Source organism: Bartonella acomydis, from assembly GCF_039543025.1.
In the GTDB taxonomy this organism is placed as follows: domain Bacteria; phylum Pseudomonadota; class Alphaproteobacteria; order Rhizobiales; family Rhizobiaceae; genus Bartonella; species Bartonella acomydis.
Map to the genome: position 1 here is coordinate 57,672 of NZ_BAABIY010000001.1, position 40,471 is coordinate 98,142.

General features: G+C 37.4%; 39 protein-coding genes (1 of these 39 running past the window's edge). 20 read left to right on the forward strand and 19 right to left on the reverse strand.

Annotated features, from left to right (window positions below):
- The 4 genes in view from era to panB are tightly spaced (at most 37 nt apart) and all read left to right on the forward strand, a layout consistent with a single transcriptional unit that may run on beyond the window.
- A protein-coding gene (gene era, locus ABD909_RS00255; RefSeq protein WP_345095973.1) for a GTPase Era crosses the window boundary here: on the forward strand, positions 1-839 show its 3' portion. It extends 67 nt beyond the left edge of the window; the window shows 839 of its 906 coding nt (coding positions 68-906); the start codon falls outside the window, past its left edge; its stop codon occupies positions 837-839.
- 1 nt (position 840) lies between these two features.
- Positions 841-1,572 (forward strand): DNA repair protein RecO, encoded by a 732-nt coding sequence (gene recO, locus ABD909_RS00260; RefSeq protein ID WP_345095941.1) that lies wholly within the window; start codon positions 841-843, stop codon positions 1,570-1,572.
- 37 nt (positions 1,573-1,609) lie between these two features.
- Positions 1,610-2,476, forward strand: coding sequence for a pantoate--beta-alanine ligase (gene panC, locus ABD909_RS00265; protein ID WP_345095942.1), 867 nt, complete (start codon positions 1,610-1,612; stop codon positions 2,474-2,476).
- Positions 2,473-3,291, forward strand: a complete 819-nt coding sequence (panB, locus tag ABD909_RS00270) for a 3-methyl-2-oxobutanoate hydroxymethyltransferase (protein ID WP_345095943.1) — start codon at positions 2,473-2,475, stop codon at positions 3,289-3,291. Before panC ends, panB begins: the two co-directional genes overlap by 4 nt.
- 145 nt (positions 3,292-3,436) lie before the next feature.
- Here panB and ABD909_RS00275 read toward each other — a convergent pair whose 3' ends face one another.
- Complete coding sequence (locus tag ABD909_RS00275; RefSeq protein ID WP_345095944.1) at positions 3,437-4,057, reverse strand: YfbR-like 5'-deoxynucleotidase; 621 nt, start codon at positions 4,055-4,057, stop codon at positions 3,437-3,439.
- Positions 4,057-4,923 carry a CAF17-like 4Fe-4S cluster assembly/insertion protein YgfZ gene (gene ygfZ, locus ABD909_RS00280; protein WP_345095945.1) on the reverse strand — a complete coding sequence of 289 codons (867 nt, stop codon included), beginning with the start codon at positions 4,921-4,923 and terminating at the stop codon, positions 4,057-4,059. The genes ABD909_RS00275 and ygfZ overlap by 1 nt, the downstream gene beginning before the upstream one ends.
- A 64-nt stretch (positions 4,924-4,987) precedes the next feature.
- On the opposite strand from ygfZ, the gene ABD909_RS00285 reads away from it, so the two are divergent.
- Positions 4,988-6,316: a dihydroorotase gene (locus ABD909_RS00285; RefSeq protein ID WP_345095946.1), complete on the forward strand. Its 1,329-nt coding sequence runs from the start codon at positions 4,988-4,990 to the stop codon at positions 6,314-6,316.
- Positions 6,317-6,448: 132 nt separating this feature from the next.
- Here ABD909_RS00285 and ABD909_RS00290 read toward each other — a convergent pair whose 3' ends face one another.
- Positions 6,449-6,877, reverse strand: a complete 429-nt coding sequence (locus tag ABD909_RS00290; RefSeq protein WP_345095974.1) for a TIGR02301 family protein — start codon at positions 6,875-6,877, stop codon at positions 6,449-6,451.
- A 476-nt stretch (positions 6,878-7,353) separates the two neighbouring features.
- On the opposite strand from ABD909_RS00290, the gene cysS reads away from it, so the two are divergent.
- From cysS to pssA, 5 genes are all read left to right on the forward strand, one after another.
- Positions 7,354-8,862, forward strand: a complete 1,509-nt coding sequence (gene cysS / locus ABD909_RS00295) for a cysteine--tRNA ligase (RefSeq protein WP_345095975.1) — start codon at positions 7,354-7,356, stop codon at positions 8,860-8,862.
- A 41-nt stretch (positions 8,863-8,903) separates the two neighbouring features.
- Positions 8,904-9,575, forward strand: coding sequence for a DUF421 domain-containing protein (locus ABD909_RS00300; protein WP_345095976.1), 672 nt, complete (start codon positions 8,904-8,906; stop codon positions 9,573-9,575).
- A 124-nt stretch (positions 9,576-9,699) separates the two neighbouring features.
- On the forward strand, positions 9,700-11,583 hold the full coding sequence (locus ABD909_RS00305; RefSeq protein WP_345095947.1) for an ABCB family ABC transporter ATP-binding protein/permease: 1,884 nt from the start codon (positions 9,700-9,702) through the stop codon (positions 11,581-11,583).
- A 117-nt stretch (positions 11,584-11,700) separates the two neighbouring features.
- Positions 11,701-12,399, forward strand: a complete 699-nt coding sequence (locus tag ABD909_RS00310) for a phosphatidylserine decarboxylase (protein WP_345095948.1) — start codon at positions 11,701-11,703, stop codon at positions 12,397-12,399.
- A gap of 8 nt (positions 12,400-12,407) precedes the next feature.
- Positions 12,408-13,247, forward strand: coding sequence for a CDP-diacylglycerol--serine O-phosphatidyltransferase (gene pssA / locus ABD909_RS00315; RefSeq protein ID WP_345095949.1), 840 nt, complete (start codon positions 12,408-12,410; stop codon positions 13,245-13,247).
- A 520-nt stretch (positions 13,248-13,767) separates the two neighbouring features.
- Here pssA and ABD909_RS00320 read toward each other — a convergent pair.
- The 9 genes from ABD909_RS00320 to rpsF all read right to left on the reverse strand — a co-directional run bounded on the left by ABD909_RS00320 (position 13,768) and on the right by rpsF (position 22,716).
- Positions 13,768-14,517: an SDR family NAD(P)-dependent oxidoreductase gene (locus ABD909_RS00320; RefSeq protein WP_345095977.1), complete on the reverse strand. Its 750-nt coding sequence runs from the start codon at positions 14,515-14,517 to the stop codon at positions 13,768-13,770.
- A 2-nt stretch (positions 14,518-14,519) separates the two neighbouring features.
- Positions 14,520-16,010, reverse strand: a complete 1,491-nt coding sequence (gene purF, locus ABD909_RS00325) for an amidophosphoribosyltransferase (protein WP_345095950.1) — start codon at positions 16,008-16,010, stop codon at positions 14,520-14,522.
- Between the two features lie 76 nt (positions 16,011-16,086).
- Positions 16,087-16,668, reverse strand: coding sequence for a CvpA family protein (locus ABD909_RS00330; protein WP_345095951.1), 582 nt, complete (start codon positions 16,666-16,668; stop codon positions 16,087-16,089).
- 124 nt (positions 16,669-16,792) lie between these two features.
- Positions 16,793-18,187, reverse strand: a complete 1,395-nt coding sequence (radA, locus tag ABD909_RS00335) for a DNA repair protein RadA (protein ID WP_345095952.1) — start codon at positions 18,185-18,187, stop codon at positions 16,793-16,795.
- 6 nt (positions 18,188-18,193) lie between these two features.
- Positions 18,194-19,684: a replicative DNA helicase gene (locus tag ABD909_RS00340; protein ID WP_345095953.1), complete on the reverse strand. Its 1,491-nt coding sequence runs from the start codon at positions 19,682-19,684 to the stop codon at positions 18,194-18,196.
- A 618-nt stretch (positions 19,685-20,302) separates the two neighbouring features.
- Complete coding sequence (rplI, locus tag ABD909_RS00345) at positions 20,303-20,890, reverse strand: 50S ribosomal protein L9 (protein WP_345095954.1); 588 nt, start codon at positions 20,888-20,890, stop codon at positions 20,303-20,305.
- Between the two features lie 25 nt (positions 20,891-20,915).
- A complete protein-coding gene (locus ABD909_RS00350) occupies positions 20,916-21,905 on the reverse strand; it encodes a hypothetical protein (protein WP_345095955.1) in 990 nt (329 codons plus the stop codon).
- Between the two features lie 155 nt (positions 21,906-22,060).
- Positions 22,061-22,309, reverse strand: a complete 249-nt coding sequence (rpsR, locus tag ABD909_RS00355; protein WP_345095978.1) for a 30S ribosomal protein S18 — start codon at positions 22,307-22,309, stop codon at positions 22,061-22,063.
- Positions 22,309-22,716 carry a 30S ribosomal protein S6 gene (gene rpsF / locus ABD909_RS00360; protein WP_345095956.1) on the reverse strand — a complete coding sequence of 136 codons (408 nt, stop codon included), beginning with the start codon at positions 22,714-22,716 and terminating at the stop codon, positions 22,309-22,311. The genes rpsR and rpsF overlap by 1 nt, the downstream gene beginning before the upstream one ends.
- A 342-nt stretch (positions 22,717-23,058) precedes the next feature.
- On the opposite strand from rpsF, the gene ABD909_RS00365 reads away from it, so the two are divergent.
- The 7 genes from ABD909_RS00365 to gmk all read left to right on the forward strand — a co-directional run bounded on the left by ABD909_RS00365 (position 23,059) and on the right by gmk (position 29,235).
- On the forward strand, positions 23,059-23,646 hold the full coding sequence (locus ABD909_RS00365) for an undecaprenyl-diphosphatase (protein ID WP_345095957.1): 588 nt from the start codon (positions 23,059-23,061) through the stop codon (positions 23,644-23,646).
- Between the two features lie 78 nt (positions 23,647-23,724).
- On the forward strand, positions 23,725-24,669 hold the full coding sequence (gene fabD / locus ABD909_RS00370; RefSeq protein ID WP_345095958.1) for an ACP S-malonyltransferase: 945 nt from the start codon (positions 23,725-23,727) through the stop codon (positions 24,667-24,669).
- Positions 24,670-24,689: 20 nt separating this feature from the next.
- The gene (gene fabG, locus ABD909_RS00375; protein ID WP_345095959.1) at positions 24,690-25,427 is read left to right on the forward strand and encodes a 3-oxoacyl-[acyl-carrier-protein] reductase; all 738 of its coding nucleotides are present in this window, start codon (positions 24,690-24,692) and stop codon (positions 25,425-25,427) included.
- 268 nt (positions 25,428-25,695) lie between these two features.
- Positions 25,696-25,932, forward strand: a complete 237-nt coding sequence (locus ABD909_RS00380) for an acyl carrier protein (RefSeq protein WP_004860281.1) — start codon at positions 25,696-25,698, stop codon at positions 25,930-25,932.
- Between the two features lie 103 nt (positions 25,933-26,035).
- Complete coding sequence (gene fabF, locus ABD909_RS00385) at positions 26,036-27,298, forward strand: beta-ketoacyl-ACP synthase II (RefSeq protein ID WP_345095960.1); 1,263 nt, start codon at positions 26,036-26,038, stop codon at positions 27,296-27,298.
- Positions 27,299-27,403: 105 nt separating this feature from the next.
- Entirely contained in the window at positions 27,404-28,513 is a 1,110-nt protein-coding gene (gene mltG / locus ABD909_RS00390; RefSeq protein WP_345095961.1) for an endolytic transglycosylase MltG, read from the forward strand.
- 53 nt (positions 28,514-28,566) lie between these two features.
- Positions 28,567-29,235 carry a guanylate kinase gene (gene gmk / locus ABD909_RS00395; RefSeq protein WP_345095962.1) on the forward strand — a complete coding sequence of 223 codons (669 nt, stop codon included), beginning with the start codon at positions 28,567-28,569 and terminating at the stop codon, positions 29,233-29,235.
- A gap of 34 nt (positions 29,236-29,269) precedes the next feature.
- On the opposite strand, the gene rsmA is transcribed toward gmk, so the two are convergent.
- From rsmA to lptF, 6 genes are all read right to left on the reverse strand, one after another.
- Positions 29,270-30,100: a 16S rRNA (adenine(1518)-N(6)/adenine(1519)-N(6))-dimethyltransferase RsmA gene (gene rsmA, locus ABD909_RS00400; protein ID WP_345095963.1), complete on the reverse strand. Its 831-nt coding sequence runs from the start codon at positions 30,098-30,100 to the stop codon at positions 29,270-29,272.
- Positions 30,091-31,107 (reverse strand): 4-hydroxythreonine-4-phosphate dehydrogenase PdxA, encoded by a 1,017-nt coding sequence (gene pdxA / locus ABD909_RS00405; RefSeq protein WP_345095964.1) that lies wholly within the window; start codon positions 31,105-31,107, stop codon positions 30,091-30,093. Before pdxA ends, rsmA begins: the two co-directional genes overlap by 10 nt.
- Positions 31,107-32,063: a SurA N-terminal domain-containing protein gene (locus ABD909_RS00410; RefSeq protein ID WP_345095965.1), complete on the reverse strand. Its 957-nt coding sequence runs from the start codon at positions 32,061-32,063 to the stop codon at positions 31,107-31,109. The genes pdxA and ABD909_RS00410 overlap by 1 nt, the downstream gene beginning before the upstream one ends.
- Positions 32,064-32,174: 111 nt before the next feature.
- Entirely contained in the window at positions 32,175-34,532 is a 2,358-nt protein-coding gene (locus tag ABD909_RS00415; RefSeq protein WP_345095966.1) for an LPS-assembly protein LptD, read from the reverse strand.
- The gene (gene lptG / locus ABD909_RS00420) at positions 34,533-35,624 is read right to left on the reverse strand and encodes an LPS export ABC transporter permease LptG (RefSeq protein WP_345095967.1); all 1,092 of its coding nucleotides are present in this window, start codon (positions 35,622-35,624) and stop codon (positions 34,533-34,535) included.
- Positions 35,621-36,811, reverse strand: coding sequence for an LPS export ABC transporter permease LptF (gene lptF, locus ABD909_RS00425; RefSeq protein WP_345095968.1), 1,191 nt, complete (start codon positions 36,809-36,811; stop codon positions 35,621-35,623). The genes lptG and lptF overlap by 4 nt, the downstream gene beginning before the upstream one ends.
- Before the next feature lie 406 nt (positions 36,812-37,217).
- Between lptF and ABD909_RS00430 the strand changes: the two genes are divergently transcribed.
- Both ABD909_RS00430 and ABD909_RS00435 read left to right on the forward strand, forming a co-directional pair.
- Positions 37,218-37,664: a DNA polymerase III subunit chi gene (locus ABD909_RS00430; RefSeq protein WP_345095969.1), complete on the forward strand. Its 447-nt coding sequence runs from the start codon at positions 37,218-37,220 to the stop codon at positions 37,662-37,664.
- 169 nt (positions 37,665-37,833) lie between these two features.
- Positions 37,834-38,097 carry a hypothetical protein gene (locus tag ABD909_RS00435; protein ID WP_345095970.1) on the forward strand — a complete coding sequence of 88 codons (264 nt, stop codon included), beginning with the start codon at positions 37,834-37,836 and terminating at the stop codon, positions 38,095-38,097.
- On the opposite strand, the gene ABD909_RS00440 is transcribed toward ABD909_RS00435, so the two are convergent.
- On the reverse strand, positions 38,094-39,383 hold the full coding sequence (locus ABD909_RS00440) for an MFS transporter (RefSeq protein ID WP_345095971.1): 1,290 nt from the start codon (positions 39,381-39,383) through the stop codon (positions 38,094-38,096). The genes ABD909_RS00435 and ABD909_RS00440 overlap by 4 nt on opposite strands.
- A 378-nt stretch (positions 39,384-39,761) precedes the next feature.
- Here ABD909_RS00440 and ABD909_RS00445 point away from each other — a divergent pair, with 378 nt between their 5' ends.
- The gene (locus ABD909_RS00445) at positions 39,762-40,037 is read left to right on the forward strand and encodes a hypothetical protein (protein WP_345095972.1); all 276 of its coding nucleotides are present in this window, start codon (positions 39,762-39,764) and stop codon (positions 40,035-40,037) included.
- Positions 40,038-40,471 lie beyond the last annotated feature (434 nt).

Here is a 40,471-nt window from a genome sequence, read left to right on the forward strand (position 1 = left end):
CAACGTTGGTGAATCAGTTAGTTGGAACGAAGGTTTCAATTGTAACGCATAAGGTACAAACAACACGGACTTTAATCCGCGGCATTGTCATTCATCATAATACGCAAATCGTGTTGGTTGACACACCAGGTGTTTTCCGTCCTCATAAGCGGTTAGAACGCGCGATGGTATCTACTGCTTGGGGGAGTGTTAAGAGTGCTGATATTCTTTTAGTTTTGATTGATGTTCAAAGTGGTCTTTCGGATGATGTATATATGATGTTAGATATTGTAAAAAATATTAAGCAAGATAAGATTCTCGTTCTTAATAAGATTGATACAGTTGCGAAAGAATCCCTTTTAGCATTAACCGCCAAAATAAATGGGCATGTGAAGTTTGTGCAGACATTTATGATTTCAGCTCTCAATGGTTCTGGTTGTAAGGATTTGCTTCACACATTGAGTAACATGATGCAGGAAGGACCATGGTATTATCCAGAGGATCAAATTTCGGATATGCCGATGCGTCATCTTGCTGCTGAAATTACGCGCGAAAAGCTTTTTATTCGTCTTCATGATGAACTTCCTTATTCTTCAACAGTTGAAACAGAGAGTTGGGAAGAGCGTTCAGATGGTTCAGTAAAAATTAATCAAGTCATTTATGTGGAACGTGATAGCCAGAAAAAAATTGTTTTAGGCGCAAAAGGCGATACAATTAAAGCAATTGGTCAAGCAGCACGTAAGGAGTTGATGGAAATTATGGATCAAAAAGTTCATCTTTTTCTGTTTGTGAAAGTGCGTGGTCATTGGGACAGTGATCCGGAACGTTACCGTGAAATGGGATTGGATTTTCTAAAATAAAATGAAATGGAAAGAGCAAGCCATTATTCTTGGTACACGCCAGTGTGGTGAAACAAGTGTTATTCTTGAAATTATGACACGTCAGCATGGTCGTTATATGGGTGTGGTCAAAGGAGGACGTTCACGTCGTATGGCAGCACTTCTTCAACCTGGAAATTTTGTTGAGGCGGAATGGTGGGCACGTTTAGACGAACATTTGGGACTTTTTCGCCTTGAAGCGCTTGATCTACATGCAGCACGATTAATAATTTTACCAGAAGCACTGTATGCTTTGCAGTTATTGGCTTTTCATTTGCGGTTTCTTCCTGAACGAAGTCCGCATCCTGTTTTATATGATCTTTTACATCTTTTTATGCAGAGTTTTGAAGAGCCATCTGTTATTGCGGAATTGCTTGTACGTTTTGAAATGCGGCTTCTTGAGGAGCTTGGTTTTGGTCTTGATTTATCTCGTTGTGCTGCAACAGGAAGTTTAGAAAGACTTATCTATGTTTCACCAAAATCGGGACAGGCTGTTTGTGAGCAAGCAGGGCAGCCTTGGAAAGAAAAACTTCTCATTCTCCCCCAGTTTCTTATACGAAGAATGACTCGTCCTGTAGATTTTAGCGATGTAATAAATGGTTTTATTTTAACAGGCTTCTTTTTATTGCGTCATGTTTGGGAACCACGAGATATAAAACAACCATCGGTGCGTATGAATTTGATACAATTATTTGAACGGCGATTTCGTATGTAAGCTTTAACTTGTTAATTGAATAAATATTAAAAAGAATATGAAAATACAAATTTTAAAAACAATTGCTGAAATACGTCAATGTATTACCGAAGAACGGCGTTTAGGATTTTCAATTGGATTGGTTCCCACTATGGGAGCGTTACATGAAGGCCATCTCGCATTAGTACAGCAAGCAAAAGCAATGTGTGATCGCAGTGTGGTTTCTATTTTTGTCAATCCGAAACAATTTGCTTCCCATGAAGATTTTGATCAATATCCCAGAGATTTACAGGGTGATTGTGCTTTGTTAAAAAAAGCAGGTGTTGAATATGTTTTTGCACCCTTTACTGATGAGATGTGGCCACGAGGAAATGAAACAATTGTAAAAGTGGAAAAACTATCGCGTATATTAATCGGAAGATTACGTCCTGGGCATTTTTGTGGTGTGAGCAGTGTTGTTGCTAAACTTTTTAATATTGTTCAACCGGATAAGGCTTTTTTTGGAGAAAAAGATTTTCAACAAATCTCGATTATTCGACGGATGGTTGAAGATTTGGCTTTTCCTATTGAAATTATTGGTGTGCCTATTTTACGTGAAGCAGATGGTGTAGCGTATTCTTCACGAAATAAACTTTTAACATTAGAAGATCGTAAAGCAGCAAAAATTATTCCTGAAAGTGGTAAAGCTGCTGAAGAGCTTTATCACCAAGGTGAAAGATCTGTTGCGAAATTATGCAAAATTGTTCGCAATATTTTACAACAAGAATCACGCGCGATTGTTGAATCCATAGATTTACAGGATATGAAAACGTTATGCACAGTTAAAGGAAAACTAGAAAAACCTGCAGTTTTATTGCTCACTGTTCGTTTTGGTACTGTGAGGCTTATTGACCAATATATGTTGCAAGAGAAGGCTGAGAAATGAGTATACATAATGAAACCGTGAAGCGTATAACGTCTGCTGAAATACGCTCAAGAAAAGGTCAAAAACCGATTGTTTCACTCACAGCTTATCAGGCTTATACGGCACGGATTGCTGATCCCTATTGCGATATACTTTTGGTTGGTGATAGTGTTGGTATGGTGGTATATGGATTTGAAACAACACTTCCTGTTAATTTAGATATGATGATTTTGCATGGGAAAGCAGTTATGCGTGGTTCTCAGAAGGCGCTTGTCATTGTTGATATGCCTTTTGGTTCCTATGAAGAAAGTCCAGAACAGGCTTTTTTGAATGCGTCGCGTATTCTTGCACAAACAGGGTGTGGGGCAGTGAAACTTGAAGGAGGTATTTATATAGCAGAAACAATCGATTTTTTATCTAAACGCGGTATTCCAGTTATGGGGCATATCGGTCTTACGCCACAGGCGGTAAATCGTTTTGGTGGTTTTAAGACACAAGGACGAAAGCAGAGTGATTGGCAAAGAATTGAAGACGATGGAGCAGCGATTGAAGAAGCTGGTGCTTTTGCTGTTGTGATAGAAGGAGTTGTTGAGCCTTTAGCAATAAAGCTTACAGAAAAACTTTCTATCCCAACTATTGGTATTGGTGCATCCAATCAGTGTGATGGACAAATATTGGTTATGGAAGATATGTTAGGTTATGGGGCGCATGTGCCAAAATTTATACGTCGTTATGGTGCTCTTGAACAAGCAATGGAGACCGCTATCAAGAATTATGCAGATGATGTTATATCACGTGCTTTTCCAGCAGATAGGGAAGTTTATAAACTAAAATAAAATCCAGTTTAATATAAAAATCTTAAACAAAATGTATTGATGGTTAGGCTCTGATAATGAGTGTTCACATTTTCAAAGTATTTTTGTTTATATTCAATGATGATTGGCTTTTGAACACACGGATTTTAAAAATTTTTGCAGAGAATTAATATGATCTCTGAGCATCAAGATCATTAAAACGCGTTAAAAAAGCATTTTCAATTTGTTGTGTAGAATAGAGTTGCAAATTGAGATCATCGCATAAAATATTATTGGGAGAACCAAAATAGCGAAGGGCTTCTTCTGTATTAAATCCAGCAAGTGTAATAGCTTCGTAAAATGCAGCAATACGATCAGCTTTCTTGATTTTTTTCAAAAGTTTTTGAGAGGGATCAATGGGGAGAGAAAAGCGCATATGAATAGCATCTTGTATACGTTTTTCGATAAGCTCATATTGTTTTCCAATAACAGCTTTAAAGGGTGAAATAATATCACCAATGACATATTCTGGCGCATCATGGAGGAGAGCGCATAAACACTCATTACTGTGCGATTGCGGACAAAGCTTTTGAAATATTTGTTCTACCAAAAGTGAATGTTGTGCTACAGAATAGGCATAATCTCCTTGTGTTTGACCATTCCAACGCGCAACGCGGGCAAGACCATGGGCAATATCTTCGATTTCAATATCGAAAGGAGAGGGATTTAGAAGGTCAAGTCGTCGGCCAGAAAGCATTCTTTGCCAAGCACGTGCTTCTCCTTTTCGTGATAATTCAACTTTAGCCATTAATGCATTTCCATAGTGCTTTCAGGGAAGGTAAAATTCATATTTTCAGCAATGCTTATGGTAACGGGAACATCTTTTACTGTAAATGGGATATTATTATCCATAGCATCTTTGACATGATCAATACGCGTTAAAATAAGAGCTTCATTTTCAGCACATGTTCCCAAATAACCAAGGATTTTTGTTCCTGCTTCAACACTGGAATTAGGGGTTAATTCTTGTTGACTCTTTACGATCAAAAGACGGCGACGTACTGCGTGACGGTGATACATGCGTGAAACAATTTCCTGTCCAATATAACACCCTTTATTAAAGGAAAGCCCATTAATTTGATCATAATTAATATCATGGGGAAAGACTTTACCTATTTCATAATCTTGACCACTTTCTGCGATTGCATAACGGATACGTAATCGATTCCAGATGTCACAATATTCTGAAGCCAAAAAGGGTGTTGTTCCATAAGTCCGTATGATTTTTTCTTTTTGTGGAAAGCGTTTATCAATAAAACTTGAATCAAAATTTAAAGTATCTGATTCATTATTCCAAGAAACTGTAACAAGTTCTTGTAATGGTTTTGTAATTTCTACTTTTTTATGGAGTTTATAGAGGAGCAGGCGTTTGTAGAAGGTATCAGCCAGAGAGACAACGATATCAATCAGATAACCATCATCTCTTTTGCCGATAAGAAAATCAGCAAGAACTTTTCCTTGTGGGGATAAAAGTGCACTAGGAAAAATTTCTTGTGGGCCAATTTTTGTCACATCTGTTGTGATAAGGACTTGCAGAAAGTTTGTTGCTTCTTCACCAGTAACTTTAATAATTCTACGGTTTTTAAAAAGAATGGCATTTTGTTTTTCAATCATGGTTCTTGCCTTTCTGCCCAAAGTTACATAATCGATAAAGAAAGGATATGTAAGGAGTATGGCTATGTTTAAAACATTTGATACAATTTTTAAAGGTGCAACGGTTGTAAATCATGATGGAAAAAATCAACGTGATATTGGTATTACAAATGGCCGTATTGCTGAAATTGGTGACCTTACATGTACATCTGCTGGAGAAGTTATTGATTGTACAGGGCTGCATATTTTGCCAGGGATTATCGATAGTCAAGTTCATTTTCGTGAACCAGGCAGTGAACATAAAGAAGATTTAGAAAGTGGCTCCTATTCTGCGGTATTAGGGGGGGTTACAGCGGTGTTTGAAATGCCTAATACCAATCCCTTAACCACATCAGAAGAGGCATTGTCTGATAAAGTAAAACGCGGATTTCATCGGATGCATTGTGATTTTGCATTTTGGGTTGGAGGAACGCGTGAAAATGCCCATGAGCTCTCTGAGTTAGAAAGATTACCAGGTGCTGCTGGAGTTAAAGTCTTCATGGGATCTTCGACCGGTAATCTGTTGGTAGATGATGATGAAAGTGTGCGTCTTATTTTGAAAAATACGCGCCGTCGTGCGGCTTTTCATTCTGAAGATGAAGAAAGACTTGGAGAGCGTAAAATATTACGGATTGAAGGAGATGCGTCATCCCATCCGGTTTGGCGTGATGAGATTGCAGCATTAAAATGTACGCGACGCTTGGTAAAAATTGCGCATGAAACAAAGGCACGTATTCATGTATTACACCTCTCCACAGCAGAAGAAATTGATTTTCTAAAAAAGCACAAAGATGTGGCAACAATTGAAGTTACACAACATCATTTAACTTTAACAGCTCATGATTATCAGCGCTTTGGTACATTGATTCAAATGAATCCACCAATCCGCGAGAGTCGCCACTGTGAAGCTCTTTGGTATGGTGTGCAGCAAGGTATTGTTGATGTATTAGGTTCTGATCATGCGCCTCATACGCTTAAAGAAAAGCTTCAACCTTATCCTGCTTCACCTTCGGGGATGACAGGTGTGCAAACAACGGCAGCAATTATGCTAACGCATGTCAATGCAGGGAAATTATCTCTTGAACGTTTTGTTGATCTCACCTCACATGGCCCTAGCCGCATTTTTGGTATAAGTTGTAAAGGACGCATTGCTGTTGGATATGATGCTGATTTAACCATTGTTGATTTGCAGCGAGAAGAAATGCTTACCAATACATTGATTGGTTCGCGTGCAGGTTGGACACCTTATGATGGTCAAAAAGTTAAAGGCTGGCCTGTTGGAACCATTATTCGTGGTATGCGTGTTATGTGGGAAGGTGAAATTGTCACGCCTTCGCAAGGTGAGCCTGTTAAATTTATAGAAGCTTTGGTTTAGTCAAATAAAGTTGATGGATTTTATAAAATAACTTTGTTTATTGCCAAAGGGTTTGCATGGTGCTGTTACCAGATGAAGTTAAAGGCGTATTGTAGATTATTCTTATATTTATAGTAGAGGCGGCTTATGAACTTACTCATTTTTTTTGGTTGGATAGCTTAAATCGATGGTTTGATAATTTTGTAAAGATTGATTGTTATAATGCATGAGAAGACTTTCGGATAAGGTGCTTCCTTCTTTAATATATCTTTGATTTGCTTCAATGGCTGATTGTGTGCAATAATGATAATTTTCTGAAAAAGCACGATAGGCTCTATTAAACGCTTCATAAAAATGAGCGCGTCTTTGTGATATCGGTTGTTCTGCTTCAATCAGTGCATGCATGTAGTTATACCAATGGTTTGTTGGAGGCTTACAAAGATTTTGTAATGCGTGTAGAGATCCCAAAATTTCTGCTAACCGTAGCAATTTTTCTTCATAGGGCGGTGATTGTTGCGCAAAGATTGGCCTTAAAGCGAAAAAAAATATAAAAAAAGTAATTTTTATCAATATGTTACGTATCAATTTATTTTCTTCCTTTTATAAATTTCTCTACAATGTACAATTGTGGATAAAATAGTTTGTGCATCATTACCAATAGTAGGTATATTATGAAATTTAGGGCGTGAAAGAGGGGAAGGAAAGCATTATGGGGATATTGAAAATTCCAATAAAGCTTTATGTGACTAAAAATTTCAGATTTTCTGTATAAAATTTGTTTTTCGTGGGAATTTATTTTCTTTTGGTATTGCAGGTTGCAGATTTTATTCTGTGATAATTTTTTCATTAAGAAAAAATAGCTATCGATAGAATATTCCAATCAAATAAAATAAATTGTTATTGTTACAGATGATGGATAAAGCCTAGATAAAAGTGGAGAAGTTGTGAGAAGTTTACAGAAGCTATACGAAAATTTTTGTTTAAATCACACGATGCAATAATTTGAGAAGAAGTTTTATCCTGAGAATCGGTAAGTCTAGTGCTAACGGAGTATAATGATGAGTAAGTTGCGATTTTATAATACGCTTACACGTAGAAAAGAAAATTTTACACCGATAGATGCTACAAAAGTGCGTCTTTATGTTTGTGGTCCGACAGTTTATGATTATGCCCACATAGGGAATGCACGTCCTGTAATTGTTTTTGATATGTTATTTCGCTTATTGCGTCATGTGTATGGTCATGATCATGTTATATATGCGCGTAATATTACCGATTTAGATGATAAAATTAATGCACGCGCAGCCCATGAGTATCCGAAATTAGCACTTAATGAAGCTATTGACCAGTTAACGCAGCGTACCTATTCTCAATTTCAAAAAGACACAATGGCACTAGGTTGTTTGTTACCAACCAGTCAGCCCCGAGCAACGGATCATTTAGAGGAAATGCGCGCCTTAATTGAAAGGTTGCTTGAAAAAGGACACGCTTATAAAGCGGAAAATCATATCTTATTTTCTATAAATAGCATAAAAAATCATCCCCATTATGGGGAATTTGCAAAACGCTCGTTGGAGGAAATGAAAGCGGGCGCGCGTGTTGATGTTGCTGCTTATAAAAGGGAGGAGATGGATTTTGTTTTATGGAAGCCCTCTGCGGCAGAAGAACCAGGTTGGGCATCACCGGCAGGAATTTCTGTTTTAGGACGTCCAGGCTGGCATATTGAATGTTCAGCAATGTCAATGGCAAAGCTGCTTTCCCCCTATGGCGGCGGTTTAAATTGCGATGATCCAGCAGCAAATATTTTTGATATCCATGGTGGTGGACTTGATTTGATTTTTCCTCACCATGAAAATGAGATTGCGCAAAGTTGTTCGGCTTTTGGAACGGAACGAATGGCTAATTTTTGGATGCATAATGGTTTTTTGCAAGTTGAAGGTAAAAAAATGTCAAAAAGCCTTGGTAATTTCCTGACTATTCGTTCTGTTTTAGAGAATGATTTTTTTGAATTTAATGATGCGTTAACCGATGAAATAAAGCAAAAGTGGGCAGGTTTGTCTGCACGTTTTTCGATGTTACAAACGCATTATCGTGAACCATTAAATTGGACAGCACAGCGTTTAGCAAACTCTAGTAACGAACTGTATCGTTGGTATAAATTGCTGCGCTGTGAAGGTGAGAGGTTAGAAAATAATGAAGTGGTTGAGGATTCTTTGATAAATGCTCTCAGTGACGATCTGAATACTCCAAGTGCATTTGCTCTTTTACGAAAATTTTATAAAATAGGAGATGCCGTAGCTCTTGCAAATGGAATGAATTTATTTGGGCTCTTACGTCAAAAATGGATAAAAGATGTAGAGTGTCCTTTGTTTATAAGAAATGCTCCTTTGAATGCAAAATTTATTGATCAGCGCATTGCCGAAAGACTACATCTTATCCATAATAAAGAGTGGGCAGCTGCGGATACAATTCGTGATGAGCTTGCAGCCGAGGGGATTATGTTAAAAGATAAAAAGGATCCACACACGGGTGAGCGTATAACGATGTGGGAAGTAAAGCGATTGTGATTTGCTTGTTCCAGCAGCTCTCGTAAAAAAGGGAGAATATGATGGAATTTATCTATAGTTATGGTTATGTTGCATTTAAATTAGCTGTTGGCCTTGTTGCCTTTCTATTTATTTTAAGAACAACGGGGCGCGGTAGTCTTAGTCAAATGACTCCTGTTGATTTGGTCAGTAATTTTGTAATGGGGAGTATTATTGGAGGCGTTATTTATAATTCGAATATTGGTACGACCCAACTGTTGATTGTTTTATGTATTTGGCAAACTTTGGTAACATCTCTTAATTTTTTTGCACGCTATTCCGTTTTTTTTCGTCGCCTTGTTGCAGGGCGAAATATCACACTGGTTTTAGATGGTGTCTTTCAAATAGATAAGATTGAAAGTTTGGGTATCAGTGTCAATGACTTAATTACAATGTTGCGTATTAAAAATTGTAGTTTACATGAAGCTGCGTTTGTTCATTTAGAAACCAATGGCGATTGCACCATTATTAAAAAGGAAGAGGGGAAAAAGTCTACTATTTTAGTAGAAAATGGTGAAATTATCGATGAAGGGCTTAAAGAGATTGGTAAATCAAAGGCATGGCTTCAAGCAGAATTGAAAAAAAAGCGTGTTAAAGTTGAAAGTTTATTTGCAGCGGAATGGTATGAACAGACAGATCAAAATAATAAACTTTATAAAGGATTATTTCTTGTCCCTTTTTCAAAAACAGTCTAACTTTAAACTTTTAAGAGGTGGAGCTTATTGGAAGCATAGAAGAAATAATATGAGACCAATGAGCAGCAACAGGGAGGTTTTTTTGTGGCCACCTGTTGAGGAGATGATAAAGAAATAAGGGCTTATGAAACGTAATGAAACGGTAAAAACTGTATCGTCAGAAACAGGTCAAACTTTCCATACACTTTACAATTTATGGCCTTATATGTGGCCGGCGGATCGACGTGATTTGAAAGTGCGCGTTCTATGGGCAATATTGTACCTTATTCTAGCCAAGCTGTTTCTCATTTCTGTACCTTATTTCTTTAAATATGCTACAAATACGCTTGATAGGAGCTTTAATCTCCCAGTATGGCTTTCATCCGGTTGGATTGTTCCTATCATGTTTGTTTTGGCATATAATATTGCACGTATTGTCCAAGCTGGATTAAACCAGTTACGCGATTCTCTATTTGCAACTGTTGGGCAACATGCTATTCGTCAACTTGCCTATAAGACCTTTGTACATATTCATGGATTATCTTTACGCTTTCATTTAGAAAAGCGAACTGGTGGGCTTTCTCGTGTGATTGAGCGTGGTACAAAGGGAATTGAAGCTATCGTTAGATTTTCAATTCTCAATACGGTACCAACGGTTTTAGAGTTTATTGTGACAGCACTTGTATTTTACATCAACTATGGAGGGGATTATGTCCTCATAGTTGTGATAATGGTGAGTGTTTATACTGTATTCACAATCAAGGCGAGTGATTGGCGTATTCGTATTCGGCAAGAAATGAATACAGCAGATACAGAGGCGAATACGCGTGCTGTTGATTCGCTTTTGAATTTTGAAACAGTCAAATATTTTTGTAATGAAACTCTGGAAGCGCATCGATTTGATTCTTCTATGGCAAATTATGAAAAATCAGCAACAAAAATTTGGACATCATTAAGCTGGCTTAATTTTGGTCAGGCTGTTATTTTTGGCATTGGCATGACTATTCTGATGTTGATGTCAGCTTACGAAGTTTTTCATAAGACACAGACTTTAGGGGATTTCGTTTTTATTAATGCAATCTTAATACAGCTTTCTATTCCACTAAATTTTATTGGTTCAATTTATCGTGATATTCGGCAAGGACTCACTGATATTGAGGCCATGTTTGATTTATTAGATGTTCAACAGGAAATTGTTGATAAATTGGATGCCAAACCATTGGTCGTGGGTGATGGTAACATTCGGTTTAATCAGGTTAATTTTTCCTATAATCCGTCTCGTCAGATTCTCAAAGAGATTAATTTTGAAATTCCTGGAGGAAAAACTGTTGCAATTGTTGGGCCTTCAGGTGCTGGTAAATCGACTATTTCTCGATTACTTTTTCGTTTTTATGATGTTGATGCAGGCTCCATCACAATTGACGGACAAGATATTCGTGATGTAACGCAAAAAAGTTTGCGTGAAGCGATTGGTATGGTACCTCAGGATACAGTATTATTTAATGATACAATTGCTTATAATATTCGCTACGGGCGTCCAAGTGCTACAGATGAAGAGATGCGCAAAGCTGCTGAAATGGCACAGATATCAAAATTTATTGAGATGCTTCCGGAAGGTTTTCAGTCTATGGTAGGCGAGCGTGGACTCAAATTATCAGGTGGTGAAAAGCAACGTGTGGCTATTGCTCGGACACTGTTAAAAGCACCTCCACTTCTTATTCTGGATGAAGCAACTGCAGCTCTTGATACGGCAACAGAACAGGAAATTCAACAAGCATTGGATATTGTCAGCCGTGGGCGTACAACATTGATAATTGCCCATCGTCTTTCTACTGTTATCAATGCTGATGAAATTTTGGTTCTCAAAAGTGGTCGTATTATTGAAAATGGAACACATTCAGAGCTTTTACGTAAGAAAGGTTTATATGCTTCCATGTGGAATAAACAACTTGAAGCATCAAAAGCTGAAGAAAAATTACGTAAAATGCGCGAAGAAGATGAAATAGGTGTTGTTAATCGTAAAAAATAAGCTGCGCAAAATATAAATTATAACTTTATATAGAGTAATTGGTTCAGTACAGAAAGGAGCAAGGAGGAACAAAAAGATTTATGACTTATTTAAGTTATACGATGAATAGGAAATGATATGAGTATTCTACAATCTATCCATAATGGTTTTACGCCAATCCATAAAGAGGGTTATCCTTTTATTGTTGCGTTTTTTATTATTTCGCTCATTCTTGGTTGGCTATGGAGTCCGTTATTTTGGTGTGGTCTTGTTCTCACTATTTGGTGTATTTACTTTTTTCGTGATCCAGATCGTGTGATTCCTTTAAATTCCAATTGGGTTATATCTCCTGCTGATGGGCGCATCTCATGTGTTGAAGCATGTATTCCGCCTGAAGAATTGGGATTAGGTAAAGAAGAAATGATCCGGATTTCCGTTTTTATGGATATTTTTTCATGCCACATTAATCGTATTCCCATAAATGGTACCATAGAGTCTATAGTTTATCGTCCAGGTAAGTTTGCCAATGCTGAGCTTGATAAAGCTAGTCAGTTTAATGAGCGTAATGGGATGGTGATTGACAGCAAACATGGTAAAATTGGTATGGTACAGATTGCCGGAATGATTGCGCGCCGGATTGTTTGTTGGGCGAAAGAAAATGATTCTGTTACGGTTGGAGAACGATTTGGTTTGATTCGTTTTGGTTCTCGCCTTGACATTTATGTACCAAATGCAGTGAAATTACGCGTTGCAGTTGGGCAAACAGCAATTGCGGGAGAGACAATCTTGGGTTCTTTTGATGAAAAGAGTGCTACAACTGATTTCAGATTTGATTAGGATAAACAATGAAAATTTTTTCACTATTTTCTTCATTTAATCTTGAGGGGCAACATGATGATGTTGCCAATAGATGGCGTTCGCCTACCCCAATGCGCTATATCATTCCCAATATCATCACTATTTTGGCGATTTGTGCAGGGATGAGCAGTATTCGTTTGGCTTTTGAGCATCGTTATGAGGGGGCTATTTTAATGGTGCTTTTAGCAGCAATTTTAGATGGTGCGGATGGTCGTATTGCTCGTTTAGTGGATGGAAGTTCATCTTTTGGTGCACAGATGGATTCTCTTGCTGATGTAGTTAATTTTGGTGTTGCACCGGCGCTTATTGTTTATTCCTTTATTTTAACGCAAGCGCATCAAGTGGGGTGGGTAGCAGCACTTGTTTATTGTGTTGCTTGTTGTTTGCGATTAGCACGTTTTAATGTCATGTTGGATAATGCCGATATACCAAAATGGCAGGAAAGTTATTTTGTTGGTGTTCCTGCCCCAGCAGGAGCATTATTGCTTTTATTACCCGTGTATTTGGGAGCACTTGGTTTGATACCAAGTTGGAGTTGGGCGTTATTTTTTAGCCTTTATACCGTAGTTATTGCATTTCTTTTGGTCAGTCGTTTACCAGTATGGAATGCAAAAACAATTGATCAAAATTTAAGACGTGATGTTGTTGTACCATGCATGTTAGGGATTGTTATCTATGTGGGTTTTCTTGCAACCTATACATGGTACACTTTATTAGTTACAGCCGTTGGCTATATGATTTTTCTTCCCTGTAGTTTTGTGGCTTATAATAAACGGGCTGCTTTAGAAGAGAAAAAAAATAACGCTAAAGCTATTCAAAAATCATAAAGCTTTTTTTATTTTAGGAAGAATAGCAGAAGTAGAGAGCAATTTAATTTAGGTTAGTGATTTTTATTCTCTGTCTATAATGAATAATAAGCACATGTTCTTTAAAGAGAGTAATATATTATTGCACTGCTCTTTTATAGATTTATTTCAAAGCAATCTCTCTTATTGCTTCAATCTCATTTTACAGCGACACCAGCAAAGGATATAATATCAAAGTCCATTTTAGACTTTTGTCTTTACACTTATAAAGACATAAGCCAGCGCCATCATCTTCATTAACTATATGATTTCTTTTGCGTTTACAACCATAATATCTATTTTTCCAGTGATTAACAATTAAAACAGCAAGAGTGTTTAGACGTTTCATGAAAAGCATACTGTTTTTTCATGATTTTTTCCACATATTGATTTTTTTGTAGTATGCAAGAGAGTTTTTTAATGAGAGAAAGTCTCAACTATCTTTGCAATATTCATTAAAGTTATAAAAAGATGGATTATTCTTACAAACCGATATGTTATCTTAATCAGGTACATGATAATCCATAAATCGATTTTTACGAACATTAAAAAGTTTACCTGTTACTTTCAAATCGGGGGAGGATAAATGGGCTATCTTTGCAGCGACTTCTTGTGGCGAAGGAAGTGTTTGAGGATTCTCTCCAGGCATGGCTTGTGTACGCATGGTGGTGCGAGTTGCACCAGGATCCACACAATTAATCTTAATAGGGGTTTGCTTTAGTTCTTCTGCCCAGCAACGGGCAATAATTTCTAAAGCAGCTTTAGAGGCTGCATACGGACCCCAGAAAGAGCGTGCAACATGAGCAACGCTTGAGGATAACAGAATTGCTCGTCCAGCATCAGATTTACGCAATAAGGGCTCAACGGCCTTCATTAAGCGCCATTGACTGAAGAGGTTTATTTGAAAAACATCTTCAAATACTCTATTTTCAGTATGTGCTATTGGTGAAAGTGTCCCAAGAATTCCAGCATTTGCGACCATAATGTCGAGTTTTTGCCAACGTTTGGCAATTGAAACACTAAGAGTATCAATATTGTCCATATGATGTAAGTCGAGTGGAACGAGTGTTGCTTGGGCACCTTTTTTTCGGATTTGATTATCCAATTCAGTAAGGCCACTAACCGTTCGTGCAAGGGCGATAATATGAGCACCGCGTGCTGCTAGCTCTAAAGCTAAATGGTAGCCAATGCCTCTTGAAGCGCCGGTAACAAGTGCAACACGACCAACGAGACTAAAATCAAATTTTATCATCATTAATCTCTTGTTTTCAGAACAGATGATTGATGGATTTGGGGAATGCTTTCTTGATCAACCAAATGTGTAGGATAGTGTCCGGTAAAATAATGATCAGTAAATTGTGGATCTGCGTTATTTCGTTTTTCTCCTGCTACAGCAAGATACAGACCATCCGTGGAAAGAAACTCTAATGAGTCAGCTCCAACAAAGCGACACATGGACGTTAAATTTGGATATTGATTAGCCAATAAGCTTTTAACATCGGGTGTATCAATACCATAAAAATCGGGATAGAAAATCATAGGGCTAGAAACACGCATATGAACTTCTTTTGCTCCTGCATCACGGAGCATTCGCACAATTTTAAGGGAAGTTGTTCCACGCACAATAGAATCATCAACTAAGATAACACGTTTTCCTTTTATGATAGAACGATTTGCTGAATGCTTTAATTTTACACCAAAAGCACGAATTTGCTGTGTTGGTTCGATAAAAGTGCGCCCAACATAGTGATTGCGAATAATACCAAGTTCAAAAGGGATGCCAATTTCTTGTGCATAACCAATTGCGGCGGGCGTTCCTCCATCAGGAACGGGCACCACAACATCACCTTCACAAGGTGCTTCCTGCGCCAAACGGATTCCCATATTTTTACGTACCGTGTAAACATTACGGCCTCCAACAATTGAATCAGGACGCGCAAAATACACATATTCAAAAAGGCAAAGTTTTTCAGGTTTTTCATTCTCTGGTTTTATAATTTTTTTTGTAATTTCCCCGTTTTTTTGTATTTCACAGATAATAATTTCTCCATTTTTGACATCGCGTACATATTTTGCTCCAATAATATCAAGAGCACAGGTTTCAGAACAAAAAATTGGTTTTCCATCAAGCTCTCCCATCACGAGAGGTCGAATACCTATCGGATCACGTGCAGCAATAAGCTTGGTGCGTGTGAGTGCTAACATGGCATATCCACCTTCTACTTGCCGAATAGCATCAACAAAACGATCAGAAGAAGATTCATAACGTGAACGGGCAATAAGATGAAGAAAAACTTCTGAATCCGATGTTGATTGACAAATAGCACCTGATGCAATGAGCTCACGACGTAATGTAAGACCATTGGTGAGATTACCGTTATGGGCAATAGCAATACCTCCGGCTTTTAATTCAGCAAAAAGAGGCTGAACATTACGTAATGCTATTTCTCCAGTAGTTGAATAACGGGTATGTCCGATAGCACGATTTCCCGGTAAACGAGCAAGAGTTGCGGGGTTTGTGTAGTGATCACCAACAAGACCTAAATGCTTTTCTTGATGAAATATTTTATTATGATAAGAAACAATTCCAGCAGCTTCTTGCCCACGATGTTGAAGCGCATGGAGTCCTAGAGCTGTTAATGTTGCGGCATCTTCATGCCCAAGAATACCAAAAACCCCACATTCTTCATGAAGAGTATCATCATCCAATAAAAAATCCTGACAGGAAATATCGCTTTTTATCATTATATTCTTTCAATTGTTTTATGAGGAATAATCATATCATACCTACATATTATTGAAAATATTTGGTCATGATACGCTATTCCTTATTTTGCTGAATGAGTTTTTCATGAGAGTGCTTATTCTGTATGGGAGCCTCATCTTTTTTGAAAATTTTTTCTGCTTTTTCAAGAACAGTATCGAAGTTTTTGGGAAGTTTTTCCCACACTTTTTGTCCCAATGAATCTAAAAAGGGTTTTGTTCTGGCATTTTTTAACCAGTTTGCTTGATTTTCTGGTTTAATAAGCGCATTAAGAAGCAACATACCGATGACTATGATGAATAAACCGCGAAGTGCTCCAAAAACAAAACCGATAGTACGGTCAAGGATACCAATACGACTATCGATAATAAAATCAGAGATCTTCATTGTAATGATTGAAGTAATAATAAGAATAATAATAAAAATTGTGACTAACGTTGCGATTAATGCAATTGTTTTATTAGAGAGATATTGCTCAAAAAAGGGCAGGATAGGTTTGAATAAAAATAGTGTAGCAACCGCTGCAATTGCCCAAGAAACTAACGATAGCACTTCACGCGAAAATCCTCTAAGCATAGCGAGAAAAGCGGACAAAAGGATGACTGCTACGACAATTCCATCAAGGACTGTTATGATCATTTGTTTGTTCCTTATACCTAAAGTTGTATTCTTGTAAGTTAATATACACATATACTTTTTGTTATGTCATTTTTTATTCTTATAGCAAGGGTCTTTTGTATTTTATAGAGTTTTTTCTATATTATTACGTGTATGAGGCGACAGATTTTTTACTTGCGGTAAGGGCGGCAACCAGCTCAGGAAGATCGGAGAATGTTTTTTGTTGAAAATTGAGTAATTTCGTTGTTTTGCTTGTTATTGTGGGGTGAACAGCTCCCTGAAAGCCGAGTTTTTTTGCTTCATTGATACGTTGTGCTGAATGTGCAACAGTGCGTGTAGCACCTGAAAGGCTGATTTCACCAAAATAGACGAAATTCGTTGGGAGAGGAATATTTGTAAGAGAAGATACCAAAGCGGCAGCAACGGCTAAATCAGCCGCTGGTTCTGATATGCGATATCCGCCCGCAACATTAAGATAGACATCATGTTGTCCAAAGCGGATACCACAATGGGCTTCTAAAACAGCAAGAATCATTGAAAGACGGTTTCCATCCCATCCCACAACAGCGCGTCGTGGTGTCCCAAGAGAAGAGGGGGCAACAAGCGCTTGAATTTCCACCAATATCGGACGTGTTCCTTCCATTCCTGCGAAAACAGCAGATCCTGGTGCTTTTTCATTACGTTCACCCAAAAATAATTCAGATGGATTGTTGACTTCTTGCAATCCTTTATCAGACATTTCAAAAACACCGATTTCGTGCGTTGGTCCAAAACGGTTTTTCACAGTTCGCAGGATTCGATAATGGTGTCCACCTTCACCTTCAAAATAGAGAACACCATCAACCATATGTTCGACAACCCGAGGCCCCGCAATTTGTCCATCTTTTGTCACGTGGCCAACAAGGACAACAGCTGCTCCTGTTTTTTTTGCAAAGCGGATCATGGCTTGAGCTCCGATACGCACTTGTGTGACGGTTCCAGGTGCTGAATCCGCAGCATCTGACCATAGGGTTTGAATGGAATCGATAATAACCATATCGAGATTTTTATGTTCACTTAAGGTTGCAAGAATATCCTCAACATTTGTTTCCGCGGCGAGTTTAACCTCTGTATTGGCAGCTCCAAGCCTTTGTGCACGCAGACAGATTTGTGCAAGAGCTTCTTCTCCTGAAACATAGATGACATTATATCCTTTTCGCGATAAAGCAGCAGCTGTTTGTGTGAGCAATGTTGATTTACCAATACCAGGATCGCCACCAACAAGGAGTGCAGATCCACGGACAAAGCCTCCACCGGTGACGCGATCAAGTTCAGTAATGCCAGAATGGATACGTGGAGCATCTTGAAGATCTCCGGAAAGGGATGTAAGAGGAATTATACGTCCTTTGCGAACATTTTGTACTGGACCAGTGCCGATACCACTATGTATATTTTCTTCAATCAGAGAGTTCCATTCACCACAAGAGCCACATTTCCCAGCCCAACGTGAATGAATGGTTCCACAATTTTGGCAGATAAATTGAACACGAGTGCGTGCCATGATATCTCAACCAATTTGTTCTGGAAGATAATTGCTATCTGCCAGATCACTAAAGCGTGTGTAATCAGACTGAAAAGCAAGAGGAACAGTTCCTGTGGGGCCATGGCGTTGTTTAGCCACAATAACATCAGCCTTCCCCATAATTTTATCCATTTCATCTTGCCATTTTGTATGTTCAGGAGTGCCTAATTTAGGTTCCTCATTTTTGAAATAATATTCTTCACGATAGACAAAAAGAACGATATCTGCATCTTGTTCAATCGACCCAGATTCACGTAAATCTGAGAGTTGTGGTCGTTTATCTGTTCTATTTTCCACTTGACGTGAAAGTTGTGAAAGAGCGATAATAGGAATATTCAGTTCTTTTGCTAATGCTTTTAATCCTGTAGTAATTTCTGTAATTTCTTGAACACGATTTTCTGAGGAACGCTTTGAATTGCTTGTCATGAGTTGAATATAGTCAATAAACAAGACATCCAAACCATGTTGTCGCTTAAGACGTCGCGCACGAGCAGCCAGTTGCCCGATTGATATCCCTCCAGTTTGATCAATATAAAGCGGTGCTTTTTGTAGGTAATTCATGGCACGGATGATTTTTGTAAATTGCTCTTCGGAAATATTCCCCCGTCGGATGTCGGAAGAAGAGATTTCTGTTTGTTCGGAAATAATACGGGTTGCAAGTTGTTCTGATGACATTTCTAATGAAAAAAATCCAACAATGCCTCCTTCATTTTCTTGTGTTTTGCTCTCACGATTACAGGCATTAGCAATGTTAAAGGCAATATTGGTAGCCAGTGATGTTTTTCCCATACCAGGGCGTCCAGCAAGGATAATTAAGTCAGATGCTTGTAACCCGCCCATCTTTTCATCAAGCGTTTTAATATGGGTAGCTATCCCTGATAAGTGTGAAGAACGTTGTTTGGCAGCACTTGCCATATCAACAGCTTTTTTGATAGCTTCATTGAAATTTTCAAATCCTCCCCCATACTTTCCCTTTTCTGCCAATTCAAACAACTGATGTTCAACAGTTTCAATTTGTTGAGATGGCGTAAGCTCTAAAGGAGCATCAAAGGCTGTATTAACAACTTGAGTTCCAAGATTAATTAAGGAACGGCGGATAAAAAGATCATAAATAACGCGTCCATAATCTTCTGTATTAATAATTGTTACTGCTTCTTTTGCTAAACGAACAACGTAATTATATACGGTGATATCGCCAATTTTTTCATCCGCAGGAATAAAGGACTTTATGGTAACTGGATTTGCAATTTTTCCTTTTTTAATAAGCTGAGATAAAACATCGTAAATTTTTTGATGCAGTGCTTCAAAAAAATGTTCGGGTTTTAGGAAATCGGAAACGCGATCATGCGCATCATTATTGATGAGAAGTGCACCAAGCAATGCTTGTTCAGCTTCAATATTATGTGGAAGTTGTTGAAAAGAAGAGGAGTCTTCTTTTTCTGAAGAACCGAAACTGATGATGCTTGTTTTTTCCATAAAAGTTTTTTCCCACTACAATTTCATATTTCTCTATTTTAGGCAATCAATTGAACATTACACCTCAAAGAGATAGGAAACTTAATCTTCCTTTTAAATTAGAGTCACATCTTCAATTTCTGTTTCATCATTTATGCGTTTTTTATATGTAGTCTATTCCTTTATATTTTATTTTCATAGTACGGGAATTTTAGAGAATATATAAATTTTCCAAATTGCACTTTTGATATTGTAAATAAAGTACAATACTATGTTCTGAATATTTTAACATAATATAATTTCAAAATTTTAATATTACTATGAGAATAATTTTTTTCTATTTTAATAATAGTATATAATTGGTTTATTGCTATGTGCGAATTTTCCTCTTTTAAAGAGGAGAGAGAAAGTAGTTTTTTGTTTTTATTTTAATAAAATACCTATTTTTTCTTACTATGCTCATAGTTTTTAATATGTTACGTTTTTACTCGATATACGAAACACTTTCGCCGATCAGAAACAAACTTCTTGATGCTAAGACAATAAAACACTCAACTTTTTAGGTTGAGTGTTTTTATAATATATCAATTTATTAAACGATGGGAAAATAATACAAATCAGAAAAATAATTAAACTTCTTTATTCATTACTGTTTGTATCATTCTCATTATCTTCTTGCGCTAATAATTCTTCCAGTTTTTCTTTATCAGTCTCTTCTTGAATATCACATGTTGCTTCAGGAGAGGTTAAATTTTCACCTTCTGCTTGGCGTTGTGCTTCACTCGCTGAACGCGCAACATTAATGATCACAGAAATTTGAACTTCAGGATGCAGACTAAGAGTGATGGTATGCAGGCCGATGGTTTTTATTGGATGGTTAAGTTCAACCTGATTGCGTTCAATAGAAAAACCTTCACTTGTTATAATTTCAGAAATATCACGCGTTGATACAGATCCGTAAAGCTGCCCTGTTTCACCCGCTGATCGGACGGCAATAAATGACGTACCATCAAGTTTTTCAGCAACTTTCTGTGCTTCGCTTTTACGTTCAAGATTGCGTGCTTCAAGTTGCGCACGCTGTATTTCAAAATGTTTTTTATTAGCTTCATTGGCGCGTAAAGCTTTTCCTTGAGGTAAAAGAAAGTTACGTGCATAACCATCTTTCACTGAGACAATATCACCCATCTGACCAAGACGAGGAATGCGCTCAAGTAGAATAATATCCATAGTTTTTCCTTTCGAACAGATAAATTTAATGAAGTTTTTTGTGTGATTGAAAGTTGTATTGAATAGCTGCCCAAATACCCATTAAAAGCATCATGAAAGAAATAGGTGGAGCAAAAACGATGGTTAAAATAGCAATGTAAACTAGAGAGAGAATAATAATTCGACCGTTGATCCCTTTTGTGATATTATGGAGATATGCAAGACCACTGATTGATATGATCACAGTATATGCAGAGCTAAAGACACGTGTGCTCAAATTAGCAGCAGCGTTAAAATCAATCATCGATGCTATGCAAACAAGAAGAAAAATAAAGATTCCAGAGATCGGAAGGCGTAGAGTTTGGCTCCAATCGTCACGGGGTCTTTTCAGCCATTTCATATGTTGTGCTGTTATCATCGAAAAATAAAGATTACCAATGAGAAAAATCAAACTATAAATAGTAAGAGCCATAGCAGTTAAAGTTGCTGCATGTGTCATTAAAAACTCATTAAAAGCGTGTATATCAGTTTCCTTTATTGATTGCGATTGTTGCATAGCTTGCGTTATGTCTGCAGTAATTTTTTTTGCAATGAGAGGTGTGGACGGACGAGTTTGAACATAGAATCCGATAAAGGTTGCTATAAGAGCGATAAAATTGGTTAAATGAAAAATAACGGATGATAAGGGATACCATATCAATGTATTTTCTTTTTGTGTTGATCGTGCAAGCCCAAGAAGCCAAGAGGCATACACAGCAGGAAGAAAAAATAACAGCATAAAACCAAAGGCAATATAGATATCGGTGGTGATGATAAGAACAACAGTAGCAATTATGAGAGCAACGAGGCTAGCGAATGTTCCTTGACCGAATGCAACAATGAAAATTGGCAATGAAAGAAAGCAACCAAGAAGAAGAGAAAGATATGACACAATAGACGCAATATTTGCGATGCTGATAATTGCCATTCCTATCACAACAGCAAATAACCCTGCTAAAACACCGGTCATTATTTTATAAAGATGAAAATTTTCCATTTATCGCTGTCCTGCCTTCTGCAGTTAGAGGCATTATAACACCCCAACTTTTGCTTTTGGTATTTATATCTTAATACAATCTATAATCAGCTATATGGCTAAATCATAGGGAAAGCGACTGGGGAATTCCCCCAGCAGCAGAGTTCACAAAGAGCTTACCTTATAACATATGGAAGCAAACCTAGAAAACGAGCACGTTTAATGGCTTTAGCCAATTCACGCTGCTTTTTTTGACTAACAGCTGTGATTCGTGAAGGAACAATTTTCCCACGTTCTGAAATATAACGCTGCAATAATTTGACATCTTTATAATCAATTTTAGGAGCATTTGTACCTGAAAACGGACATGTTTTACGGCGACGGTGAAAAGGACGACGTGTTGCAGCTTGATTCATATCATTCATCATTCTACTCCTTCTATGGCATCTTCACGTTGACGACGCGGGGAGCGAGCACGCTCTTCATCTTGACCAATGTGAGCATTACGATCAAGACGTGAGAGCATGACAGATTTTTCTGTTTCGTGTTTTTCCACACGAATGGTCATGTAACGCAAAATATCTTCATTGATACGCATCTGACGTTCAACTTCAGCAATTGCTGCGGCTGGCGCATCAATATTAACCAACACATAATAAGCCTTACGGTTTTTGCGAATACGATATGCAAGGGGACGAAGACCTAAATTTTCTACACGCCCAACTTTTCCACCGTGCGCTTCAATGACACTTTTGTAAAGATTCAAAAGTTCATCGATTTGCTGTGGAGCAATATCCTGTCGGGCAAGGAATATATGTTCATAAAGAGCCACTGTTTTGCCTTTCTTCAATTAAACTTTACCGATTTTAGCGCAAAGCCCCTGCGACTTGTCTTTTTGGGAGAACCAAAGAAGAAAGGACGCGTTTACAATTCGAGACATTCGAGAGTGAAGACACAGGAGGCCGAAAACATCGCGTTCTCTACTGGTTAATTTCCAGTCCTCCGTTCAATCTCCAGCTAAAATGTCGGTAACAAACGTTTGACATTTACAGCTTATCTTTAAAAATAGCAAGTTTATGTACATAAAAAAATTGAATTATGAAATCTTGATATTGTTCATATCACTTTTATAAAGGGATAACGCTATAAAGCTATAAACATGGAGGAAAGAAGGATGGATTTTTTTAACCGGATTGACGTTGCACTATTGGGAATACTTGCTGGTAATCATCAATCTTGGTCAGTTTTAGTGTTGTTTAGTATTTTTTGCGCAAAGTTTTTGATTTATATTGTTCCATTACATCTTTGTGCATTGTGGTTTTGTGGGGGGAATATAGAACGACACGTCGCATTAAGCATTTGTATCAGCATTTGTATTGCTCTTTTTATAGGTTATCTCATTTCGCTCACTTATTTTCATCCTCGCCCGTTTGTTGTAGGATTAACAACTTCACTCATTCAACATCGTGCAACGGCTTCTTTTCCAAGTAATCATGCCTTGACTATTGCATCCTATACAGCAACTCTTTATTTTTATCGATACAAAATTTCTTCTAGAGTTGCGGTGGTGTTTTTATGTTTGATCTGTTGGGGACGTATTTTCGTTGGTGTACATTATCCTCTTGATGTTGTCTCTGGTACCATTTTAGGAACTTTTATAAGTTGGGGCGTTATTCAGTTTATGGCACCTTATTTCCCTAAGTTTTTATACCAAATTCCACCATTAAAATATAACGTTAAAAGAAATATCCATTTTAAATAAGGCACTTCATCTTGATTTGCATGGATGAATAAGATCAAAAGAAAATAATTTAATGGCACAATGTTTAGGAGTCGATGGATGACAACAGCTTTTATTTTTCCAGGACAGGGAAGTCAGCTTGTTGGTATGGGCAAAGCGCTTAAAGAGCAATTTGTTGCAGCACGTATAGTTTTTGAAGAAGTTGATGATGCTTTAGGTGAGAAATTATCAAATATTATTTTTGAAGGGCCAGCAGATATTTTGACACTAACAGCAAATGCGCAACCAGCATTAATGGCTGTATCTATGGCTGTTATTCGTGTAATGCAACAATTGGGGTTTGATATAGAAAAAAAAATAAAATTTGTTGCCGGCCATTCTTTAGGAGAATATTCGGCTCTTTGCGCCGCTGGTACATTTAGTCTTACTGATACAGCAAGACTTTTGCGCATTCGTGGAAATGCTATGCAAGCTGCTGTTGCTGTTGGGGAAGGATCTATGGCAGCACTTATTGGTTTGAGCGAGCAAGATGTAGAAGAAATTTGCCAAGCAGTTTCTCGAGAAGGGATATGCCAGATTGCTAACGATAATGGAGGAGGGCAAATTGTTATTTCAGGTAAAACAAAGGCGATTGAGACAGCGGTAGAGATTGCCTCAAAAAAAGGTGCTAAACGTGCAGTTCTTCTTCCGGTTTCCGCACCTTTTCATTCGACTTTAATGCAGCCTGCTGCGGATGCCATGAAGAAAGCACTTTTGACTGTTAATAAAAAGGCTCCTCTTGTTCCTTTAGTTGCCAATGTTTCTGTTGCTGCAGAAACTGATCCAGAGCGTATTATTATGCTTCTTGTTCAACAAGTAACAGGGAGAGTACGCTGGCGTGAAACGATAGAATGGATTGGTGTTCATGGGGTTGATACACTGTTTGAAGTTGGTTCTGGAAAAGTGTTAACAGGTTTAACGCGTCGTATTAACAAGGATATAAAAGGATTAACAATTGGAACCGTTGAAGAAATAGAAGCAGCACTACAAGTGCTTGGTGTTTAATCTATCAAGGAGTCTAAAAAATGTTTAAATTAACAGGTCGTAAAGCTCTTATAACGGGAGCATCGGGAGGAATCGGTGAGGCAATTGCACGTTGCTTTCATGCACGGGGAGCAATTGTTGGGCTTCATGGAACGCGTAAAGATAAGTTGAAAGAAGTCGCTACAGATTTAGGACAAGATGTTTTTGTCTTTCCTGCTGATCTTTCTAATCGCCACTCTATTAAGCAATTGGCTGAAACGGCAGAAAAAGAAATGGGTGGTGTTGATATCTTGGTTAACAATGCAGGGATCACCCGAGATGGCCTTTTTGTACGCATGCAAGATAAAGACTGGGATGATGTTTTAGCAATCAATCTCACAGCTGCTTCTATTCTGACACGTGAATTAACACATTTTATGATGCGTCGTCGTTATGGAAGAGTTATTAACATAACATCTGTTGTTGGTGTTGTTGGAAATCCTGGACAAACAAATTATTGTGCCGCAAAAGCTGGCTTAATAGGCTTTTCTAAAGCATTAGCGCAAGAAATTGTTTCACGAAACATCACTGTTAATTGTATTGCTCCAGGATTTATTCAATCTGCCATGACCGACAAACTTAATGAAAAACAAAAAGAAGCTATTATGGCAGCGATTCCAATGAAACGCATGGGGAATGGAGAAGAAATAGCTTTTGCTGCTATTTATTTAGCGAGTGATGAAGCGGCATATGTGACGGGGCAAACCTTACATATCAATGGCGGGATGGCAATGATCTGAGTATTTGCTTTATTGCACATTGATTTATAAGTCGTATTATTTTAGATAGTAACGAATGAAATAGGCGGATGTGTCTATTTCTTTAAAAATTGTGGGTTAATCAATTTATATCGGAATGTCAGACTATCAGATTGTTTCATTTTGTAGGGGATATCCACAGGATGTTTTAAATCGCTGCTAAAATCTTTAGAGCAATGCATCTATTACTTGATTAGATGATCCGATATAACTAACCAAATTATAGGAAAATAAATTCGAGGATTTCAACATGAGTGATACAGTAGAGCGCGTTAAGAAAATTATCGTGGAGCATCTTGGAGTGAATGCAGATAAGGTCGTGGAAAACGCAAGCTTTATCGATGATCTAGGAGCAGATAGCCTTGATACGGTTGAGCTTGTTATGGCTTTTGAAGAAGAGTTTGGTGTAGAAATCCCAGATGAAGCCGCTGAAACGATTTTTACAGTAGGTGATGCAGTAAAGTTTATTGATAAAGCTTCTGCATGAAACTGAAAAGCAAAAGCATTTTACGCTTTTGCTTTTATTTTTGGGAGGCTATTTCTAAGAAGAGAGCTTTGAGAGGGAAATCTCAATCCAAGGTTGAAAAGTTATGAGACGTGTTGTTATTACTGGTTTAGGATTAGTATCTCCATTGGCTGGTGATGTTGAATATAGTTGGAAACGCCTTCTTGAGGGGGAAAGTGGTGTTCGACGCATTACTGAATTTGATGTTTCAGATCTGCCATGCCAGATCGCTGCTCGTATTCCATTGGGAGATGGAACAGATGGTACATATAATGCTGATATGTATATGGATCCCAAGGAGCAGCGTAAGGTTGATGCATTTATTGTTTACGCAATGGCTGCTGCTGGTCAAGCACTTACAGATGCTGAGTGGTTTCCCAACAGTGATGAAGAACAGGTTAATACAGGTGTATTAATTGGTTCAGGGATTGGTGGCATTGAAGGTATTGTTGAGGCTGGTTATACACTTCGCGATAAAGGTCCACGCCGTGTTTCTCCTTTTTTTATTCCAGGACGTTTGATTAATCTTGCTTCTGGCTATGTGTCTATTAAGTATGGTTTGCGCGGTCCCAATCATTCAGTTGTAACGGCTTGTTCCACAGGGGCGCATGCTATTGGTGATGCAGCGCGTTTAATTGTATTGGGGGATGCAAATGTTATGGTGGCTGGGGGGACAGAGTCTCCAATAAACCGAATATCTCTTGCTGGTTTTTCTGCTTGTAGAGCGCTTTCTACTTGTCGTAATGATGATCCTGAACGTGCGTCACGTCCTTATGATGCTGATCGTGATGGTTTTGTGATGGGTGAGGGAGCAGCAGTTGTCATTTTAGAAGAGCTTGAACATGCAAAAAAACGCGGTGCTCACATTTATGCTGAGATTATTGGCTATGGTTTATCTGGAGATGCTTACCACATTACTGCTCCTTCAGAGAGTGGTGAAGGTGCACAGCGTAGCATGATGGCTGCTCTTAAGCGTGCACAAGTGAATATAAGTGAACTTGATTATATTAATGCTCATGGCACTTCAACGATGGCTGATGTTATAGAGTTGGGAGCTGTTGAGCGCGTTTTAGGGCATTATGCGCCACAGGTATCCATGTCATCAACAAAGTCATCTATAGGACATTTACTTGGTGCAGCTGGTGCAGCTGAGGCTATTTTTTGCGTTTTAGCTATACGAGATAATATTGCTCCCGCCACCCTTAATCTTGATAATCCATCAATTGAAACAAAAATTGATCTTGTCCCACATAAACCGCGTGAACGAAAAATTGATACGATTCTTTCCAATTCTTTTGGATTTGGTGGGACGAATGCGTCTTTAGTCATGCGGCGCTTTGGAGGATAAGAAATTATTTGTTTTTTCTGTGTTCTCTATTTTATTATAAAATTATAAAAATTTAAGCGGGAAGATTATAATTGTAATACTTAAAACTTGTTGAGGGTGATAGTTGTGTCTGATGTGAAAAATGGAAGATCACTAAAGGACTTAAAGAATTCCTCTTCGTATAATAGAGTAGATAATAATGCTATGTTAGCACATAAGAAACGAAAGAAATCGTTTATCGTACGTAACCCGTTTGTTATTCTTGGCCATTTTTTTCTGATGCTGATTGTGGTTATTATTTTAGCCATAAGCATTCCTCTTTATATTGGCAAAACTATTTTTGAAGCAAAGGGGAGGACTGAAGAGGAGCAAGTTGTTCTTATCTATCCTAGAACAGGAATTCGTGAAATTGCGTCACTTCTTGAAAAACGTGGTTTCATTCTATCATCTGACATTTTTGTTTATGGCGTTGGTTATCACCAAAAAACAACACATCTCAAAGCTGGTGAATATTTAATTCCAGCCCATGCTTCGATGCGTGATATTATGGATATTCTTGTGAAAGGAAAATCTATTGAATATACATTCACGGTGCCAGAAGGTTTGACGGTTCAACAAGTTTTTGATCGATTAGCTGCTAACGAAATTTTAATCGGGGATCTCCCAGAAGTTTTGCCTCCAGAAGGCAGTTTAATGACGGACACTGTTCGTTTTATTCGGGGGACAACGCGTAAAGAAATTATAAACAGACTGCGTGAAGGGCAAACAAAATTAATTCATGCTATATGGGCTACGCGCTCGCCTGATTTGCCAATAAAATCAATTGATGAATTTGTTATATTGGCATCAATTGTCGAAAAAGAAACAGGAATTGCAGCAGAAAGACCGCAAGTTGCTGCGGTGTTTTATAATCGTCTTGCAAAACGGATGCGTCTTCAATCTGATCCAACGGTGATTTATGGTCTTTTTGGTGGAAAAGGAATGCCACCCGGTCGCGCGATTTACCGTTCAGATCTTGAGAAAGAAACACCCTATAATACTTATAAAATTAATGGGTTGCCACCAACAGCTATTGCAAATCCAGGACGTGATTCTTTGAAAGCAGTGGCGCATTCACCAAGTAGTGACGTACTCTATTTTGTCGCTGATGGTTCTGGAGGGCATGTTTTTTCTAAAACTTTAGAGGAACATAATATGAATGTACGTAAATGGCGTGCATTTAAAGCAACACATTGATTTTTGGAGTTATAGAAAACCTATTATTAAAGTTTTGAAAAAAGTAGAACAGTATGATGACAGCCTTTGAAGATGAATTGAGTATAAAAAAAAGAAATCGACGTCGTGGTTTTTTATTTATTCTTTCTTCGCCTTCAGGAGCTGGTAAAACAACCCTTTCTCGATTACTTTTGAAAGATGGACAATTAGAACTCTCCATAAGTGCAACAACACGGAAAAAACGTGCTAGTGAAGTGGATGGTCTTCATTATCATTTTCTTTCAAAGAAAGAGTTTGAACGCAAGCGTGATGGAGATGAGTTTATTGAATGGGCAGAGGTCCATGGAAATTATTACGGAACTTTACGCGAAAGCGTTGAAAATGTGTTAAAAACTGGGCAAGACATGTTGTTTGATATTGATTATCAAGGTACCGAGCAGCTACAAAAAAAGATGCCAGACGATACTGTATCTGTTTTTATTCTTCCACCATCAATGAAAGAACTTATTTCGCGTTTACATCGTCGAGCAGAAGATAGCCAGGATATTATCGATTTACGATTGAAAAATGCGCGAACGGAAATGCAGCATTGGCGTTCTTACGATTATATAGTCATTAATGAGGATTTAAATCAGTCCATATCACTGATTAAATCGATTTATTTAGCCGAAACAGTAAAACGTGAGAGATGTGTTTTTCTTGAAACTTTTATTGATGGACTTATTGCTGAAAAGATTGCTTAATATTTTTTTATTATTTAAAAAAAAATGATACTTTTTAGATTATCAAATTCGCTAAAGTCACAAATTCAGCAATTGAAAGTGTTTCAGCACGACGTGTTGCGTCGATTCCTGATTTTTCTAAAAGCATTTCACCTCCAAGAGTTTTAAAATTTTGACGAAGCATTTTTCGTCTTTGTCCAAAGGCGATTTTTGTAACAAAGCTTAATTTTTGTGCAGAGCAATTGAGAGGTTGCATTCGCGGTATGATATGAACAAGAGAAGAAGTTATTTTGGGAGTGGGCGTAAAGGCTTGAGGAGGTACATCAAAAGCAATTTTAGCAATGGTACGCCAGCCAGTTAAAACACTAAGACGTCCATAGTGAGCAGATTGAGGTTTAGCAGTGATACGTTTGGCAACTTCGTGTTGAAACATCAATGTCATTGATTCATAAAAAGGGGGCCATGGTTCAACCAACAGCCAATTTAGTAAGAGTTGTGTTCCAATATTATAGGGAAGATTTGCAATAATGCGTGGTTTTTCTGGAGATGTTTCAAAGAGTTTTGAGAAATTTTGCTTTAGCGCATCATTATAAATAACTTTTAGTTTTTGTGGATAGTGTTTTTCTATTTCTAAGAGAGCTGGTATACAACGCGCATCACGTTCTATGGCTGTTACTATGGCACCCTTTGCAAGCAAAGCACGTGTCAAACCTCCAGGACCTGGTCCCACTTCAATAACCGGTTTTCCTTCTAGATTTCCTGCTTGACGAGCAATTTTGGATGTTAAATTAAGATCAAAAAGAAAATTTTGTCCCAAAGATTTATGAGCTAGCAATCCATATATATCAATGACCTCACGCAGAGGAGGTAAATTATCTATTGGCATGATATCAAACTATTTTCTGCAAGTTGATTTGCCAGTTTAAGAGCAGCAATAAAACTTTCCGGAGAAGCTATCCCTTTCTCAGCAATATCAAAAGCAGTTCCGTGATCTGGAGAAGTACGAATAAAAGGCAATCCTAATGTGACATTAACAGTAGTGTTAAAGTCTAATGTTTTAACGGGAATAAGGGCTTGATCATGGTACATACAAAGAGCAACATCATATGTTTTTCTAGCCTCCTCATGAAACATTGTATCGGCAGGTAATGGACCAACAATATTAAGTCCCTTCTTTTTAAGATGTTCAATAGCAGAAGTAATAATTTCAGTATCTTCGTTCCCTATTGCTCCTCCTTCTCCAGCATGAGGATTAAGTCCAGCAACAGCAAGACGAGGTGAAGTGATTTTAAATCGCGCTCTTAAGTCATGTTCAGTAATAAGTGCCGTTTGAATGATTAAATGACGGGTGAGATGTAAAGGAACTTCTTTAAGTGGTACATGCACAGTAATCGGTACAGTTTTTAATCGAGGCCCTGATAACATCATAACCGGATGGTAATATTTATGAGAGATTTTATTGGCCAAATCAGCTAAAAATTCTGTATGACCTGGAAATTGAAATCCAGCTTCGTAAAGACTTTTTTTGGCAATAGGACAAGTAACCAGTGCGCAGGCATGTCCACTTTGAATCAATTGAACACCGCGCTCAATAGCCTCAATGATTCCAGCAGCATTGTTTGGAGAAGGGTAACCTCGCTGATCACTTTGTTGATTTTTTAATGGTATGACAGGAAGAGCGACGTGAAAATTTTTTACCGGATTATTATTTGTTAAAACAGCTTCTACCTCAACATCTATTTTCAAAAAACGAGCACGTGAACGAAGGATATCTGGATCAGCAAGTAAAACAAAAGGCGGAACTCGACACTTAACACGTAAATTCCACGCTTTTAGAGCTATTTCAGGGCCAATTCCGGCAGGATCACCGCCACTAACAACAAGTGCAGCCATTATGAGTTTTGAATACGAGCTACTCGACGCAACTCTTCTAAATATTTTTCACTTAATTTTTCAAGTTTCTGCGAGCTTTTTTGTTTACTATCTTGAAGAGAAAATATGAGCCGTGCCACGTAATCATCAGAAACTCTTTTTATTTTGCAGACAGCCACTGCCTCAATCCCATCAGAGGTTTCCTGAAAGTGAGTCATTTTCCCAGCAGGCGTTGCAAGAATAGCTTGTTCCCACGCACTAGGAAGCTGGGGCTCAAGAAATTTTCCCAAGTGACGAATCGTAACATCTAAGATGCCTCTTGCCTGATTGTGGGCATTCGCACATCCATGGAAATGTGTGCGGAAGTTGTTGGCTTCTCTCTGGCGTCTTTCAAGAATTTCTGCACGGCGATGTGGAGGAATAACAAAAATAATTCTCTGTAATGTGTATTCATTTGTTGAAGGTTTTACACCACCATTTTTTAATATTCTGCGAACAGCTTCTTGTTCGCTAATCACACCTGTTTCAGCTTGATAACGTGCATTAACAAGACGCCCCCATCCCATTTGTCCACGGATGTAATCCTTAAAGTGCTGTATTGTGATATCATTTTGAATCAGAATCTGATTAAGTTGATCAATAGCCATATTATTTTGCATTGCAAAATTTTCAAAAGCTTTATCAACCTCATCATTGCTCACTTCAATATTTCGGCGTTTAATTTCAATATTTTTGAGAACTTCATTGATAAGCTCATTTTTAGCTTGCGAAGTGAGATTTCCCTGTTTTTGTTGCAATTTGAGAAAAGCTACACGCCTTTGAATATCGTAATTTGTAATAGGATTACCATTGACAGTGACAACAATGCTCGTTTGTGCGAAGACCGGTGAAATAAAAAATTCACTTACCAGTAAATTGTTCACACTCAAGGGTGCAATACAAAATAAAGCAAGAATACGCTTTTTCAATTTATTCATGTAAGTAGGCCTTCACATCGTTTATTAATTTTCATCAATTCTTTAAAATATACGTTTTTTTTCATAAAAACAATGATAAGTTAAATAGCCTATACATTCTCTTTATAAACTTTAGTTTATCTTTTTTCCAATGTCTGTAATTGTACGCAATGAAAGAGAAAAATTAAAGTTTTGTAGAGGTGTTTTTTTCCCTGGGTCAGTTATTTGTTGATAACCAAATGTTAGTCCAAAACATTCATCTGTATAGTCCAAACTGATTCCTCGTTTTATGAATGTACCAGATACTAAATCATAACCAGCATTGCTGTTAACAGACCAATAGTTAGCCAGTTTAATACCCGTTTGAAAAGAAATTTCTTGGCGTTTTTGTGGAAGTTCATAATCTGGTTGATTTGCGATGTAAGCATATTGCACGGCTCCCCAAAAATTTTTCCATTTCTGTGCTACTTCAATTTCGCTGCGGTGGATTTTTCCTGTTTTTTTATCAAAACGTCCACGTGTTTCTAAGGAAAAACCGTTTTTATTATTTGCACCAAACATTACTACATAGTCTGAACGTGTTGCCTCTAAACTGGAATGAATGCCTACATTAACAAAATCCTTTTCTGCAAAGGAGTTTTTTCCTGCAAGATGAAAGGATTGTCCAAAAAGGCCATAAAAAGACCAATTGTTGTTGAAATTTCCAGAATATCTTAAGCCTATGTTGGCTCTTGTCCCACCTTCTACACGATCATAACCAGAGAATTTATCACGTTGAAAAAGAGTGGTTGCATCAAATATGAAGCTTTGCGCATCTTCATTAGGGATTTGCCCTATATAGCGTTCATTATTGCGGATAAAAATTTGTGCGGTTGGTTCTATAATATGTGTAGAATTTTTTAACGTAATAAGGAAGGGATAGCGTAATTCTAAGCCAGCAGTTGCCATGCCACGAACTGTTGAACTACGAAGAGCGGATGAGAAGTCATTTGTAATATGAACAGTATTGTTTTCGTGTATATTTGCTGAAATGATATCAGCACGTAAAGAAAGAAGAGGGGTTAGTACCAGCCCACCGCGCATATAGAGACGCCTTTTCCATTCTAACTCATTTGTTAAACGCAAACTATTTCCTGCAATACCAGAAATCCTAGCAATGTTGAGAGGGTTCCCTTTCCAGCTCGTAGAGCTAAAATCAGTATGACGACGATAAATTGATTGCATATTGCTATGAAAGGTGAGTTCTCCATGATAAATTGGTTCAGCTGGTGTAAAAAAATAATCAATGTGTGGGAGAACCCAAGCTTGCCGAGAATGACGTTCATGGGGATCATTCAAGATTAAATTTTGAACTTTAAAATGGTAAAAACGCATATCGAAGTAGTTTTTCCCAGCCAGACCATTCAAATAAAGTTGAGAAAGTTGCGTAGGATTGTTATAGTTTTCGAGTTTATAAGCACGACTAAAATGTCGGTCAGACTGTGAAAAAATATCCCATCCATAAGTCCAGTGTGAATTAATACGAAAATCCCCTTTTGTTGCGAGCATATAACGGTTTTTATGTTGTGCATCAATTGTATCATTGTCAAAGTTTTGCGGCTTCATTTGATAGATATGTGCAAAGCGAATGTTATAATTGCCTGTTTTAAAACGTTGACGCCATTCAGCTTCGGTTAAAAGCCCTTGTTGGGTATAGAGGGTCGAAGAAAGTGTAAGATCATAATGAGGTGCAAGATTCCAAAAGTAAGAATTTTTTATACCCATACCGAGATAATCGCTATAAAAAAAGCGAGGAACAAGGAAACCGCTTGCACGTTTCACCGTTGGATCATTAAGTTCAAAAGTTGGAAAGTGTAGAATCGGTATACCAAAAAGTTCAAAGTGGCTATTTTCAAATCGAATTTTTTTAGTAACGCTATTCCATATGATCTTTCTTGCCTTAATTTTCCATACAACTTCTCTATCTGGTTTATAAGAGCAAGGTTCACAGGCTGTGTAAGTGGCATTATCAAGGACTGTTATCTGACTGTTGCGGCGTGTAGCACTTGTTGCTGCAAAATGAATGTTGTTGGCGGTATCAACGCGTAAGGCATTTACGAAGCCTTCGCCGAAGTCTTGAGTCATATCAATTTGGTTAGAATAAATTTTGTTACCATCTTTTTGAATAACTTCAACATTTCCTTGTGCTATGATTCGTCCTGTTTTTTGATTGTAAGTGACTTTTTGAGCGATAATTTTGTTGCCATCATATTCGATTTGGACATTGCCTTGTGCAGAAACAGTGTTTTCATCACGATTGTAAATGAGTTCATCTGCAGAGAGCAAGAGAGGACTTGCTAGGTTTTGGATGTGATTTTGAGCAAAAAGAGGAGGGCTTTTAGCATTTATAGAATAAGAGAAAGATATACCTAAGACACAGCCCATAATACTTTTCAAGATAAGGGCACTTAAGTGTGTCAAAATCACTTTTTTACTTATTAATGCTTTCACTTAGCCATCCTCTTTATGCAGTAAAAAAGAGATTCCTAAAAATAATGCAATAACAACAGGTGTCCAAGCTGCAATAATTGGTGGAATATACCCTGCGTTACCAAAAGCTTGAACAAGTACAGAAATAACATAAAGCACGAATCCAGCGAGCACACCACCAAGAATCAACATTCCAGATTGTCCAAAGCGTGTGAAGTTTAAAGAAACAGTTGCTGCAATGAGAGTCATTGCCACAAGTAATGCAGGTAATGCAATCAAAGATTGTAAATACATATCAAAATTGTTTGCAGAATAGCCTAATGAACGTACAATCATAATTTTTTTGGGTAATTGGTAAAATGGGATAGTTACTGGATTTGCTAAACGTTCAGTTAAAAATTCAGGTTTTAGATTCGTTTTTATTTGAAATGTCCTAAATTGTTCAGGAGGATGCCCTATTTTGTAGATAGTTCCATCTGTTAACAACCAAGCGCCATTTATCAATGTTGCTTTTTTTGTATTAATCCAATTTTTAACTGTTGCATTCTCGTTGTATTGTACAAAGGTTGCATCGATAAGAGAGAGTCCTTGATCGGTGATAGATTTAGCACCAATGGTTGTTCTACCTGAAAGGGTGCGTTGTGTTAACCATGGGATACGTGTGTTATGAAGAGATGTTAGCACATTATCACTACGCCACTCAGTCATCATTTTTTCCGCTTGCGAGAATCCCCATGCGGCAAGAGGATTAATAAGAAAAATGGAAAATAATCCCAAAAGAAAAGCTCCAAAACAGGCTGGCATAAGGAATTGCCATGCAGAAATACCAATAGAGCGAGTCACAACAAGTTCAAACTTTCGATTAAGTGAGATCAGCATGACCATTGCAGAGAAGAGTGTAATAAAGGGAATGAGTTGTTGCATGATGAAAGGAATGCGTAAAACGGAGATGAAAAACGCATCTTTTGCAGTATAATGAGAAAGGTAGGATAAACGACCAGAATTTTCTGTAAAATCGATCAAAAGAGCAAGAATAAATATTCCCCCAAAAAAATAACAAGTTATTTTAAGATAACGTGTAAAGAAATATTGTCCAAGTGTCCATCCAATCATAATACTTCATCCGAGGGATATTGAGATTTTTGATGGTCAAATTTGCTTCTCACTTTTTGAAAAACGATTTGAAGAGTTTCGTTAAGTTTTATGGGTATACCAATTGTATGGTTTGTCAAAAGCATGAAAAAAATCAGAGCACTCATTCCTATGGGGGTAATATAAAGAAGAGGAACATATGCAAGATCACTCTTTGCTTTTTCGGTAAAAAAATATCCCATCCAATAGACAAGCAAAGAGAAGGCAATAGCAAAAAAGTTTGCAGAATTACGTGCTTGTCGATATGGGCGTGTATTTCCTGTTGCTGCTAATGCAATGAGTGAGAAAACAACTGGATAGAGCCATTCTGTAAGTCTACGGTGAAACTCAGCTTTATATTGGAGTGGTTTTCGCTGATAGTAGGGATCTTTAGGATCAGGACTTAATAAATAAGAAAGAGGCCGATCTTTTGGATAAAGTGTGGGTGTTTTATCATTGGGGATGAATTCACCTAAGCTAAAGGTATATGAACTGAATTGAACGATTGAAACACTGTCATTTTGATGATTGATTCTTTCTATTTCACCGTTATTAAGGACAAGAAAACTACCGCTTTTATTGCTAATGATTGACGCGTTTGTTGCATAATAAAAAAGATCATTTTTAGGATCGCGTTGGTCGGCAATAAAGAGACGCTCAAGGGTTCCGTTTGGATTGCGTTCACCAATTTCTATATAAAGATTATTGGCGAGTTTTTGGAAACTGCCTTCACTAATAAAAAGATTAATAAGATCAACATGGGCACTTGCAAGCATTTTTCGCATATTAAGGCGTGCTTGTGGAACAACAAAATTGGCTATAGAAAAGGAGATACATGATGCAACAATAGCGAGAAGAAGAATTGGTTTCCACACAGTACTTTTAGGAAAACCACAGACGCTAATGATGGCAAGCTCTGAGTCTTGATTCATTGCGGAAAGAGTATTTGTAATTGCAATTACTAATGCAAATGGAATAACAAGAAAAATAACAGAAGGAACTAATGAGAAAGAAAATTGCAAGACTGTTAGGAGAGTTTGTCTACTTGTTGTAAGAAAATTTATTCGTGCAAGGATTTGCACTGTCCAACTGATACTAATTGCTGCAATCATAACAGCACCAAACAGGATAAGAACACGTTTTAGGATGTAGAACTCAATAATACGCATAAATAGGATAACATCCTCATGTCTTTATCTAGAAAGCAATTATTTTACACTGCCCTGACTGAAAAATATAATCAAAACTTAAAATATTTTATATCTTTTGCACATTTTTACCAAATAAAGAATGTGGAATTATAAGATAATTTCAACCCATTGTGCTATACATTATATTTTATTTTTAACGATAGGTTATAGAGAAGCAAAAAACTGAACTAATAAATTTTTTGAGGCACTTGGGAAATAATGATTCGTTTTTTCTCTCTTTAGACACATGAAAAAACAGCTAATATATACAGTCGAAAAAGAAAAAACGTTATGTTTTTAACCAGTTCCTTTTATAATGGAGATGATAGCAGCTTCTCCTCAAATATGTTGATTTTTTTATTAAAGAGCGATGAGGACTAAAAGGATGGATATTTTGTTCTATCATTTGACGCAATCAACGCTGGGGGATATTTTGCCAACGTTGGTAGAACGTGCACTAGCCCGCTTTGGTAAGGTCATAATACAATGTGTGAGTAAAGAACAATGCGATGCTATTGACATGCGGTTATGGATCTATTCTGATGAAGCATTTATTGGGCATGGTACGGCGTGTGATCAATATCCAAATTTGCAGCCTGTCTTTCTTACCACAGGACAGGAAAATCCGAATGATTCAAAGATACGCTTTCTTATAGAGGGAGCAGTTTGCTTAGATATTGAGGCTTATCAACGGCTTGTTGTGATATTTGATGGACAAAATGATGAACAGTTAAATTTTGCTCGGGTACAATGGAAAAAATATAAAATGGAGAATCATAATTTAACTTATTGGCAGCAGACTGAAGATCGCTGTTGGGAAAAGCAGGTTTGATGCACGTCGCACCTGTTATTTTGATTCTTATATGATTAAGAGGAATAATGAATTCCAACACTCTTTTCGCGGAAAGATTAGCTGAGAGTTTTTGGGTTTTCATCGTGATCTTTTTTAGGGGAGCAGTAAAAATATGGCTTACAATCAAAAAAATAAACGGTAATGATGAATGATTATTGATCGAATTTTGCTTATTTTATGGGCAGTGATGTTAGCGTTTTTTTGCATTTCATGGTTGGGTACAACGCATATTTTATCGCGAATATTCACGGCTGCTTATATAAGCAATATCGTGGATATTCTATTCTTTTTTTTGAGTGCACTGTTTGCTGGAATATTGTGGTGGAGTATACCTCAACCAATGTCTTGGAAAATGAAACTGGCGGCATTTTTGCCGCCAGCGCTCTTTTTATTCCTTTTTATCACATTCTAGTTAGAGATTTCATCTTCCGTAAATCCCACAAAGCAAATCAGTGATATAAAAGAAGCAAGAAGCAAATAATAACCGATATAAGAAGTATCAAAATGTTGCACCAGATATTCTGCAATATAAGGCGCAAGAGAGGCGCCTACGATACCAGACAAATTGAACGTTATAGAAGAGCCAGTATAACGGATTGCTGTTGGATATGGTGAAGCCAAAACAGCACCAAGAGGACTATAGATCATTCCCATGATCGATAAACCAATGATAGACATGGCAAGGACTCCTACAATTCCAGAATTTAAAAAATAAGGAATTGCGAAAGAATAGATACCGGTAATTATCGTGATCAAAATCATCAAAGTTCTACGTTTAATATGATCAGCAAGTTTTCCAGTTATAACGGTAAAAATTCCACAGAAAATAGCACCGATCACTTCTACTTGAAGAGCCTGGTTATATGGCAGTTTCAGGTGATTTGTTGAATAACTTAATAAATATGCCGTGACCAAATAAAATAAAACAAATGTTGCCATACCAGAAAATATTCCAAGAAATAGGATTCGTGGACATTTTAAAAAGACATCAATAATAGGAACTTTGACACGCTCTCTACTTTCAAGCGTTTTTTTGAACTGAACTGTTTCATTGATTGAAAGACGAACCCACAATCCTATAATCATAAAAATGATTGAGGCAATAAAGGGAATGCGCCATCCCCACGCTAAAAGTTCATCGTGATCAAGAAAGTGCAACATAGCTAAATAAACTATAATAGATAAAAATAAACCAATTGGAACGCCCAATTGAGGGAACATTGCGTACCATCCGCGCTTTTCTGGAGGAGCATTTTCTGTTGCAAGCAAAACGGCTCCCCCCCATTCTCCTCCTAATCCCATTCCTTGTCCAATACGGCATAGGGTTAAGAAAAAAGGTGCCCACCAACCAGCTGTTTCATAGGTGGGAAGAAAGCCAATGATAACGGTTGATAGACCCATCGTAAGAAGAGAGGCAATAAGTGTTGCTTTTCGTCCAATTTTATCTCCAAAATGTCCAAAAACAATTGATCCAAAAGGGCGCGAAAAAAAAGCTGCTCCAAAGATCAGAAAAGATTGCAAAATGGCAAGTTGGTCATTTTGCGTTGGAAAAAATACATGAGGGAATATAAGGGCTGCAGCAGTTGCAAAAACATAAAAATCAAAGAATTCAATTGTTGGTCCAATAAGACTTGCAAACAAAATTCGACGAGGTGAATTTCTTTTGCTTATACCTTGTATTTCTGAGTTTATAGACATGAATAGAATGTCCCTTTCAGTGTATAACAAATCAAATTACAAAATTGAACTACTATAATTATAAAAATTTCAGATCAGTGTCGAGTCGGTATTATTATGCTCTTTATAATAAACAACGATTGATTATGGTATGAAGAGCATGTCTGAGTTTCTATATGTAGACATCTTTTTATGCTCCAGAAAATAGAAAGATATTTCTATAAACGCTGTAATTTCATGAATTTCACATTGCTATTTACTTTTAAAAGCAGACATTTTTTTACTCTATTTAGAAATCAATCTCATTTTTGAGATCAATGTTTAGAATCTTAAAAATATTCAAAAAATCTTTTTGTGGATGCAATCAAAATTTTAAAGGCAAAAGAGTCTCAATTGCACTTGATTGCTACTAAAATTGATGGTTCAAGTCCTCTCATTCAGAAGTTAAGTGGTAATGGGCGTGTTATTTTCACTTCTGATTCTAATGATTTTAAAAAAGCTAGCCCATATTATTCTCTGCTTCATGTTGCTCAGCTTTCAGGCAGTATACATTTCAGTTTGAAAGCTAATTTCGTAGAGAGCTACGGTAATTACTTTATCATTGAGAAAGGAAAAGGTAACCATACATTGAAAATCACGGATTTTGATACTGAAATTACCCATTCTTTTTTTTAAGCATTTGATTTAATTACGGATAAAAGTGAAAATGCTCATTTTTCTTTAACAAACCATTCCAATAAAAAACTAATGCTATCGATGGTTGAGCCTATATGTGTAGTTTGCGGCAGAAAAAGGGTAATGATGGAAAAGAAAAAATTTGGTATTTGTCCGCAGTATATATTAACTACTACATAAAGGTAGATCTCACTGAAATGTAGATCAAAACCAACCTATTCCCACTCCTTTTACTGTTTCATCGCAAGAAAATCAAGCTAGTGTAAAACTATCTCTGGCAAGTTATCATTATCCTGTTGATGATGGTCATCAAGCTACTGTTTCAGGAGATGCTTCATTGATAGTCGATCAGATGATTTTGCGTCCAAGCGATCAGCAGCAATCTCTTCCACAAGCGCGTAAGGAAATTTCAACGCCTCGTTTTTTTACCACGC

Coding starts and splice junctions, on each gene's coding strand:
- recO (WP_345095941.1), top strand. CDS start 841: ATGAAATGGAAAGAGCAAGCCATTATTCTTGGTACACGCCAGTGTGGT.
- panC (WP_345095942.1), top strand. CDS start 1,610: ATGAAAATACAAATTTTAAAAACAATTGCTGAAATACGTCAATGTATT.
- panB (WP_345095943.1), top strand. CDS start 2,473: ATGAGTATACATAATGAAACCGTGAAGCGTATAACGTCTGCTGAAATA.
- ABD909_RS00275 (WP_345095944.1), bottom strand. CDS start 4,057: ATGGCTAAAGTTGAATTATCACGAAAAGGAGAAGCACGTGCTTGGCAA.
- ygfZ (WP_345095945.1), bottom strand. CDS start 4,923: ATGATTGAAAAACAAAATGCCATTCTTTTTAAAAACCGTAGAATTATT.
- ABD909_RS00285 (WP_345095946.1), top strand. CDS start 4,988: ATGTTTAAAACATTTGATACAATTTTTAAAGGTGCAACGGTTGTAAAT.
- cysS (WP_345095975.1), top strand. CDS start 7,354: ATGAGTAAGTTGCGATTTTATAATACGCTTACACGTAGAAAAGAAAAT.
- ABD909_RS00300 (WP_345095976.1), top strand. CDS start 8,904: ATGGAATTTATCTATAGTTATGGTTATGTTGCATTTAAATTAGCTGTT.
- ABD909_RS00305 (WP_345095947.1), top strand. CDS start 9,700: ATGAAACGTAATGAAACGGTAAAAACTGTATCGTCAGAAACAGGTCAA.
- ABD909_RS00310 (WP_345095948.1), top strand. CDS start 11,701: ATGAGTATTCTACAATCTATCCATAATGGTTTTACGCCAATCCATAAA.
- pssA (WP_345095949.1), top strand. CDS start 12,408: ATGAAAATTTTTTCACTATTTTCTTCATTTAATCTTGAGGGGCAACAT.
- ABD909_RS00320 (WP_345095977.1), bottom strand. CDS start 14,517: ATGATAAAATTTGATTTTAGTCTCGTTGGTCGTGTTGCACTTGTTACC.
- purF (WP_345095950.1), bottom strand. CDS start 16,010: ATGATAAAAAGCGATATTTCCTGTCAGGATTTTTTATTGGATGATGAT.
- ABD909_RS00330 (WP_345095951.1), bottom strand. CDS start 16,668: ATGATCATAACAGTCCTTGATGGAATTGTCGTAGCAGTCATCCTTTTG.
- radA (WP_345095952.1), bottom strand. CDS start 18,187: ATGGCACGCACTCGTGTTCAATTTATCTGCCAAAATTGTGGAACCATT.
- ABD909_RS00340 (WP_345095953.1), bottom strand. CDS start 19,684: ATGGAAAAAACAAGCATCATCAGTTTCGGTTCTTCAGAAAAAGAAGAC.
- rplI (WP_345095954.1), bottom strand. CDS start 20,890: ATGGATATTATTCTACTTGAGCGCATTCCTCGTCTTGGTCAGATGGGT.
- ABD909_RS00350 (WP_345095955.1), bottom strand. CDS start 21,905: ATGGAAAATTTTCATCTTTATAAAATAATGACCGGTGTTTTAGCAGGG.
- rpsR (WP_345095978.1), bottom strand. CDS start 22,309: ATGAATGATATGAATCAAGCTGCAACACGTCGTCCTTTTCACCGTCGC.
- ABD909_RS00365 (WP_345095957.1), top strand. CDS start 23,059: ATGGATTTTTTTAACCGGATTGACGTTGCACTATTGGGAATACTTGCT.
- fabD (WP_345095958.1), top strand. CDS start 23,725: ATGACAACAGCTTTTATTTTTCCAGGACAGGGAAGTCAGCTTGTTGGT.
- fabG (WP_345095959.1), top strand. CDS start 24,690: ATGTTTAAATTAACAGGTCGTAAAGCTCTTATAACGGGAGCATCGGGA.
- ABD909_RS00380 (WP_004860281.1), top strand. CDS start 25,696: ATGAGTGATACAGTAGAGCGCGTTAAGAAAATTATCGTGGAGCATCTT.
- fabF (WP_345095960.1), top strand. CDS start 26,036: ATGAGACGTGTTGTTATTACTGGTTTAGGATTAGTATCTCCATTGGCT.
- gmk (WP_345095962.1), top strand. CDS start 28,567: ATGATGACAGCCTTTGAAGATGAATTGAGTATAAAAAAAAGAAATCGA.
- rsmA (WP_345095963.1), bottom strand. CDS start 30,100: ATGCCAATAGATAATTTACCTCCTCTGCGTGAGGTCATTGATATATAT.
- pdxA (WP_345095964.1), bottom strand. CDS start 31,107: ATGGCTGCACTTGTTGTTAGTGGCGGTGATCCTGCCGGAATTGGCCCT.
- ABD909_RS00410 (WP_345095965.1), bottom strand. CDS start 32,063: ATGAATAAATTGAAAAAGCGTATTCTTGCTTTATTTTGTATTGCACCC.
- lptG (WP_345095967.1), bottom strand. CDS start 35,624: ATGATTGGATGGACACTTGGACAATATTTCTTTACACGTTATCTTAAA.
- lptF (WP_345095968.1), bottom strand. CDS start 36,811: ATGCGTATTATTGAGTTCTACATCCTAAAACGTGTTCTTATCCTGTTT.
- ABD909_RS00430 (WP_345095969.1), top strand. CDS start 37,218: ATGGATATTTTGTTCTATCATTTGACGCAATCAACGCTGGGGGATATT.
- ABD909_RS00435 (WP_345095970.1), top strand. CDS start 37,834: ATGATTATTGATCGAATTTTGCTTATTTTATGGGCAGTGATGTTAGCG.
- ABD909_RS00440 (WP_345095971.1), bottom strand. CDS start 39,383: ATGTCTATAAACTCAGAAATACAAGGTATAAGCAAAAGAAATTCACCT.